The sequence below is a fragment of the Enterobacter cloacae complex sp. P13B genome, assembly GCF_014895915.1.
GTDB lineage: Bacteria > Pseudomonadota > Gammaproteobacteria > Enterobacterales > Enterobacteriaceae > Enterobacter > Enterobacter bugandensis.
In genome coordinates, this window is sequence record NZ_JADBQN010000006.1 from 113,688 (window position 1) to 154,891 (window position 41,204).

Annotated in this window: 47 protein-coding genes (1 of these 47 only partly in view); 29 read left to right on the plus strand and 18 right to left on the minus strand. The window is 56.9% G+C overall.

The genetic code is table 11. The features are described from left to right. The 3 genes from deoR to IM273_RS03975 form a co-directional block, all read right to left on the minus strand. Window positions 1-26: the 5' portion of a DNA-binding transcriptional repressor DeoR gene (gene deoR / locus IM273_RS03965; RefSeq protein ID WP_041910685.1), read on the minus strand. It extends 733 nt beyond the left edge of the window; 26 of the gene's 759 nt are visible here — the first part of the coding sequence; the start codon lies at window positions 24-26; its stop codon lies beyond the left edge, outside the window. Between the two features lie 66 nt (window positions 27-92). Further along, complete coding sequence (gene ybjG / locus IM273_RS03970; RefSeq protein ID WP_028012487.1) at window positions 93-701, minus strand: undecaprenyl-diphosphate phosphatase; 609 nt, start codon at window positions 699-701, stop codon at window positions 93-95. Window positions 702-708: 7 nt separating this feature from the next. After that, window positions 709-1,437: a phosphatase PAP2 family protein gene (locus IM273_RS03975; protein WP_193050360.1), complete on the minus strand. Its 729-nt coding sequence runs from the start codon at window positions 1,435-1,437 to the stop codon at window positions 709-711. A 168-nt stretch (window positions 1,438-1,605) separates the two neighbouring features. Here IM273_RS03975 and IM273_RS03980 point away from each other — a divergent pair, with 168 nt between their 5' ends. After that, window positions 1,606-2,838, plus strand: coding sequence for an MFS transporter (locus tag IM273_RS03980; protein WP_048960865.1), 1,233 nt, complete (start codon window positions 1,606-1,608; stop codon window positions 2,836-2,838). A gap of 67 nt (window positions 2,839-2,905) precedes the next feature. Here the strand turns inward: IM273_RS03980 and IM273_RS03985 are convergent, their stop codons facing one another. After that, a complete protein-coding gene (locus IM273_RS03985; RefSeq protein ID WP_059355492.1) occupies window positions 2,906-3,718 on the minus strand; it encodes a Cof-type HAD-IIB family hydrolase in 813 nt (270 codons plus the stop codon). Further along, window positions 3,708-4,922, minus strand: a complete 1,215-nt coding sequence (locus tag IM273_RS03990; protein ID WP_059358009.1) for an MFS transporter — start codon at window positions 4,920-4,922, stop codon at window positions 3,708-3,710. The genes IM273_RS03985 and IM273_RS03990 overlap by 11 nt, the downstream gene beginning before the upstream one ends. 81 nt (window positions 4,923-5,003) lie before the next feature. On the opposite strand from IM273_RS03990, the gene IM273_RS03995 reads away from it, so the two are divergent. Continuing rightward, complete coding sequence (locus IM273_RS03995; RefSeq protein ID WP_193050361.1) at window positions 5,004-5,555, plus strand: TetR/AcrR family transcriptional regulator; 552 nt, start codon at window positions 5,004-5,006, stop codon at window positions 5,553-5,555. 21 nt (window positions 5,556-5,576) lie between these two features. Here IM273_RS03995 and arsC read toward each other — a convergent pair whose 3' ends face one another. The 4 genes from arsC to IM273_RS04015 form a co-directional block, all read right to left on the minus strand. Beyond that, entirely contained in the window at window positions 5,577-6,008 is a 432-nt protein-coding gene (gene arsC, locus IM273_RS04000) for a glutaredoxin-dependent arsenate reductase (protein WP_193050362.1), read from the minus strand. Window positions 6,009-6,020: 12 nt separating this feature from the next. Then, window positions 6,021-7,310 carry an arsenic transporter gene (locus IM273_RS04005; protein WP_193050363.1) on the minus strand — a complete coding sequence of 430 codons (1,290 nt, stop codon included), beginning with the start codon at window positions 7,308-7,310 and terminating at the stop codon, window positions 6,021-6,023. A 40-nt stretch (window positions 7,311-7,350) separates the two neighbouring features. Beyond that, on the minus strand, window positions 7,351-7,671 hold the full coding sequence (locus tag IM273_RS04010) for a metalloregulator ArsR/SmtB family transcription factor (protein WP_193050364.1): 321 nt from the start codon (window positions 7,669-7,671) through the stop codon (window positions 7,351-7,353). Window positions 7,672-7,924: 253 nt separating this feature from the next. Beyond that, entirely contained in the window at window positions 7,925-9,610 is a 1,686-nt protein-coding gene (locus tag IM273_RS04015) for an aspartate:alanine antiporter (protein ID WP_014169303.1), read from the minus strand. Window positions 9,611-9,889: 279 nt separating this feature from the next. Between IM273_RS04015 and IM273_RS04020 the strand changes: the two genes are divergently transcribed. Further along, entirely contained in the window at window positions 9,890-10,258 is a 369-nt protein-coding gene (locus tag IM273_RS04020; protein ID WP_080339193.1) for an inner membrane protein YbjM, read from the plus strand. Window positions 10,259-10,288: 30 nt separating this feature from the next. Here the strand turns inward: IM273_RS04020 and IM273_RS04025 are convergent, their stop codons facing one another. Continuing rightward, window positions 10,289-10,558, minus strand: a complete 270-nt coding sequence (locus IM273_RS04025; protein WP_028012502.1) for a GrxA family glutaredoxin — start codon at window positions 10,556-10,558, stop codon at window positions 10,289-10,291. A gap of 185 nt (window positions 10,559-10,743) precedes the next feature. Here IM273_RS04025 and nfsA point away from each other — a divergent pair, with 185 nt between their 5' ends. The 11 genes from nfsA (at window position 10,744) to IM273_RS04080 (ending at window position 21,418) form a co-directional block, all read left to right on the plus strand. Continuing rightward, entirely contained in the window at window positions 10,744-11,466 is a 723-nt protein-coding gene (gene nfsA / locus IM273_RS04030) for a nitroreductase NfsA (protein ID WP_028012503.1), read from the plus strand. A gap of 69 nt (window positions 11,467-11,535) precedes the next feature. After that, window positions 11,536-12,438, plus strand: coding sequence for a 30S ribosomal protein S6--L-glutamate ligase (gene rimK, locus IM273_RS04035; RefSeq protein ID WP_028012504.1), 903 nt, complete (start codon window positions 11,536-11,538; stop codon window positions 12,436-12,438). A gap of 63 nt (window positions 12,439-12,501) precedes the next feature. Continuing rightward, window positions 12,502-12,978 (plus strand): YbjN domain-containing protein, encoded by a 477-nt coding sequence (locus IM273_RS04040; RefSeq protein WP_003858385.1) that lies wholly within the window; start codon window positions 12,502-12,504, stop codon window positions 12,976-12,978. Between the two features lie 350 nt (window positions 12,979-13,328). Then, window positions 13,329-14,441 (plus strand): spermidine/putrescine ABC transporter substrate-binding protein PotF, encoded by a 1,113-nt coding sequence (gene potF, locus IM273_RS04045; RefSeq protein WP_193050366.1) that lies wholly within the window; start codon window positions 13,329-13,331, stop codon window positions 14,439-14,441. A 98-nt stretch (window positions 14,442-14,539) separates the two neighbouring features. Then, complete coding sequence (gene potG, locus IM273_RS04050; protein WP_045630953.1) at window positions 14,540-15,673, plus strand: putrescine ABC transporter ATP-binding subunit PotG; 1,134 nt, start codon at window positions 14,540-14,542, stop codon at window positions 15,671-15,673. Window positions 15,674-15,682: 9 nt separating this feature from the next. After that, window positions 15,683-16,636 carry a putrescine ABC transporter permease PotH gene (potH, locus tag IM273_RS04055; RefSeq protein ID WP_041910674.1) on the plus strand — a complete coding sequence of 318 codons (954 nt, stop codon included), beginning with the start codon at window positions 15,683-15,685 and terminating at the stop codon, window positions 16,634-16,636. Then, window positions 16,633-17,478: a putrescine ABC transporter permease PotI gene (potI, locus tag IM273_RS04060; RefSeq protein WP_028012508.1), complete on the plus strand. Its 846-nt coding sequence runs from the start codon at window positions 16,633-16,635 to the stop codon at window positions 17,476-17,478. Before potH ends, potI begins: the two co-directional genes overlap by 4 nt. 65 nt (window positions 17,479-17,543) lie before the next feature. Continuing rightward, window positions 17,544-18,017 (plus strand): YbjO family protein, encoded by a 474-nt coding sequence (locus tag IM273_RS04065; protein WP_028012509.1) that lies wholly within the window; start codon window positions 17,544-17,546, stop codon window positions 18,015-18,017. 40 nt (window positions 18,018-18,057) lie between these two features. Beyond that, a complete protein-coding gene (rlmC, locus tag IM273_RS04070) occupies window positions 18,058-19,185 on the plus strand; it encodes a 23S rRNA (uracil(747)-C(5))-methyltransferase RlmC (RefSeq protein ID WP_193050367.1) in 1,128 nt (375 codons plus the stop codon). A 72-nt stretch (window positions 19,186-19,257) separates the two neighbouring features. After that, window positions 19,258-19,965: a response regulator transcription factor gene (locus IM273_RS04075; RefSeq protein ID WP_041912037.1), complete on the plus strand. Its 708-nt coding sequence runs from the start codon at window positions 19,258-19,260 to the stop codon at window positions 19,963-19,965. Beyond that, window positions 19,949-21,418, plus strand: coding sequence for an ATP-binding protein (locus IM273_RS04080; protein ID WP_193050369.1), 1,470 nt, complete (start codon window positions 19,949-19,951; stop codon window positions 21,416-21,418). The genes IM273_RS04075 and IM273_RS04080 overlap by 17 nt, the downstream gene beginning before the upstream one ends. A 75-nt stretch (window positions 21,419-21,493) precedes the next feature. Here the strand turns inward: IM273_RS04080 and artJ are convergent, their stop codons facing one another. From artJ to IM273_RS04110, 6 genes are all read right to left on the minus strand, one after another. Then, window positions 21,494-22,225, minus strand: a complete 732-nt coding sequence (artJ, locus tag IM273_RS04085; protein WP_015571008.1) for an arginine ABC transporter substrate-binding protein ArtJ — start codon at window positions 22,223-22,225, stop codon at window positions 21,494-21,496. A gap of 179 nt (window positions 22,226-22,404) precedes the next feature. Beyond that, window positions 22,405-23,073, minus strand: coding sequence for an arginine ABC transporter permease ArtM (gene artM / locus IM273_RS04090; RefSeq protein WP_193050371.1), 669 nt, complete (start codon window positions 23,071-23,073; stop codon window positions 22,405-22,407). After that, window positions 23,073-23,789 (minus strand): arginine ABC transporter permease ArtQ, encoded by a 717-nt coding sequence (gene artQ / locus IM273_RS04095; RefSeq protein ID WP_028012514.1) that lies wholly within the window; start codon window positions 23,787-23,789, stop codon window positions 23,073-23,075. Before artQ ends, artM begins: the two co-directional genes overlap by 1 nt. A 6-nt stretch (window positions 23,790-23,795) precedes the next feature. Continuing rightward, window positions 23,796-24,527, minus strand: a complete 732-nt coding sequence (gene artI, locus IM273_RS04100) for an arginine ABC transporter substrate-binding protein ArtI (protein ID WP_008500032.1) — start codon at window positions 24,525-24,527, stop codon at window positions 23,796-23,798. A gap of 19 nt (window positions 24,528-24,546) precedes the next feature. Then, complete coding sequence (gene artP / locus IM273_RS04105) at window positions 24,547-25,275, minus strand: arginine ABC transporter ATP-binding protein ArtP (protein WP_008500030.1); 729 nt, start codon at window positions 25,273-25,275, stop codon at window positions 24,547-24,549. Window positions 25,276-25,501: 226 nt separating this feature from the next. Next, window positions 25,502-26,020 (minus strand): lipoprotein, encoded by a 519-nt coding sequence (locus IM273_RS04110; protein WP_028012515.1) that lies wholly within the window; start codon window positions 26,018-26,020, stop codon window positions 25,502-25,504. Window positions 26,021-26,117: 97 nt separating this feature from the next. Here IM273_RS04110 and IM273_RS04115 point away from each other — a divergent pair, with 97 nt between their 5' ends. From IM273_RS04115 to IM273_RS04125, 3 genes are all read left to right on the plus strand, one after another. Next, complete coding sequence (locus tag IM273_RS04115) at window positions 26,118-26,441, plus strand: heavy metal-binding domain-containing protein (protein ID WP_028012516.1); 324 nt, start codon at window positions 26,118-26,120, stop codon at window positions 26,439-26,441. After that, window positions 26,438-27,268, plus strand: coding sequence for an N-acetylmuramoyl-L-alanine amidase (locus IM273_RS04120; protein WP_045630959.1), 831 nt, complete (start codon window positions 26,438-26,440; stop codon window positions 27,266-27,268). Before IM273_RS04115 ends, IM273_RS04120 begins: the two co-directional genes overlap by 4 nt. Window positions 27,269-27,540: 272 nt before the next feature. Then, window positions 27,541-28,164 (plus strand): helix-turn-helix domain-containing protein, encoded by a 624-nt coding sequence (locus IM273_RS04125; protein ID WP_028012518.1) that lies wholly within the window; start codon window positions 27,541-27,543, stop codon window positions 28,162-28,164. Here IM273_RS04125 and IM273_RS04130 read toward each other — a convergent pair whose 3' ends face one another. Then, window positions 28,165-28,803: a hypothetical protein gene (locus IM273_RS04130; RefSeq protein WP_045630960.1), complete on the minus strand. Its 639-nt coding sequence runs from the start codon at window positions 28,801-28,803 to the stop codon at window positions 28,165-28,167. It lies immediately after the preceding gene. Further along, window positions 28,803-30,368: an ExeA family protein gene (locus IM273_RS04135; protein ID WP_193050373.1), complete on the minus strand. Its 1,566-nt coding sequence runs from the start codon at window positions 30,366-30,368 to the stop codon at window positions 28,803-28,805. Before IM273_RS04135 ends, IM273_RS04130 begins: the two co-directional genes overlap by 1 nt. Before the next feature lie 301 nt (window positions 30,369-30,669). Between IM273_RS04135 and gspC the strand changes: the two genes are divergently transcribed. The 12 genes from gspC to IM273_RS04195 form a co-directional block, all read left to right on the plus strand. After that, window positions 30,670-31,401 (plus strand): type II secretion system protein GspC, encoded by a 732-nt coding sequence (gene gspC / locus IM273_RS04140; RefSeq protein WP_136343043.1) that lies wholly within the window; start codon window positions 30,670-30,672, stop codon window positions 31,399-31,401. Between the two features lie 13 nt (window positions 31,402-31,414). Continuing rightward, the gene (gspD, locus tag IM273_RS04145; protein ID WP_048959671.1) at window positions 31,415-33,349 is read left to right on the plus strand and encodes a type II secretion system secretin GspD; all 1,935 of its coding nucleotides are present in this window, start codon (window positions 31,415-31,417) and stop codon (window positions 33,347-33,349) included. A gap of 14 nt (window positions 33,350-33,363) precedes the next feature. Further along, a complete protein-coding gene (gene gspE / locus IM273_RS04150; protein ID WP_006809432.1) occupies window positions 33,364-34,842 on the plus strand; it encodes a type II secretion system ATPase GspE in 1,479 nt (492 codons plus the stop codon). Beyond that, complete coding sequence (gspF, locus tag IM273_RS04155; protein ID WP_045261802.1) at window positions 34,842-36,050, plus strand: type II secretion system inner membrane protein GspF; 1,209 nt, start codon at window positions 34,842-34,844, stop codon at window positions 36,048-36,050. Before gspE ends, gspF begins: the two co-directional genes overlap by 1 nt. A gap of 3 nt (window positions 36,051-36,053) precedes the next feature. Then, window positions 36,054-36,503 carry a type II secretion system major pseudopilin GspG gene (gene gspG / locus IM273_RS04160; RefSeq protein WP_193050375.1) on the plus strand — a complete coding sequence of 150 codons (450 nt, stop codon included), beginning with the start codon at window positions 36,054-36,056 and terminating at the stop codon, window positions 36,501-36,503. Next, window positions 36,503-36,988, plus strand: a complete 486-nt coding sequence (gene gspH / locus IM273_RS04165) for a type II secretion system minor pseudopilin GspH (protein ID WP_193050377.1) — start codon at window positions 36,503-36,505, stop codon at window positions 36,986-36,988. The genes gspG and gspH overlap by 1 nt, the downstream gene beginning before the upstream one ends. After that, window positions 36,981-37,358, plus strand: a complete 378-nt coding sequence (gspI, locus tag IM273_RS04170; protein ID WP_193050379.1) for a type II secretion system minor pseudopilin GspI — start codon at window positions 36,981-36,983, stop codon at window positions 37,356-37,358. The genes gspH and gspI overlap by 8 nt, the downstream gene beginning before the upstream one ends. Beyond that, the gene (gspJ, locus tag IM273_RS04175; protein ID WP_193050381.1) at window positions 37,355-37,990 is read left to right on the plus strand and encodes a type II secretion system minor pseudopilin GspJ; all 636 of its coding nucleotides are present in this window, start codon (window positions 37,355-37,357) and stop codon (window positions 37,988-37,990) included. The genes gspI and gspJ overlap by 4 nt, the downstream gene beginning before the upstream one ends. Beyond that, entirely contained in the window at window positions 37,987-38,997 is a 1,011-nt protein-coding gene (gene gspK / locus IM273_RS04180) for a type II secretion system minor pseudopilin GspK (RefSeq protein ID WP_193050383.1), read from the plus strand. The genes gspJ and gspK overlap by 4 nt, the downstream gene beginning before the upstream one ends. A 15-nt stretch (window positions 38,998-39,012) precedes the next feature. Then, window positions 39,013-40,146, plus strand: a complete 1,134-nt coding sequence (gspL, locus tag IM273_RS04185; protein ID WP_100170544.1) for a type II secretion system protein GspL — start codon at window positions 39,013-39,015, stop codon at window positions 40,144-40,146. Beyond that, entirely contained in the window at window positions 40,143-40,628 is a 486-nt protein-coding gene (gene gspM, locus IM273_RS04190) for a type II secretion system protein GspM (protein WP_045261799.1), read from the plus strand. The genes gspL and gspM overlap by 4 nt, the downstream gene beginning before the upstream one ends. Beyond that, window positions 40,625-41,204: A24 family peptidase (locus IM273_RS04195; protein ID WP_193055535.1), on the plus strand; the 580-nt coding region annotated here is incomplete at its 3' end. The genes gspM and IM273_RS04195, both read left to right, overlap by 4 nt.

A 41,204-nucleotide genomic window follows, 5' to 3' on the forward strand; every position in this document is an offset into this window, starting at 1 on the left:
ATGCGGTCATCGCGTCGTGTTTCCATAGTTCCTCGGGATAAAAAAGTGAGCCCCCGCAGGGCGGGGGCTCAGTGTAACCTGTCCGGTTGGGGTTAGTCACGTATCCAGCCCTTACGGATCGGGATGGCAAAAATGGCGCGATAGAGCGAAGAGAGCCCGCGGTAGAGCGCCTCACCGAAGAGATTCCACAGGATAGCCGCGCTCACGCAGCCAATCAGCCCCACCAGGAAACCACCCACCATATCCAGCGGCCAGTGGACGCCAAGATAGACGCGCGACCAGGCGATAGCCACAGCGACTACCATCAGCACCGCCCCCGACCACAGGCGATGCCAGAACAGGAAAGCCAGCGCGAAGGTGAAGATAACCGTACCGTGATCGCTCGGGAAAGAGTCATCCGGCGCGTGGTGCAGGAAGGTGTAGCCAATGCGATCGACAAAAGGACGATCGTGCGGGAATGCGTGGCCGAGAAGATAGCTGACCAGCACGCTTACCCCGAGCGCCATCGCGACTTTGATCACCAGCTGGCGCTGTGCCTTAACCTGGCTGCGCGGCCCCCACAGCCAGAGAATGGCAGCCAGCGCAGGCACGATGCTGATAAGGTCTTTCGCCAGAAAGGTGGCAAAATCAATCATCCACTCTGGCGAGGCCGGGGTGGCGTTGATCAGATAAAACAGCTGATAATTCAGATTCTCTAGCATAGCGTAATCACTCTTTTGCAAACCGGGTGGAAACCAGCCCGTAGACCGCCACCTGGGAAAACCAGACCCACCACCCGGCCCACAGGTTGTGAGAGAAAAAATGTGCCCCGCGCATCACCTGGCCGAAGCCCATCGCCAGACCCAGAACCGCGCCAAGGACCACAAAGCTCCAGGCGAGACGCGGACGCTCGCGCCAGAAGGCAAAAAACAGCCCCATCACCATAAAGCCGCTGGAAGAATGGCCACCCGGGAAGCAGCGGCCCGGGCCACTGTCTGCCGGAATGGCGCTGAACAGGGGGTAAGACACGGCCTTACCGCCATATTCCACCAGATCCCACGGGCAGCTGTGTTGGCTGATGCTTTTCAGCACGCCGACCACCAGCGCGCCAAGCCCCATCAGCAGCGCGGCTGTGACAAGCCTTGCGTTACGTTTGTAAGCGCCGTAAAGCAGCGCCACGGCGCCTAAGGCAATCGCAATGTACTTAGCCAGACGATGGTTCAGCAGATCCAGCAGGTGGTCTTTCTGCAGCGGGAAAGTCTGTGTCGCCGCGTCATACCAAAAACCGGTGATCCATCTGTCGAGCGCTTCATCGCGCGATAGCCACGTAAACACCACGGCAAGCGCTACTAGCACCAAAAGCTGATAACCATAAAAGCGGGACGGTAAGCGGTAAAGCTGTTTTGTCTTATTAGTCTGTAAGTTAGACAATTCTGAACGGCTGGAAGTGAGTGCCATAATTAGGGATCATTGACGAGTAATCGCGCTATCATAAATCTGTCAACTTAAGGAAACCTTAAACGAAGACGATATGTGCTTTATTTCTGTTTCTCCTCGATAAATCACTATCTCGGATTACGGCATTTCATTAAACTCGTCGCGATTTTGTCATTATAAAGAGATTGCATGTTAAACCGTTCTTCTTCTGGTTCACGTCTGGGTCGTCAGGCGTTGCTTTTCCCTCTGTGTCTGGTGCTCTACGAATTCTCTACCTATATCGGCAACGATATGATCCAGCCCGGTATGCTGGCCGTTGTGGAGCAGTACAACGCGGGAATCGAGTGGGTGCCGACCTCCATGACCGCCTATCTGGCTGGCGGCATGTTTTTGCAGTGGCTGTTAGGCCCGCTGTCGGATCGTATTGGCCGCCGTCCGGTGATGCTGACGGGCGTGGTGTGGTTTATCGTTACCTGCCTCGCCACGCTGCTGGCGCAAAACATTGAACAATTTACCCTGTTGCGTTTCCTGCAGGGGGTGAGCCTGTGCTTTATCGGTGCCGTGGGGTATGCCGCCATCCAGGAGTCGTTTGAGGAGGCGGTGTGTATCAAAATTACCGCGCTGATGGCGAACGTGGCGCTGATCGCCCCCTTACTCGGGCCGCTGGTGGGAGCCGCGTGGGTGCACGTTGCGCCGTGGGAAGGGATGTTTGTGCTCTTTGCTGTTCTCGCCGCCATCGCGTTCTTCGGCCTGCACCGCGCGATGCCGGAAACGGCTACCCGTCTGGGCGAAAAACTCTCGCTGAAAGAGCTGGGCCGGGATTACAAAGCAGTGTTGCAAAATGGCCGCTTTGTGGCGGGGGCGCTGGCGACCGGATTCGTTAGCCTGCCTCTGCTGGCGTGGATCGCGCAGTCACCGGTTATTATCATCAGCGGCGAAAAGCTCAGCAGCTACGAGTACGGCCTGCTGCAGGTGCCGATCTTTGGCGCGTTGATTATCGGTAACCTGGTGCTGGCCCGTCTGACGTCTCGCCGCACCGTGCGTTCACTGATTATCATGGGCGGCTGGCCGATTGCGGCAGGGCTGATTCTGGCTGCGGTAGCGACCGTCGCGTCATCCCACGCCTACCTGTGGATGACGGCGGGGCTGAGCATTTATGCCTTCGGAATTGGCGTGGCGAACGCTGGCCTGGTGCGCCTGACCCTGTTTGCGAGCGAGATGAGTAAAGGTACGGTCTCTGCGGCGATGGGCATGCTGCAGATGCTGATTTTTACCGTCGGTATCGAGGTGAGCAAGCACGCCTACGCGCTGGGCGGCAACGGGTTGTTCAGCCTGTTTAACCTCGCCAACGGCGTGCTGTGGGTTGGCCTGATGGTGGTGTTCCTGAAGGACAAACGCGTCGGAAACGCCCTGCAACCATAATTTTTTTTCCCTCTCCCCTTTTGGGGAGAGGGCCAGGTGAAGGGCGAGGCCGCCAGACCGCACGCGGTCAATTAAACGGTGCCTCCCCGTTTAACACCTTCTCAATTACGTTTAAAACGCCTTCCTCGTTATTATGCGGTGCTTCAAAGCGCGCCTCCGCTTTAATATGCGGTTTGGCATTTGCCATCGCAAAGCTGAACCCGGACTGACGCAGCATCTCCACGTCGTTGCCGCTATCACCAAAGGCCACCACTTCGCTGTCCTCGATGCCCCAGCGCGTTTGCAGGATCCGCAGGCCGTTGGCTTTATGCACGCCGGGGATAATCAGGTCAATGCTGCCGTGACCGGTGGTGACGGGCACCATAATGTCACTCAGCTTTTCATGCAGCAGCGCCTGGATGCGCGGAATTTCGTCATCGGAAACGTTGAGCCCGAACTTGAAGAAGATGTCGTTCAGGCTGTTGAAATCCTGCACCCTTTCGAGGCGGTGATAATATTTTGACGCGATATCAATGAAGGCATCGTCATAGGCCTTAAGCGTGTAGGCGCTGCCTTTCCCGCAGGCGATAATCTCAATGCCGGGGACGTCGTTTAAGACGGTGGCCACGGTGCTGAAATGCGCTTTTGTCAGCTCGCCGTTGAACACATCTTCCCCTGCATCGACCACCCAGCCGCCGTTTTCGGCAACAAAGGCAATTTCATGCGCAATCTCCGGGAAGAAGGAGATCAGCTGGTAATACTGGTTGCCGCTGGCGACCACAAAGCGAATGCCTTGCTCCTTCATGCGCGCATACTGCGCCAGAAAGCGCGGGCGGTTATAGGTCTTGGCATCACTCAGGAATGTGCCATCCATGTCGACGGCGATCAGTTTAACGCTCATATCCCTTCTCCATTGACGTTTGTTCCGTTTCCGGCTTTGCCACCGCGCGCGCCACCAGCGCCGCGATGATAACCAACCCTAACACCACCAGCATGGCGCTGCGCAGCCCGTAGTGCTCACCGAGGAAACCGAGCAGCGGCGGCCCGACCAGGAAGGCGAGGTAGCCCGTGGTCGCCACCACGCTGACGCGGGTCGGGGCATCCGGGCCGGTGTCGCTGGCGGCCGAAATAGTCAGCGGGAAGCCGAGCGACGCGCCCAGACCCCAGAGGATCACCGAGACCCCGGCAATCCAGTCCACGTCCACAAAGACGATCATCGCGATACCCAGGCCGCCGAGCAGGGCGCTGGCGCGCACTACCGCCACGCGGCTGTAGCGGTCGATAAACCAGCCGCCGGTGAAGCGCCCGACGGTCATCCCCAGCGTAAACCCGGCGTAAATCAGCGAGCCGGAGGTCGGACTAAAGCCGTGGCCGTCCACCATCAGCAGCGGCAGCCAGTCGTTGGCAGAACCTTCCGCGAAGGCCATCGCCAGCACCACCACGCCGATGAGCATCAGCTGGAAATCGCGGTAGAAGGGCAGCCCTTTTTCCGTCGAATGCTGTTCTTCAGCGGAATTCTTGCCGGTACCGTTCGGGATCGCCCGAATGCCGGTCAGGATCGGAATGATGCATACCAGCGCCGCCAGCAGGATATGCAGATTCGCGCTCATGCCAAAGGCCGTCAGCGCCATCCCGACGCCCGCGCCGGCGAGCGTGCCGAGACTGTAAAAGCCGTGCATCATGGGCAGCACGGTTTTGTTCATCTCGCGCTCGACCGCCGCCCCTTCAACGTTAATCGCAACCTCTGCCGAGCCGAAGCTGCCGCCAAATACCGTCAGCCCCAGGGCAAACAGCACCGGCGAGGCAAACCACAGCGCCACGCTCAGCACTACCATCCCGAACACCGCGAAGCACATGGTGGTGCGGATCACCGCCCGCGTGCCAAAGCGCTTCACCAGCCACGCGGAGCAGAGGATGCCGCTCATTGAGCCTATCGACAGGCCGAACAGCACGATGCCCATTTCCGCGGTAGAAACGGACAAAATGTCGCGTATGGCGGGGGTGCGCGTGGCCCAGGAGGCCATCAGCAGACCGGGAATGAAGAAGAACATAAACAGCGCCCACATGCGGAGCTGCAGGGCTTTGCGGGGAGAGGTCAGCGTCATTGGGGTGGCACCAGAAGTACAACAGTAGCGACAACACTAGCAACTTTGTGTACATTTGTACACAAACCAGGTGAGGGATTTATGAACAGACCACCGAACGATCCGCATCGACGTGAAAAAATTCTCCAGGCGACGCTCGACACCATTGCTGAACACGGTATTCACGCCGTCACGCATCGTAAAATCGCCACCTGCGCGGGCGTGCCGCTGGGGTCAATGACCTACTATTTCGACGGCATGGAGCCGCTGCTGGAGGAGGCCTTTACGTGGTTTACCCGCCAGATGTCGCAGCAGTACCGGGATTTCTTCGCGGGCGTCACCGGGCCGGAAATGGCGTGTGAATCCATCACCACCCTGATCCACAGCTCGCAGGTGACCACGCCGCACAACATGGCGCTGATGTATCAGCTTTACGCCTTTATGCACCGCAGCGCGGCGCTCAAAACGGTGATGCAGGACTGGATGAAAATGAGCCAGACCACGCTGGAGCAGTGGTTCGACCCGGTCACCACCCGCGCGCTGGATGCCTTCATCGAAGGGATGACGCTGCACTATGTGACTGACCGAGAGCCATTAAGCCGGGAGGAAATTCGGGCGATGGTGGGGAGAATTGCGGGCGAGGGGAACCCTTAGGCATCACTCGCCCTGCCTGTTTTACCTGGGTTCGATTTTTTTCCCGCTGGCGTCCACGACGGCTTCGCCATCCTCTTTCGTAAACGCTCCTTTCTGCGCGTCCGGCAGAATGTCGAGGACAACTTCAGACGGGCGGCACAAACGCGTGCCCAGCGGCGTGACCACAATCGGACGGTTAATCAGGATCGGGTGTTGCAGCATAAACTCGATAAGCTGGTCGTCGCTGAAGATATCTTCAGCAAGGCCGAGCTGTTCATAGGGCTCCACGTTTTTGCGCAGCAGATCCCGCACCGAAATCCCCATGTCGGCAATCAGGGTGGTCAGCTTATCGCGCGACGGCGGGGTTTCCAGATAGAGGATAATCTCCGGCTCCGTGCCGCTGTTGCGGATCATCTCCAGCGTATTGCGCGAGGTGCCGCAGGCTGGGTTGTGGTAGATGGTGATGTGGCTCATATCAGTGGCTCATTACAGTGTGAAGGAGAGACGTAGCGCCAGCGCGGCGAGCGTCACAAACAGGACCGGCAGCGTCATGATGATGCCCGTCCGGAAATAGTAGCCCCAGGTAATCGTCATGTTTTTCTGCGCCAGCACGTGGAGCCAGAGCAGGGTGGCGAGGCTGCCGATAGGCGTGATTTTTGGCCCCAGATCGCAGCCAATCACGTTGGCGTAAATCATCGCGTCCTTAATCAATCCCGTCGCCGTACTGCCCTCAATGGAGAGCGCGCCAATCAGCACCGTGGGCATATTGTTCATTATGGATGACAGGAACGCGGTGATGAATCCGGTTCCCAGCGTGGTGGCCCACAGTCCGTGTCCGGCCAGGCTATTCAGCACGCCAGTAAGATAATCCGTCAGCCCGGCATTGCGCATGCCATACACCACCAGATACATCCCGAGCGAGAAAATAACAATTTGCCAGGGTGCGCCGCGCAGCACTTTTCCGGTGTTTATTGCATGTCCCCGTTTTGCGACAGCGAATAAAATCAGCGCGCCGACGGTGGCGATGGCGCTGACCGGAATGCCGAGAGGTTCAAGCACAAAGAAGCCAACGAGCAGAAGCAGCAGCACGATCCAGCCCGTTCTGAACGTCGGGAGATCGTGAATGGCCCGCGCGGGCTCCTGAAGTTTCGCCAGGTCATGTTCCGGGGGAATCTCCTTGCGGAAGAAAAGATGCAGCATTACCAGCGTTGCGACAATCGCGGCGATATCAACGGGGATCATCACCGAGGCGTATTCGCTGAACCCCAGCTTAAAGAAGTCTGCCGACACGATGTTGACCAGGTTGGAGACAATCAGCGGCAGGCTGGCGGTATCGGCGATAAAACCTGCCGCCATCACAAACGCCAGCGTGGCCTGCTTGCTGAACCCCAGCGCCAGCAGCATGGCGATGACGATAGGCGTCAGGATCAGCGCCGCGCCGTCATTGGCAAACAGCGCCGCCACGGCCGCACCCAGCAGCACGATATAAGTAAACAGCAATCGCCCGCGACCGTTTCCCCAGCGGGCAACGTGCAGCGCCGCCCACTCGAAAAAGCCGGACTCATCCAGCAGCAGGCTGATGATGATGACGGCGATAAACGTTGCCGTGGCGTTCCAGACGATATTCCAGACCACAGGTATATCGTTAATGTGAATTACCCCGCTGGCCAGCGCCAGCACGGCGCCAATGGTCGCGCTCCAGCCGATACTGAGCCCTTTGGGCTGCCAGATGACCAGTACCAGCGTAAACAGAAAAATTGCCCCTGCCAGAAACATTGCTTACTCCGTTATATCTGATTTAATGAATATGTTTTGATTAGCATGAGCCCGGGAGTCGGTTTTTCAGCTTCATGCGCGTCTCTTCCCGCAGGCAGTTCCAGCTGGTGTCGATAACGGCTGCCGCCCATGCCGGCATGTTGGGAGAGAGACGGTAATGGACCCATTTGCCCTCGCGACGATCGATAACCAGCCCGGCCTCGCGCAGCAAGGCCATATGGCGGGAGACTTTCGGCTGAGATTCGGCGGTGGCGGCGCAGAGATCGCAGACGCACAGTTCGCCCGCTTCACGGAGTAGCATGACGATGGCGAGTCGCGTTTCGTCGGAGAGGATTTTGAAGAGGTGGAGCGGGTGGAGCATGGGTGTTCCTGAGGGTAGATTAAATCATATTCGTTTAATCATATGTGTTTTGGTGGGAAGAGAAAAGGTCAGATTACAGAAAGGGGAATTTCAGGCAACAAAAAACCCATCAACCTTGAACCAAAACGGCGGGGTTGATGGGCTCCACAAATTGGGGACATCAAAGAAAAGCAGTGGCACTAGTTATGACTGCCCCCTGCTAAAAAAGTTCTGCGCGTTACAAAAATTTTTTCATTACGCGCAAACTTAGGAGTTATCCGAGTCCCGGCCAGATGATGATAATCAGCGTACCCGCCAGCGTCAGCAGTACGTTCGCGATAGCATAGGTGCCTGCATACCCCAGCGCCGGGATGTTGCTGCGCGCGGTATCGCTGATGATTTCCATCGCCGGGGCACAGGTACGCGCCCCCATCATTGCCCCGAACAGCAGGGCGCGGTTCATACGCAGCACGTAGGCGCCGAACAGGAAGCAGATCACCACCGGCACCAGGCTGACGATAAGTCCGGAAACCAGCATCTGCCAGCCGACGGCGCCCAGGCTGTGGCCGATGCCGCTGCCCGCGCTCAGGCCAACGCCCGCCATAAACACCATCAGACCGAACTCTTTCACCATGTTCAGCGCGCCCTGCGGAATGTAGCCGAAGGTCGGATGGTTGGCTCGCAGGAAGCCCAGCATGATCCCGGCGAACAGCAGACCGGCGGCGTTACCGATGCCGAAGCTAAAGTTGCTGAACTGGAAGGTGATCATCCCGATCATCAGGCCAACAATGAAGAAGGCGCAGAAGGCCAGCAGGTCGGTGACCTGGCTGTGAATGGAGATAAAGCCGATGCGGTCGGCAACGGTTTTTACGCGTCGCGCGTCGCCGCTGACCTGTAGCACGTCGCCTTTGTTGAGCACGACGTTGTCGTCGATGGGCATTTCAATCTGGCTGCGGATCACCCGGTTGAGGAAGCAGCCGTGGTCGGTCAGCTTCAGCTGCGCCAGACGGCGGCCCACGGCGTTATGGTTTTTCACCACGATCTCTTCGGTGACGATACGCATGTCGAGCAGGTCGCGGTCGAACACCTCTTTGCCGTTACGGAAGCTCGGGTCGAGACGGGCGTGCGCGTCCGGGTAACCCACCAGCGCGATGTCGTCGCCCATCTGCAGCACCGCGTCGCCGTCCGGGTTCGCCAGAATGCCGTTGCGGCGGATACGTTCGATGTAGCAGCCCGTCTGGCGGTAAATCCCCAGTTCGCGAAGATTTTTGCCGTCTGCCCATGCCACCAGCTCCGGTCCGACGCGGTAGGCGCGGATAACCGGGAGATAGACTTTACGTTTGGAATCGGTATCCAGGCCGCGCTCGCGGGCGATTTGCTGGGCGCTGGTCTGCAGATCCTGGTGCTGCAGTTTTGGCAGGTAGCGCGCGCCAACGATCAGGCTCACCAGACCAATCAGATAGGTCAGGGCGTAGCCCAGGCTCAGATGGTCGAGGGCGGTAGAGAGCTGCGCGCCCGCCATGCCGGAATGGCGCAGGGTATCACCGGCGCCCACGAGCACGGGGGTTGACGTCATAGAGCCGGCCAGCATACCGGCCGTAAGCCCGATATCCCAGCCAAACAGTTTGCCCAGTCCTAACGCGATCAGCAGCGCGCTGCCGACCATCACCAGCGCCAGCATCAGATAATTTTTGCCGTCGCGGAAGAAAATTGAAAAAAAGTTAGGTCCCGCTTCTACGCCAACGCAAAAAATAAACAGCATAAAACCTAAGTTCAGCGCGTCCGTGTTAATGCTGAAGTGCTGCTGGCCTAATAATAAGGAGACGACTAAAACGCCAATGGAATTACCGAGTTGAACCGAACCCAGGCGCAATTTACCCAGGCAAAGACCCAGCGCCAGTACCACAAATAATAACAGGATGTAATTCCCATTTAACAAGTCTGCGACGTTTATATTCACGGAGGCTAACTTCTTGTTTACCAGTAAGTTGTTGAATGAAAGGACTTTTTGGGCTACTGTTTTCTGGATCAGGGAAAAGCGCTAACGCTCCCTGTTTCCTGCTTTATTCCCTAAAACATTAGCTGGCGTGTAGTTTAATCGCATTAGCTACTGACAGCTACTGATTATCGCATCACCCTGTGCGTACTTTGGCATGGATTGCCGCACTGCTTTATCTGACTGGGCGTCTACCCGACGAATGTGTATTTGATAGAGATAAGTCAGGAGGATAGTTTGAATATGAAACGAAACTGGGCGGGGGTGATCAGCTGTTTTTTGCTGTTCACGGTCGTGTGCATGTCGCTCGCATTTAATGTAAAGGGCGCGTTCAGGGCGTCCGGGCATCCTGAGCTGGGGTTGCTCTTCTTCACGTTGCCGGGGGCTGCCGCCAGTTTTCTCTCCCGTCAAGGGGAGGTGGTGAAACCGCTGCTCGGCGCCATGCTCGCTGCACCGCTGTGTCTGCTGATGATGCGCCTGATGTATATTTCAACGCGGAGTTTCTGGCAGGAGCTGGCGTGGTTGCTGAGCGGCGTATTCTGGTGCGCGCTTGGCGCGCTGTGCTATCTGTTTGTGCGCAGCCTGGTTCAGCACCGACGGCACCGCAAATAAAAACGCCCTCAGGGTGAGGGCGTCTCTTCATTACTGCTCGGCAAACAGGCCCAGATGCTCTTTAGCGTAGGCCTCAAAGTCGGTGCAACCGCCGATGTGTTTCTGATCGAGGAAGATCTGCGGCACGGTTTCAACCGGCTTACCGACGGTTTTTTCCAGGTCGGCTTTGGTGATGCCTTCCGCGTGGATGTCCACATAGCGGAAGTTGAAGTCATCGCGCTCTTCGGTCAGTTTCTCAGCCAGCTCTTTCGCGCGCACACAGTAAGGGCACCCTGGACGACCAAAAATTACTGCAAACATTTCTCTCTCCTCAAAAAACAAGCCTGACGGCGAATGACACGTATAGTGCCCCATAACCCGCCGTCATTAAAGAAGGTTTCGCCTGTCGTTATAATACCTATGAGCTATGTTTCGCCAATTACACCGCGCACATCATTGCCTATACTGGCTGCCATACGTATTAAGCAAGACTAAAGAGAGACAAGATGACGCCAACCATAGACCTGCTCCAGTCCCACCGCTCCATTCGCCACTTTACCGATGAGCCGATTACCGAGGCGCAGCGTAATGCGATTATCGACAGCGCAAGAGCCACCTCCAGCTCCAGCTTTTTGCAGTGCAGCTCGATTATCCGTATTACTGATAAGGCCATGCGTGAACAGCTGGTGACGCTCACCGGCGGGCAGAAGCATGTGGCTCAGGCAGCCGAGTTCTGGGTGTTCTGCGCCGACTTTAACCGCCACCTGCAGATCTGCCCTGAGGCCGAGCTGGGGCTGGCCGAACAGCTGCTGCTGGGCGTGGTGGATACCGCGCTGATGGCGCAAAACGCCTTTACGGCCGCGGAATCGCTGGGGTTAGGCGGTGTCTATATCGGCGGGCTGCGTAACAACATTCAAAGCGTGACCGACCTGCTGAAGCTGCCAAAACACGTGCTGCCGCTGTTTGGCCTGTGCCTCGGCTGGCCGGCGGACAACCCGGATCTCAAGCCGCGCATTCCTGCCGCGATGCTGGTGCATGAAAACCATTACCAGCCGGTCGATCAGGATGTCCTGAATCAATACGATGAAGAGCTGGCGAACTACTACATGACGCGCGGCAGCAATAACCGTCGCGACACCTGGACGGACCATATTCGCCGCACCATCATCAAAGAAAACCGCCCGTTTATTCTTGAGTATCTGCACAAGCAGGGCTGGGCAACGCGATAGTCCATTCCTCCTGCGCCTGCCTGCGTATATGATATGCAGGCTTTTTCCATGTCTTCAGAGAGGTGCAGGGTGAAAATTGCCATATTGTCCCGGGACGGAACGCTCTATTCATGTAAGCGCCTGCGAGAAGCGGCGGCGAAACGCGGGCATCAGGTTGAGATCCTCGACCCGATGTCCTGCTATATGAATATCGACCCCGCCGCCTCGTCGATTCACTACAAAGGCCGCAAGCTGCCGCACTTTGACGCGGTCATCCCCCGCATCGGCTCCCAGATTACCTACTACGGCACCGCCGCGCTGCGCCAGTTCGAGATGCTGGGCAGCTATCCGCTCAACGAATCCGTCGCCATTTCCCGCGCCCGCGACAAGCTGCGCTCCCTGCAGCTGCTCGCCCGACAGGGGATCGATCTCCCCGTCACGGGCATTGCTCATTCACCGGACGACACCAGCGATCTCATCGACATGGTGGGCGGCGCGCCTCTAGTGATCAAGCTGGTGGAAGGCACGCAGGGCATTGGCGTGGTGTTAGCGGAAACACGTCAGGCGGCGGAGAGCGTGATCGACGCCTTTCGCGGGCTGAATGCGCACATTCTGGTGCAGGAGTACATTGAAGAGGCGAAAGGGCGCGACATTCGCTGTTTCGTGGTGGGGAACGAGGTCGTGGCGGCCATCGAGCGCCAGGCCAAAGAGGGCGACTTCCGCTCTAACCTTCACCGCGGCGGCGTTGCGCGGGTAGCCGATATTAGCGAACGCGAACGGGAAATAGCCGTGAAAGCGGCGCAAACCCTGGGGCTGGACGTAGCGGGCGTGGACCTTCTTCGGGCGACGCGCGGGCCGCTGGTGATGGAGGTGAACGCCTCCCCGGGGCTGGAAGGTGTGGAAAAAACCACAGGGGTCGATATTGCAGGTAAAATGATCTCATGGATCGAGCGTCATGCCACGCCGGGTTACTGTCTGAAAACGGGCGGTTAAATGGATTACCGGGCGCTTTTTGAGTACCCTATGCGAAGTTTTTACTAAAGAGGCTGCACAGCGATGGATTTACAGGTCGTACCTACACTGGATACGTTACGTCAATGGCTTGATGATGCCGGGATCACCTTCTTCGAATGTGATTCCTGCCAGGCGCTGCATCTGCCTCATATGCAGAATTTCGATGGCATTTTCGATGCCAAAATCGATCTGATTAACGACGTGATCCTTTTTTCCGCGCTGGCCGAAGTGAAGCCTTCTGCGCTGCTGGCGCTGGCCTCCGATCTCTCGGCTATCAACGCCAGTTCGTTGACGGTGAAAGCATTTCTCGATATACAGGACGATAATCTGCCAAAACTGGTCGTTTGCCAGTCTTTATTCTCCGGGGCAGGGCTGTCGTTCAAGCAGTTCGCCTGGTTTATGCGCCTGAGCGAAGAGCAAATTTCCATGGTTATGATGGAAGCCAATGCACATCATCTGCTGTATAGCGCGGAAGACGATGCTGAGAATAATGATGCATCTCCCAATTTTCTTCACTAAGCCTGTCTGACTTTTGCGCAGTCGCTGCCATAGCGGCTGCAGAAGGCCATTTTTTCTGCTGCCTTTAACCTTTCTTTAAAGAATTTTTCACCTCCCTCAAGGCCATTTCGGCTTATCACGTAGACTTAACCTGCATAAAAAATTGATAAAAGGCGTTTTTTCGTCTGGGCTATAGCCGGAGACACGGGCTACAGTTATTCTTGCGATGCTTAAAAAAGCGAGCGGATCCTGCCGGGTAAAGAGGTTTCTTTTTATTTTGAGCAGAGCGACAAACTATGCATGATTTTTGCATATATCCAGATTGCACAGTTTAGTTCGTTTGTTAACGAGCTTTCAGAAGGAATAACACTATGATCGCCTTGAATAAAAAATGGTTATCGGGTCTGGTTGCGGGTGCTCTGATGGCCGTCTCTGCCGGCACGCTCGCTGCGGAACAAAAAACGCTGCACGTATACAACTGGTCTGACTATATTGCGCCGGACACGGTCGCTAATTTTGAAAAAGAGACCGGCATTAAAGTGGTCTATGACGTTTTCGATTCCAACGAAGTGCTGGAAGGAAAGCTGATGGCAGGCAGCACCGGTTTTGACCTGGTCGTACCTTCCGCAAGCTTCCTGGAACGTCAGCTGACGGCGGGCGTCTTCCAGCCGCTGGACAAGAGCAAGTTATCGAACTGGAAAAACCTCGATCCGGAAGTGCTGAAGCTGGTGGCGAAGCACGACCCGGACAACAAATACGCCATGCCTTACCTGTGGGCGACCACCGGTATCGGCTATAACGTGGATAAAGTCAAAGCCGCGCTGGGCCCGGACGTTAAGCTGGACAGCTGGGACGTGGTGCTGAAGCCGGAAAACCTTGAGAAGCTGAAAAGCTGCGGCGTCTCCTTCCTCGATGCGCCGGAAGAGATTTTCGCCACCGTGCTGAACTACCTGGGCAAAGACCCGAACAGCAATAAAGCCAATGATTACACCGGCCCGGCGACCGATCTGCTGCTGAAGCTGCGTCCAAACATTCGCTACTTCCACTCGTCCCAGTACATCAACGACCTGGCGAACGGCGACATCTGCGTGGCGATCGGCTGGGCAGGGGACGTGTGGCAGGCGGCGAACCGCGCGAAAGAGGCGAAAAACGGCGTGAATGTGTCCTACTTCATTCCGAAGGAGGGGGCGCTGGCCTTCTTTGACGTCTTCGCCATGCCGGCTGATGCGAAAAACAAAGAGGAAGCCTACCAGTTCCTGAATTACCTGATGCGTCCTGAGGTGATCGCCCACATCAGCGACCACGTTTACTACGCCAACGGTAACAAGGCCTCCGTGCCGCTGGTGAGCGAAGAAATCCGCAATAACCCGGCTATCTATCCGCCAGCGGATGTGTTCGCCAAGCTCTTCACCCTGAAAGTTCAGGATCCAAAAATTGACCGCGTGCGTACCCGCGCGTGGACCAAGGTGAAAAGCGGTAAATAACCCTTTGTCACAGGCCGGGCGAGCGAAGCGCCCCCGGCAACAGGCGCACCGTTCTGGTGCGTCTGCACCATGATTTGATCTCTACCGGAGAACACCCCGTGAATGACGCGATCCCCCGCCCGCAGGCGAAAGTCCGTAAAGCGCTGACCCCGCTTCTTGAAATTCGTAACCTCACCAAATCTTTCGATGGCCAGCATGCCGTGGACGACGTCAGCCTGACTATCTATAAAGGCGAAATATTCGCGCTATTGGGCGCATCGGGCTGCGGTAAATCGACCCTGCTGCGTATGCTGGCCGGTTTTGAACAGCCCACCGCCGGGCAAATCATGCTCGATGGTGTGGATCTCTCCAGCGTGCCGCCGTATCAGCGCCCGATTAATATGATGTTCCAGTCCTACGCGCTGTTTCCGCACATGACGGTGGAGCAAAACATCGCCTTTGGCCTGAAGCAGGACAAGCTGCCGAAAGCCGAAATCACCGCGCGCGTGGCCGAAATGCTGAGCCTGGTGCATATGCAGGAGTTCGCGAAGCGTAAGCCGCACCAGCTTTCCGGCGGTCAGCGTCAGCGCGTGGCGCTGGCGAGAAGCCTGGCGAAACGCCCGAAACTGCTGCTGCTCGACGAGCCGATGGGCGCTCTGGACAAAAAGCTGCGCGACCGTATGCAGCTCGAAGTGGTCGATATCCTCGAGCGCGTGGGGGTGACCTGCGTGATGGTCACCCATGACCAGGAAGAGGCCATGACCATGGCCGGGCGTATCGCGATCATGAACCGCGGGAAGTTCGTGCAGATTGGCGAGCCGGAAGAGATTTACGAGCATCCGACCACCCGCTACAGCGCGGAGTTCATCGGTTCGGTCAACGTTTTTGAAGGGCTGCTGAAGGATCGTCAGGAGGATGGTCTGGTCATCGAATCGCCGGGGCTGCAGCATCCGCTTAAGGTCGATCCTGACAGCTCGGTGGTGGATAACGTGCCGGTCTACGTGGCGCTGCGCCCGGAGAAGATCATGCTCTGTGACGATCCGCCTGCCGATGGCTATAACTTTGCCGTCGGGGAAGTGGTGCACATTGCCTATCTGGGCGATCTCTCCATTTACCACGTGCGCCTGAAAAGCGGACAGATGCTCAGCGCGCAGCTACAGAACGAACATCGCTACCGCAAGGGGCAGCCGACCTGGGGCGACGAAGTGCGCCTGTGCTGGGACGCGGACAGTTGCGTCGTGCTGACGGTATAAGGAGCGATCATGAGCACACTTGAACCTCCAGCCCGCGTCAAAAAACCGGGCGGCTTTGCCCACTGGCTGACGCGCCTTAAGATGAACCACGGGCGCAAGCTGGTAATCGCCATGCCTTACGTGTGGCTGATCCTGCTGTTCCTGCTGCCGTTCCTGATCGTCTTTAAGATCAGCCTGGCGGAGATGGCGCGGGCGATCCCGCCGTATACCGATCTGTGGGAGTGGGCCGACGGGCAGCTGACGCTGACGCTGAATCTGGGCAACTTCCTCCAGCTCACCGAGGATCCGCTCTATTTCGAAGCCTATCTGCAGTCTCTGCAGGTGGCGGCGATCTCGACGCTCTGCTGTCTGGTGATGGGCTACCCGCTGGCGTGGGCCGTGGCGCACAGCAAGCCGTCAACGCGCAACATCCTGCTGCTGCTGGTGATCCTGCCGTCGTGGACATCGTTTCTGATACGCGTTTACGCGTGGATGGGGATCCTGAAAAACAACGGGGTGCTGAATAATTTTCTGATGTGGCTTGGGGTTATCGATCAGCCGCTGACCATCCTGCACACCAACCTTGCGGTCTATATCGGCATTGTGTATGCCTATCTGCCGTTTATGGTGTTGCCGATTTACACCGCCCTGACGCGGATTGACTACTCGCTGGTGGAAGCCTCGCTCGATCTCGGCGCGCGTCCGCTGAAGACCTTCTTCAGCGTGATTGTCCCGCTGACCAAAGGCGGAATCATTGCCGGGTCGATGCTGGTGTTTATTCCGGCGGTCGGGGAGTTTGTGATCCCGGAACTGCTCGGCGGGCCGGACAGCATCATGATTGGCCGCGTGCTGTGGCAGGAGTTCTTCAATAACCGCGACTGGCCGGTGGCGTCGGCGGTGGCGATTATCATGCTCCTGCTGCTGATCGTCCCGATCATGTGGTTCCATAAGCATCAGCAGAAACAGATGGGAGATCGCGGATGAACAACTTACCGGTAGTACGCTCCCCGTGGCGCATTCTGATCCTCGTTATCGGCTTCACCTTCCTGTATGCGCCGATGCTGATGCTGGTGATCTACTCGTTCAACAGTTCCAAACTGGTGACGGTCTGGGCGGGCTGGTCGACGCGCTGGTACAGCGAGCTGTTCCACGACGACGCAATGATGAGCGCGGTGGGGCTGAGCCTGACCATTGCCGCGCTGGCGGCCACGATGGCCTGCGTTCTGGGCACCATCGCCGCGCTGGTGATGGTGCGCTTCGGGCGTTTTCGCGGCTCAAACGGTTTCGCCTTTATGATCACTGCCCCGCTGGTGATGCCGGACGTCATTACCGGCCTGTCGCTGCTGCTGCTGTTCGTGGCCCTGGCGCACGCCATCGGCTGGCCGGCGGATCGCGGCATGCTTACCATCTGGCTGGCGCACGTCACCTTCTGTACCGCGTATGTGGCGGTGGTGATCTCCTCGCGCCTGCGCGAGCTGGACCGCTCCATTGAAGAGGCGGCGATGGATCTCGGCGCCACGCCGCTAAAGGTCTTTTTCATCATTACCCTGCCGATGATTATGCCGGCGGTGATCTCCGGCTGGCTGCTGGCGTTCACGCTCTCCCTCGACGATCTGGTTATCGCCAGCTTTGTCTCAGGGCCGGGCGCGACGACGCTGCCGATGCTGGTCTTCTCCAGCGTGCGCATGGGGGTGAACCCGGAGATCAATGCTCTGGCCTCTATCATCCTCGGCGTGGTCGGAATTGTCGGATTTATCGCCTGGTATTTGATGGCGCGCGCGGAAAAACAGCGCGTGCGCGATATCCAGCGTGCAAGACGCGGCTGAAGGATTTAAAATTTCCGGTGATGTGCCGCGCATGACGCGGCACTGTTTTTCAGGGAAGTAAAACATTGGGATTAGTAAAAAAATCACGTATTACGCACGCCCGTCCTAACGTTCCTGCGCTGGTTCAGGTGGCGGCGCTCGCCATTATTATGATCCGCTGCCTGGACGTGCTGATGATTTTGAATACGCTGGGCGTGCGCGGCATCGGGGAATTCATTCACCGCAGCGTGCAGACGTGGAATCTGACGCTGGTCTTTTTAAGCAGCCTGGTGCTGGTGTTTATCGAGATCTACTGCGCGTTTTCGCTGGTCAAAGGGCGAAACTGGGCGCGCTGGGTCTATCTGCTCACGCAGGTGACCGCCGCCAGCTATCTGTGGGCCGCCTCGCTGGGCTATGGCTATCCTGAGCTGTTCAGCATTCCGGGCGAGTCGCGACGTGAGATTTTCCATGCGCTGGTCATGCAAAAACTGCCGGATATGCTGGTGCTCTGCCTGCTTTTCGTTCCGGCGTCCAGTCGGCGGTTCTTCCGACTGCAATAATGTGTATAATCGCAGCCCTCGTTTTCCTTAAGGTTTTCATATGCAGTGCGCACTCTATGACGCCGGACGCTGCCGCTCCTGTCAGTGGATAGAACAGCCGGTCTCTCAACAACTCACCGCCAAAATGGCCGACCTGCAACAGCTGCTGGCAGCGCACGCGGTGGGCGAGTGGTGCGCACCCGTCAGCGGCCCGGAGCAGGGCTTTCGTAACAAAGCCAAAATGGTGGTCAGCGGAAGCGTTGAAAAACCGCTGCTGGGGATGCTGCACCGCGACGGCACGCCGGAAGACTTAACCGACTGCCCGCTCTATCCCGCCTCGTTTGAGCCGGTCTTTGCCGCACTGAAACCGTTTATCGCTCGCGCGGGGTTAACGCCTTACAACGTTGCCCGCAGGCGCGGCGAACTGAAGTACCTTCTCCTGACGGAAAGCCAGATCGACGGCGGCATGATGCTGCGCTTCGTGCTGCGCTCGGAAGCCAAGCTGGAGCAGCTGCGCGCGGCGCTGCCGTGGCTGCAGGAACAGCTTCCTCAGTTAAAGGTGATTACCGCAAACATTCAGCCGGTGCATATGGCGATCATGGAAGGGGAGAAAGAGGTTTTCTTCACCAACCAGCACGCGCTGGCGGAGAGCTTCAACGGCGTGCCGCTGTGGATCCGCCCGCAAAGCTTCTTCCAGACCAACCCGACCGTGGCAAGCAGCCTGTACGCCACCGCCCGCGACTGGGTGCGCGCGTTAAACATCCATCATATGTGGGACCTGTTCTGCGGCGTGGGCGGTTTTGGCCTGCACTGCGCCACGCCTGAGATGCAGCTCACCGGCATTGAGATCTCCTCCGAAGCGATTGCCTGCGCAAAGCAGTCCGCCGCTGAGCTGGGGTTAACCAATCTGCACTTCCAGGCGCTGGACTCCACGCAGTTCGCGACCGGTCAGGGCAACGTGCCGGAGCTGGTGCTGGTTAATCCGCCGCGTCGTGGGATTGGCAAATCCCTGTGCGACTACCTGAGCCAGATGGCGCCGGAATACATCGTCTATTCAAGCTGTAACGCACAGACCATGGCGAAAGACATCGCTCAACTGCCGGGCTATCGCATTGCACGCGTGCAGCTTTTCGATATGTTCCCGCATACCGCGCATTATGAAGTCCTGACGTTGCTCGTGAAATCTTAAACAAAATGTGAACTCTGCCCGCCCATAAAATCAGGTAAGCTTACGTCATAAGAGATGAATAAAGGCTTACTCATGAAGCAGATCCTGCTGGTGGAAGACGACCACGATATCGCGGCGCTTCTGCGGCTCAACCTAGAAGACGAAGGCTACGCCATCACCCACGAGCCCGACGGGGGCAACGCCCTGCAGCGCCTTGAAAAACAGCCGTGGGATGCGGTGATCCTCGACCTGATGCTGCCCAACGTTGACGGCCTGGAGATCTGCCGCCGCATCCGCCAGATGACCCGCTACCTGCCGGTGATCATCATCAGCGCCCGCAGCAGCGAAACCGACCGCATCACCGGGCTGGAAACCGGCGCCGATGATTATCTGGCAAAACCCTTTTCAGTGCAGGAACTGATTGCCCGCATCAAAGCGCTGTTCCGCCGCCAGCAGGCGATGGGGCAGGCGCAGGCTGACGGGCAAATTCAGGCCCACGGCCTGACGATCGATCCCCTGGCGCGCAGCGTGCTGCTTCACGGCCAGGTGGTGGATCTCACCCCGCGCGAATTCGAACTGCTGTACTTCTTCGCCCGCCATCCCGGCGAGGTGTTTTCCCGTCTGGCGCTGCTGGAGCAGGTGTGGGGCTATCAGCACGAAGGCTACGAGCACACCGTCAACACCCATATCAACCGCCTGCGCATCAAGATTGAGAAGGACGCCGCCGAGCCGGAGATAATTCGCACCGTCTGGGGCAAGGGTTACAAATTTGCGGAGCCAAACCATGATGCGCCGCTTTAGCCTGAGCCAGCGACTGACGCTGCTGTTTGTCCTGCTGATGATGCTCTGTGCTACCGTCGCCTGCGCGGTACAGCTCTACAGCAGTATGCAGTACGGCAACGCGATGGTGCAGCGGTTGTCGGGCGGCCTGGCGCAGCAGATCGTCCAGCGGGAACCGATTCTGGACGCGCAGGGCAGGGTTGACCGCAACGCGCTGAAGCCGTTGTTCGACCGGCTGATGACCTTCAACCCGAGCGTTGAACTGTACGTTATCTCGCCGGACGGCGAAATCCTGGCCGATGCCGCACCGCCGGGCCATATTCAGCGGCAAAAAATCGACCTGGCACCGGTTCAGACCTTCCTGAGCGGTACCGCCATACCGGTACTGGGCGACGATCCGCGCAGTCAAAATAAAAAAGTGTTCAGCGCCACGCCGCTGCGGCAGGACGGCGAGCTCAAGGGCTACCTGTACATCATTTTGCAGGGCGAGGAGTCGAACGCGCTGGCGGAAATGGCCTGGCATAAGGCGCTCTGGAGCACGGTGCTCTGGTCATTGCTGTGGGTCGCTCTGTTTGGCCTGCTGGCGGGTCTGCTGGTCTGGTACTGGGTGACGCGTCCGGTTAAGCGCCTGACGGAAGAGGTCACCGGCCTGGAGCAGGACAGCATTAGCGCAATCAGGCTGCTCGCAGCACAGCCGCCGGATGCCGCGGCCAATGACGAAGTGGCGCTCCTGCGCAACAGTTTCATCGAGCTGGCGCGGAAAATTACCCGCCAGTGGGACCAGCTGGCCGACAGCGATCGCCAGCGCCGGGAGTTTATCGCCAACATTTCGCACGATCTTCGCACGCCGCTGACCTCGCTGCTGGGCTATCTTGAAACCCTGTCGCTCAAATCCGCCACCCTGACGCCGCAGGAGCACCAGCAGTATCTCGCCACCGCGCTGCGTCAGGGACAAAAGGTACGACATCTTTCCCAGCAGCTTTTCGAGCTGGCGCGCCTTGAGCATGGCGGCATTAAGCCGCAGCGCGAGCGTTTCGCGATTGGAGAGCTGATTTCCGACGTGGCGCAGAAGTTTGAGCTTACCGCCCGCACGCGCGAGGTGAATCTGCATATTGACGTGCCGGGCCCCTTGCCGCTGGTCAATGCCGATGTGTCGATGATCGAGCGCGTGGTGACCAACCTGCTCGATAACGCGATGCGTCATACGCCCACCGGCGGGGAAATTCGTCTGGCGGTGTGGCAGGAGAATGAACAGCTTCAGGTCGAAGTGGCAGACTCCGGAACGGGTGTGGATGCCTCGCTGCGCGACGATCTGTTCCAGCGGCCTTCGGCGCTGAATACCCAGGCATCGCGGGAGAACCGCGGCGGGTTAGGGCTGTTAATCGTTAAGCGAATGCTGGAGCTGCACGGCGGCGGGATCAGGCTGATGGAGTCCGTGAGCGGGGCGCGGTTCAGGTTCTTTGTGCCGCTGTGAGAAATTGCCGGGTGGCGCTGCGCTTACCCGGCCTACAGACCACCCCCGTAGGCCAGACCACCCGGCAAAAAGAGATTACTGCGGGAACCACTGCTCGCTGATTTTCTGGTACGTGCCGTCTGCTTTAATCGCCTTCAGCGCGCCGTTCAGTTTTTCCAGCAGGGCTTTGTTATCCGGACGTACCGCGATGCCGAGGCCCGTGCCGAAGTACTGCGGATCGGTCACTTTTTCCGTTGCCGTACCCAGCTGCGGGTTGGTTTTCAGCCATTCGTTCACTACCGCGGTGTCGCCGAATACGCCGTCAATACGGCCATTTTTCAGGTCGATAATCGCGTTCTGGTAGCTGTCATAGGCCACGGTTTTCACTTCAGGATGTTTGTCCTGCAGGTATTTCTGGTGCGTGGTGCCATTTTCCATCCCGATGCGTTTGCCTTTCAGCTCGTCAAAGGACTTGTAAGCCCCTTTCTTCGCAATCACCACCGCCGAGTTGGCGTAGTACGGGTCGGTGAACGCCACCTGCTTGCTGCGCTCCGGCGTGATGTCCATCCCGGAGATCACCGCATCGTATTTCTTGAATTTCAGCGACGGGATCAGGCTGTCGAAGGCATGGTTGGTAAAGGTGCAGTCGGCCTGCATCTGCTTGCACAGGGCTTTCGCCAGGTCGATATCGAAACCGACGATCTGATTGCTGGCGTCCAGCGATTCAAACGGCGGATAGGTGGCCGAAACGCCAAAATTGATTTTATCAGCAGCGGATGCGCCAGCGGCGAAGGTGGCGAGTAGTGCGGCCAGAACTAACTTTTTCATTGTAATGCTCCCGTCTGTCTATCTTGTCATTATGCGCCGTGTCTGCGGCATGGATGTACAATGCCAGTTAATGAATTTATATGCAATAAATATGATTAAATATTATGTCGAGTATAAAAAAAAGCGGATAAGCCATCGGGTTATCCGCTCTGGTAATTGCGTTTTATGCACTCGCGTGATTAATTTCTGCGCTCAAACGCTAACGCTTTACGCTCAATCAGTCGCATCATCAGCGTCAGCAGACCGTTCACCACCAGATAGACCACGCCAGCCGCGCCGAACACCATCACGTCATAGGTGCGCCCGTACAGCAGCTGCCCGTGTCCCATCACTTCCATCAGGGTGATGGTGTAGGCCAGAGAAGTACTCTTAAACACCAGCACCACTTCGTTGGAGTAAGAGGAGAGCGCGCGCTTGAAGGCGTAGGGCAGCAGGATCGCCAGCGTGTCTTTTTTGCTCATGCCCAGCGCCCCGCAGGACTGCCATTGTCCTTCCGGGATGGCACGGATCGCCCCGTAAAACAGCTGGGTGGTATAGGCCGCGCTGTTCAGCGAAAGGGCAATCAGAGCGCAGAGCCACGGCTCAGAGAGCAGGTGCCAGATAACCGGATACGCCTGCAGTGACGGGAACTGGCCCGGACCGTAGTAAATCAGGAAGATCTGCACCAGCAGCGGCGTACCGGTAAACAGGGTGATGTAGCCGCGCACGATCCACACCAGCACCGGCGTTTTCAGCGTCAGGATGATGGTGAAGATGAGCGCCAGGATCAGCGCCACAATGATGGACGCCAGGGTCAGCGTCAGGCTGGTGTGCAGCCCTTTCATCAACTCCGGGAAATATTCAAGCATCAGCCTGGTCTCCGTTCAAAGCGCGTCGCACGCAGGTCAATACGCTTGAGGATGTACTGACTGAGCAGCGTGATTACCAGGTAGATAGCCGCCGCCACGATGTACCAGGTAAATGGCTCCTGAGTACGGGTGGCGATGCTTTTGGTTTGCAGCATCAAATCGTTCACGCTGATCAGGCTCACCAGCGCGGTATCTTTCAGCAATACCAGCCACTGGTTACCCAGGCCCGGCAGGGCGTGGCGCCACATCTGCGGCATCACCAGACGGAAGAAGATCGCTGCTTTCGACATGCCCAGCGCCTGACCAGATTCCCACTGCCCCTGCGGTACCGCTTTCAGCGCACCGCGCAGGGTTTGCGACGCGTACGCGGAGTAGAGCAGGGAGAGGGCAATCACGCCGCAGAGGAACGGGCTGACGTCAAAGTTGTCAATCTGCATCTGCACCGGTATCTGCGCAAAGCCAAGATTGATCGTGAAGCCGTCCGACAGCGTGAGCAGCAGCTGCGAGGAGCCGAAATAGATGAACAAGACCACCAGAATTTCCGGTAGCCCACGCAGTACGGTGACCAGCGCGGAGCCCGCCCAGGCGACGGGGAACCATTTTGCTGATTCCCACACCGCAAAGAACATCGCCAGCACCAGGCCGATAATCAGTGCGCAAACGGCAAGGCCGACGGTCATCCCGGCGGCGCTTGCTAAAGGAAAAATTTCATTCATCAGGAATTACTTCTGGAACCATTTTTTGTAGATGGTTTCGTAGGTGCCGTCTTTCTTCACTTTTTCCAGCGCAGCGTTGAATTTCTGCTGCAGCTCGGTGTTGCCCTGACGAACGGCAATCCCCAGACCGGTACCGAAGTAATCTTTATCGGTCACTTTGTCGCCCACTGGCGCCAGTTTGTCGTTGGCTTTCAGCCACTCGGTCACGACAGCGGTATCACCAAATACGCCGTCGATACGGCCATTCTGCAGATCCAGCTTCGCGTTCTGGTAGCTGTCGTACGGAACGGTGGTGATTTCCGGATGTTTATCCATGATGAACTTCTGGTGCGTGGTGCCGTTCTGCACGCCGACTTTCTTGCCTTTCAGCTGATCGACAGAGGTGAATTTACCTTTCTGACCAATAAACAGGGCGGAGTTGTCGTAGTAAGGGGTGGTGAACAGCACCTGCTTTTCGCGCTCAGGAGTGATGTCCATACCGGCCATGACGGCGTCAATACGGCGGAACTTCAGGCTTGGGATCAGGCTGTCGAACGCCTGATTGCTGAAGGTACAGGTTGCGTCGATCTCTTTACACAGGGCGTTTGCCAGGTCTACGTCGAAGCCAACAATTTTGTTGTTCGCATCAATGGACTCAAACGGAGGGTAGGAGGCTTCCGTGGCGAAACGAATGGTCTGGGCTGCGGTAGCGGAAAGGGTAACGCCAGCAAGCAGCACGGCAAGTAATACTTTTTTCATTATATTCCCCCTGACACAATCAATGAGATAAATAGTTTTTGAAGGCATCGGTTTGCGGGTTCGCGAAGCAGCTCGCGTCACCTTGCTCAACGATATACCCGTTTTCCATGTAGACCACACGGCTGGCGGTTTTACGCGCCACTTCCACTTCGTGGGTAACAATGACCTGCGTAATATTGGTTTCCGCCAGCTCGCGAATGATGCTGACGATCTGGGCGGTGATTTCCGGGTCCAGCGCCGCGGTAGGCTCATCAAACAGCAGTACCGCGGGTTCCATCATCAGCGCGCGGGCAATCGCCACGCGCTGCTGCTGACCCCCTGAGAGGTGCAGCGGATAGCGGTCGCTGTAGGGCTTAAGGCGCAGACGCTCCAGCAGCTTTTCAGCACGCGCGATGGCCTGATCTTTGCTTAACCCCAGCACGCGGCACGGGGCTTCAATCAGGTTTTGCAGCACGGTCAGGTGCGGCCAGAGATTGTATTGCTGGAAGACCATGCCGACGTTTTGACGCAGTTCGCGTATAGCTTTATCTGACGGGGTTTTCGCGAAATCAAAATGGTTACCGGCGATAGCCAGCGTACCGGAACGGGGCATTTCAAGCAGATTAAGGACGCGCAGAAGGGAGCTTTTGCCTGCACCGCTTGGGCCAAGTAAAACCAGCGTTTCGCCTTCCGGGCAGTTCAGCGTGATGTCAAACAGCGCCTGGTGTGCGCCGTAGAAGCAGTTAATGCCGTTTAGTTTAATACTCATCGGGGCAGTCTTTACTCATCCAGGCAATCTATAGCAATTGAGGCCGCAGATAGTACCGTTGACAGAATAGTTATGCAATATTTCTGCGTTAAAAGTTAAATATAACCCGCATTTCCTCTTAAACATAGCACAAAATAGCGAACGGCAAGGTCGGCGAGTATAAATGTCGGCATTCCGCGTGAAATGCCGGACATTTTACGGGGGTAACATTTTTATCACTAATGATCTAGCGGTTCTCAATCGACTGGCGCAGCGTGCCGGCCGGGGCATGAACGCTGCCGCCGATATAGCGCACATCGTCCACCGCCCAGCACTGGCCTTCACGGATCATCAGCACTTCGTCCTGCCAGGTTTGGGTTCCCTGGGTCAGCTTCACGCGCAGCGGAATGTTCCGCGCATCGGTGTTCGGGATGGTTGACGCGCTGGCCACCTCGGCGCTGTCCGGCAGCGTAGTGCGGCTGGAGAACGGATCGGATTTCAGCAGGGCGTTATGCTGCGGATCGCGAGTGGCATCGTTGAGCAGTTTTGCAAGATTATCGCTCAGGTACGGGCGCAGGGCGGTGAGATCATTTCCGCGATGCTGAATGCGGTAATCATAGAACTGTTGCGCCACGGTATCCGGGCCGCCGTCTATGCAGGGGCCGCTGCGGGTACCGATATCCTTAAAGGCTGGCGTGACCGTGGTAGTACAGGCGCTGAGCACCAGCGCGCAGGGCACTAAAAGTGTTAAAGCAGAGTAGCGCATGTTGATTTCCTTATTTATTAACTATCCTTTCAATCATAGCGTAACGAACCGATAATGCTGTTGCTAACGCATTGAACGCTAAAGAAGGAGAGAAAGTATGCAGTTTTCAACAACGCCAACCCTGGAAGGACAGACCATTACCGAGTATTGCGGCGTGGTCACCGGCGAAGCGATTCTGGGCGCGAACATTTTCCGGGATTTCTTTGCCGGGATTCGTGACATCGTCGGTGGACGCTCCGGCGCGTACGAAAAAGAGCTGCGTAAAGCGCGCGAAATTGCGTTTAAGGAGCTGGGCGAGCAGGCCAAAGCGCTGGGTGCAGATGCCGTTGTAGGAATCGATATTGATTATGAAACCGTCGGCAAAGATTCGAGCATGCTGATGGTGAGCGTAAGCGGCACGGCGGTGAAAACCCGTCGATGAAGCGCTCGCTTTCAACGCTCCTGCTGGCGATGTTGCTGGCAGGATGCGCCCAGGAAAAAGGCATTGTTGATAAAGGTGCCTACGAGCTGGATACCCGCCATCAGGCGCAGGCGGCCTACCCGCGCATAAAGGTGCTGGTGATCCACTACACCGCCGACGACTTCGATACCTCGCTGGCCACGCTGACGGACAAAAACGTCAGCTCCCACTATCTCATCCCCGCAAAACCGCCGACGCCGGACGGGAAGCCGCGCATCTGGCAGCTGGTGCCGGAGAGCGAGCTGGCCTGGCATGCGGGCATCAGCTTCTGGCGCGGCACCAACCGCATCAACGACACGTCTGTAGGCATTGAGCTGGAGAACCGCGGCTGGCAGAAGCGCGACGGTGTGAAAGTTTTCGCCCCGTTTGAGCCCGCGCAAATCGCGGCGCTTATCCCGCTGGCGAAAGACATTATCGCCCGGTACGACATCAAACCGCAGAACGTGGTGGCGCATGCTGATATCGCGCCCCAGCGTAAGGACGATCCCGGCCCGCTGTTTCCCTGGCAGGCGCTGGCGAAGCAGGGGATTGGGGCCTGGCCCGATGCCGGGCGCGTGAACTTCTATATCAATGGTCGTCCGCGCTATCAGGAGGTAGATCGTGCAGCCCTGCTCGATCTGCTGATGCGCTATGGCTATGAGGTGCCGGACAACGCCACGGATCAGCAGCAGCAACGCGTTATCACCGCCTTCCAGATGCACTATCGCCCGCAGGTATGGAACGGCGTCGCGGATGTGGAAACGATGGCCATCGCAGAAGCCCTTTTAGAGAAATACGGGCAGGGGTAAACCTTCGGTTTGCGCCCGAATGCGCGTTTTCCCCTTATTTGTGCTTGAGATTAATCTTAAGTACAAACTCAATTCATTTTTAGTAAATTGACTTAAAATTATCCGGATTTAAGATAGACACATAGCTTGCTAAGTAAATCAAAAAAATATTGCTGGCGGCAGGCGTTCTTATTTTCTCCTTGAGCCTTTCATCAGGAAAAGATTGTTGGTTTTCGGTTTTAATACCGCGGCCATGCTATGTCTAATAAATCTAATCTTAAATGGGTATAACAATGTTAAGCATTTACGGTAAAAAATTACGTCCACAACCTGAAATGGAAGCCATTATTTCTGCCACGGAAGGTTTTGAAGAGAAAACCTTAAAGAAATGGCAGAAAATTTCCACGGCTGACTCTCAGTATATTCATATTATCGTCAGCGGCGAAGTCGAATTCCGTCGTGAATCAGACGAACTCTGCATGTTTACCGTCACCGGACAGTGCGTGTTTGGCCTGTCCGCTATTTTCTATCAGTCAGCCCATATGTACGGCCTGGTCCGCGCAAATACCGTGGTACGCAGCATCAAAAAAGAGGCCTTCGCGCAGCTTATGACCGAGAAAAATCTGTGGCCTGAATTGACCAAAGTGCTCTCCTGGTACATCTGCCTGCTGAGCAAACGCGATGATGTTCTGGTCGCCCGTAGCGCCTATTCTGTGGTCCGCGAATTCCTCTACGAAATTAATGAGCTGATTGTTCACCAGCAGCGCGATATTAATATCTATGACTATATTCAGGAATATACAAACCTGGCCCGCAGTACCATTATTAAAATCCTCTCCGACCTGAAAAAAGGTCAATATATTGTGGTGGAGAAAGGTCGTCTGCTTAACCTCACCACGCTGCCTGAAAAATATTAACTACTCCAGCCGGTCTCCTTTTTTACTCAAAGGAGACTGGACGTGATCGTTATGCAACAAACTGCTTTGCGATTGATCCTGCGTTTCGTCAACCGGCGGCGCGGGAATTTTGCCTTGAGAATAATCCTGCTCTTGTTCTTTTAACGCCTGCTTAAACAATTCGGCTAACGAAGCATCTTCACTACCCGACGACGCGGTGGCGTTTTCGTGCGCCTCGGTTCCCGGCAGGGTATCACGCGAGGTATCGTGCCCGGCATCCTGCGGCACGGTGCTGTCAGGGGCCTGTTGCCAGTCAGCATCATCGGTGCTTATCGGCAGATCCTGCATGGGCGGCATCTCTTCCCGTACCGGCGCCGGTTTAGGATGAGGATGCGGGAACGGTTTACTCACGTACACATAATGCATATCGGAAAGCTGCGTTTCCGGTTTAGCGACGCTCGCTTTTACCGGTTCAGGGGCCGGGTGGCGCAAATTCCAGTAAATATGCGCGTACAGCCCTGCCATGACTAGGGCGCACAAACCCAATACCCATAAAAAGGTATGACCGCAAATTTTTCTCAGGCTGGGGAGGCGGTACGAAAACCAGACCGCCTCTCCGGTAGTGTAGCTGCGCTGAGCCGCAAGACAGATGGTAGACATTAGGAATGCTTCTCCTGCGTGTTGGCGTCCGGTGTGGCATGCGTGGCCTGAATCAACACGCTCGGCGTGGTATGGGTTTCACGCATTAACTGCATCAGCGTATCTTCCCCTGGAATGCCATCCACATGCAGATGCATTTTTTGCTGGAACTCGCGGGTGCGTTTCATCATCTCAGCCGTCCAGGTCTGAGCATGGGTTTCAGGCTGGCCAAGAGCCAGACTCAGCGCCTGATCCAGCCAGCCCAGGTCTTTCGCATCGCTGGCGGCGCTGATGGCATCTTTGCCTTCCGGCGTCAGGCGATGCAGCTGGGTAAAGTTACCGGTGGCATGCTGGTTAAACCAGCTGCGGCTCACCTGCCAGGTGCGGTTATTCATCAGCAGATCCATCGAGTCATCGCCTACGCGGGCGACAACAGCGTAGTTAAGATGGTTACCGGTTTTGAGTTCACTGACCCACGGATAACCCTCCTGTGCTAGCGCATCCGGTGACGCGTTGCCCTGTTTACACATCAGATTGACCTTCCCGGCGTTCTGACACAGCGCATCATCCGCGGAGGCGTCATACCCCCACATCAGGTACAGCTGGTGCATCGCATCCGGCTGATTAACCACTTCATTGTCGATAACCGGTACGACGGGCGCGTCGGCTTTTGGCTTCTGCTGTTTCCAGCTCGCCGGTACGGGAAGCTGAATCGGCAGTTTTGCATTGATTGAGGCGGTTAAATACCATCCGCAGGCGGCGAACAGAACCGAGGCGAACAATCCCACGGTCGCCAGGCGCTTACCGTGTTTCTTCGCCGGGAGGATCTCGCCTGCCGCCAGGCGTAAATGACGCGGGCTGACCTGCGCTGCACGTTCGGTCCAGGCCGCGAGCATTGACAGGTGCGCCAGTTCATTCAGTTTGCTGATGTTGCCTTTGGTCAGCGCGTGCATCTTGCGCACGCGCGCCGGGGTTAGCGGCGAATTCTCGCACCCGTGTTCTTCACACTGCGTCTGCACATAGCTGAGAAATTCCCGGCAGGTCAGGGGACGCAATGTATGACGGGTATGGGCATATTCGCGAAGTTCAGATGGGTGTAAGAGGGCGGCTTCCCGATCCGCGCTGCCCATCAGCACGATGGACAGACGGAACTCCAGCTCCTGAGCACGCGTAAGCAACATCCCCAGCACCTCACGGCAGGTCTCCTTCATCGCTTCCGCGTGACGGATGACCAGGGTTTTGCTGCGGTTTTTTCCGCCCTGCCACTGATGCAGCACGGCATCCACCGCCTGAATGCGGCTCTTGCTCTCATTCGTTCCCGGGTTGAGCTTGTACAGCAGGCTACTGGCACTCAGCTTAGGAAACGCGTTGATGGCAATGGCGCCAGGAAGGCTGGCCTTCAGCGCATCGCTGAAGTGGCCCAGCAGCGGTGCGTCGTTGCAAAAGAGCCCGATAATTCCCGCCACCTGGCTTTTCTCTTTCAGCAGGTTGAATACGTCCTGATGATAAGGCACCAGAAAATCGCCGGAGAAACCCGTGATTGTTCTGAATGGCGGTTGTTTAAATTTAAAGTGGCTCTGATACATAACGACTTACCGTCTCTGATTAGGAATAGCAACAGGACGAGAAAGTAAAGCAACGCTACAGGGTGGTCAATTTGCGCACAGGGTAAAAATATCCAGTTGTAATGACCTAACATCCCGATTTTCTTTGGTCAATAGTTTTTTTTATTAAAGTTAATGGCGAAGTCGATGGTCGTATTTACGGCAGTTAATTACTATTTTTCACACATATTGGCGCAGCCCGACGCTGCTTATTTCCGCTTTGCTAAAGGCCAGATGAAAAATGAGGTTCTCATTTCTGTCACGGTGGATAACGCCTTGTATTATGTTTGTGCTGTTAATTTTTTGCGGCCAGCAAGGCTATCTGACGTTTAAAGATTATAAAAAAGTTACGAATAAGTTGGCTAAATCTGATGAACAGCCGCTGAAAAATCGTCGTGAAGAAAAGAAATTTACTCTGTTCACGGCTGCGGTGCGTCAGGATAACTTACCGGCTGCCGCGAAAGCCCCGCTGGCAGCGGAAATTGAAGGAATTGTCAGCAGTGACGATGCCTGGCTCTCCTTTGCGGTGATTAAAACCCCGGCAGGCCAACGCAGCTATCGCGAAGGCGAGCCGCTGACCGGTTTTAACGATGCCTTTATTCAGGAAATTAACAAAGACAATGTGGTGGTTAATTACGAAGGTGCTACGCAGGTACTGGCGTTAAATAAGCCTGACTATTTTAAGGGCGGCGTTGATAGCGGCCCGGTAACCAAATCGACGAAAGATGCAGGCGCGGAAAGCGTGCATCTGGATGATTATCTGGTGTTAAAACCGGTAATCGAAAAAGGCCAGCTGGAAGGCTACAACATCAATCCAAGGAATGCCTCAGCGTTCTTCAGCCATTCCGGGCTGGAAAAGGGCGACGTGGCTGTGAAAGTCAACTCTGTCGATATGACCGATGAAGCAAAGGCAAAAAGTATTATTGCCAACTGGTCGAAAATGAAAGAAGCGGAGGTCGTCGTCAGACGTCACGCTCACCTTGAAAATATTCGGGTTAATGTTCTAAACAATTAACAAGTGTACAGACATGAAGAAATTTCCTTGGGCGTGCGTGGCGCTGACCGCATTGTCGTTATATTCCAGTTCGCTGCTTGCAGCCAACTTTAGCGCGAGCTTTAAAAATACCGATATCCGCGAGTTTATCGATACGGTAGGCCGCAATCTTAACAAAACCATTCTCGTCGACCCGTCCGTTCAGGGCACGGTGTCGGTCAGAACCTATAACGTGCTGACGGAAGATGAGTATTACCAGTTCTTCCTGAGCGTGCTGGATCTGTACGGTCTGTCTGTCATCCCGATGGACAACGGCATGGTCAAAGTGGTGCGCTCAAGCGTAGCCCGCACCGCCGGGGCCCCGCTGGCCGACAGCAAAAATCCGGGTAAGGGCGATGAGATCATCACCCGCGTCGTGCGCATGGAAAACGTGCCGGTGCGCGAGCTGGCGCCGCTGCTGCGCCAGCTGAACGATGCCACCGGTATCGGTAACGTGGTGCATTTTGAGCCGTCGAACGTCCTGCTGTTAACCGGGAAAGCCTCGGTGGTGAACCGCCTGGTGGATCTGGTGCAGCGCGTCGACAGAGACGGCATTCAGCGTCGCGAAATCGTGCCGCTGCGCTTTGCGTCCGCCAAAGAGCTCTCCGACATGTTGAACAACCTCAACAACGAAGAGCAGAAGGGGCAGAACGCGCCGCAGCTCGCCACCAAGGTGGTAGCGGATGACGAGACCAACAGCCTGGTGATCAGCGGTTCGGAAGATGCGCGCATGCGCACCCGTTCCCTGATCCATCAGCTGGATCGCGAGCAGAACAACGAGGGGAATACCCGCGTCTTCTACCTCAAGTACGCCAGCGCCACCAAAGTGGTTCCGGTGCTGACCGGTATTGGCGAGCAGCTGAAAGACAAGGCGGGTGCGCCGAAGTCGAAAACCGCCACGGCGGCCAGCGATCTGAATATTAGCGCCGATGAGTCAACGAACTCGCTGGTGATCACCGCGCAGCCTAACGTGATGAACTCCCTGGAGAAGGTGATCGACAAGCTCGACATTCGTCGTCCGCAGGTGCTGGTGGAAGCGATCATTGCTGAAGTGCAGGACGGTAACGGCCTGGATCTCGGCGTGCAGTGGACCAGCAAGCACGGCGGCGTGCAGTTCGGCTCAACCGGCCTGCCTATCAGCCAGATTAAAAACGGCACCATGAAGGGGGCAAGCTTCACCGGCCTGGCGACCGGTTTCTTCAACGGCGACTTCGGCGCCCTGATGACCGCGCTCTCCACCGACGGTAAAAACGACATTCTCTCCACGCCGAGCGTGGTCACGCTGGATAACAAAGAAGCGTCGTTTAACGTGGGCCAGGACGTGCCGGTCCTTGCCGGTTCGCAGACCACCAGCGGCGACAACGTCTTTAACTCCGTTGAGCGTAAGACCGTCGGTACCAAGCTGAAAATTGTGCCGCAGATTAACGACGGTGACATGATCCACCTGAAGATTGAGCAGGAAGTTTCCAGCGTTGACAACAGCGCGACGGAAGACGCCAGCCTCGGCCCAACCTTCAACACTCGCACCATTAATAACGAAGTGATGGTCCACAGTGGCCAGACGGTGGTGCTCGGCGGCCTGATGGAAAACGTCACCAAGCAGTCGGTTTCCAAAGTGCCGCTGCTCGGCGATATCCCGCTGGTAGGCCAGCTGTTCCGCTACACCTCGCAGGACACGTCGAAACGCAACCTGATGGTGTTTATCCATACCACCGTCCTGCGTGACGACGACAACTACAGCGCCGCGTCGAAAGAGAAATATGACCAGATCCGCGTTCGCCAGATGCAGCGCGTGGAGGAGAAAAAGCTCGGCATTATTGAGCCAGCGGATAACGCCATTCTGCCCGCGTTTCCGTCTGCCGACACTAAGACTGCCACCCATGCCGCACCGGTGAAAACCAGCGCGACACGCAATCCGTTTAAAGAGTAAGGCGGAGGGGCAACGTGGACGAACTGAGTAAAACACTGTGTAGCAGCAGCTACGCAAAAGATAACGGCGTTTTATTTTATAACAATGACGTCTATATCCGTGATGACACCCCGGCATTTGCACTGCTGGAAGTGCGCCGGGTGCTGGGACGCGCGTTCGTCCCGGTCACCCTCACGCCGGAAGCGTTTGACGAGATGCTGGCCAAAATCTGGCAGCAGAGCAGCGGCGTCTCGCAGCAGCTGGTGGACGATATGGACGCCGATATCGACCTGATGGCGTTAACCGAGGAGATCCCGGATAACGAAGATCTGCTCGATAACGACGAAAACTCGCCGGTAATCCGCCTGATCAACGCCATTCTCGGCGAGGCGGTGAAGGACGGCGCGTCGGATATTCATATCGAAACCTTTGAGCGCACGCTGAGCATTCGCTTCCGCGTTGACGGCGTGCTGCGCCCGGTGCTGCAGCCTGCGCGCAAGCTCGCGCCGCTGCTGGTATCGCGCATCAAGGTCATGTCAAAACTCGACATCGCCGAGAAGCGCCTGCCGCAGGATGGCCGTATCTCCCTGCGCATTGGTCGCAAGGCGATCGACGTGCGCGTCTCGACCATTCCGTCCCAGTACGGCGAGCGCGTGGTGATGCGTCTGCTCGATAAAAGCAATCTTAAGCCTGACATCAACAAGCTGGGCCTGATTGATGAAGAGCTGGAGAAGCTGAAAGGGCTGATTGACCGCCCGCACGGCATTATCCTGGTCACCGGGCCGACAGGCTCCGGTAAAAGTACCACTCTGTACGCCATTCTTTCGGCGCTGAACGGTCACGAACGCAACATTCTGACCGTTGAAGACCCGATTGAATACGAGCTGGAAGGGGTGGGGCAGACGCAGGTTAACCCGCGTGTGGACATGACCTTTGCCCGCGGGCTGCGCGCCATTCTGCGTCAGGACCCGGACGTGGTGATGATCGGGGAAATTCGTGACGGTGAGACCGCGCAAATTGCGGTGCAGGCGTCGCTTACCGGTCACCTGGTCATGTCTACGCTGCACACCAACAGCGCCGCAGGGGCGATAACCCGCCTGCGGGATATGGGGCTGGAATCCTTTTTAATCGGTTCATCGTTGCTCGGCGTCATTGCCCAGCGTCTGGTGCGTCGGCTGTGTACGCACTGCCGGACCACCAGTCCGCTGGATGCCAATGAAAAAGCGCTGTTCAGCTTTATGGACGCGCCGCCAAAAGCAATCTACCGCGCGGTGGGCTGTGAACACTGCCGCCAGAGCGGCTATCAGGGCCGGGCCGGTATTCATGAGTTCCTGGTGGTGGACAGCACCATGCGCCGCGCCATTCATGAAGATAAGGACGAAATGTCCATCGAGACGCAGCTCTTTAAGCAGGCTTACAGCCTGCGTGAAAACGGGCTGCTGAAGGTGATTAGCGGCGTGACCTCGCTGGAAGAGGTGATGCGCGTCACCGCCGAGCGTGGGGGGGATGCGTAATGGCCTTCTACGCCTGGACCGCAACGGACGGCGCGGGGAAAACCCAGCGCGGCACGCTGCAGGCCGAGGGGCAAAAGCAGGTTCGCCAGTGGCTTCGCGAGCAAAAGCTGATGCCCGTCAGCATCAACGAAACCCGCGAGGCGGCGGCGTCCGGTAAAGCGAAAACCGGCGCAAAGCTCTCCACGCCGGTGCTGTCGATGTTTACCCGCCAGCTTTCGACGCTGGTCAACGCCGCGCTGCCGCTGGAGAGCGCCCTGAAGGCTATCTCGAAGCAGACGGAGGACAAAAAGCTGGCGGCGATGGTGGTGGAGATCCGCGAGAAAGTAGTGGAAGGCCACACGCTGTTCGACGCGTTTAGCCAGTTCCCGCGCACCTTCGACAAGCTCTACTGCACCCTGGTGATGGCCGGCGAAAAAACCGGCCACCTGGGCGACGTGCTGGAGAAGCTGGCGGAGTACAACGAGCAGCGCCAGAAGATGAAAAGCAAGCTGACGCAGGCGATGGTCTACCCGATTACCCTGACCGTGGTCGCCATCGCGGTCATCAGCATTCTGCTGGTGGCGGTGGTGCCGCAGGTGATCGAGCAGTTCACCCACATGAAGCAGCAGCTGCCGATCACCACCCGCACGCTGATTGCGGTGAGTGATTTTCTGCAGGCGTATGGGATCTACATCGTGGGGATCCTCGGCGGCGGGTTTGTCGGCTTTAAGACCTGGCTGAGAAACGCCAAAAACCGTTTTCGCTGGCACAGCTGGCTGGTGAACGGATCGCCGATCAAAAAGCTGGTGTGCGCCATCAACAGCGCCCGCTACATCCGTACCCTGAGCATTCTTCAGGCCAGCAGCGTGCCGCTGCTGGAGGGGATGTATATCGCGATGGACGGTATCGAAAACCTCTATGCCCGGCAGGTGCTGGAGCAGGCGGCGGATACCGTGCGCCAGGGGGCATCGCTCTATGCCGCGCTGGAACAGGCGAAATTATTCCCGCCAACCATGCTGTATATGATTGCCTCCGGCGAAGAGAGCGGGGAATTAGGCAATTTAATGGACCGCGCGGCGGAGAACCAGGAATCGGCATTGCAGCATCGAATTACATTAACGCTGTCGGTATTTGAACCGGCGCTGGTGGTATCCATGGCGACGATTGTTTTATTCATCGTGCTGTCAATATTACAACCGCTTCTGCAACTTAATAATATGGTAGGTTAAATCATGGCTTTAAAACGTAAAAACCTGGCGCGTCAGGCGGGTTTCACCTTGCTCGAATTAATGGTGGTCATTGTTATTCTCGGCGTACTGGCGAGCATGGTAGTGCCAAACTTAATGGGCAATAAAGAAAAAGCAGATACGCAAAAAGCAACCAGCGATATTGTCGCGCTCGAAGGTTCGCTGGATATGTATAAGCTGGATAACCACCGCTACCCGACAACCGAGCAAAGTTTACAGGCGCTGGTCACCAAGCCTGAAATCGCGCCAATCCCGAACGGCTACCGCGCTGATGGCTATATCCGTCGCCTGCCGCAGGACCCGTGGGGCGGAGATTATATTCTGGTTAGCCCGGGCGAACACGGCGCGGTGGACGTCTTCTCCGCCGGTCCGGACGGTGAAGCCAATACCGCCGATGATATTACGAACTGGTCTCTGGATAAGAAAGAGAAATAATGAATAAACAACGCGGCTTTACGTTGCTGGAAATTATTCTGGCGCTGGTGATATTTGCCAGCTGCGCCATGATGGTGGTGTCAACCATACCCTCACGCAGCGGTGCGGATATATTTGGCCAGCAATTAAAAGCCCTCGTTGATTATGGTTCAGACCATGCGGTGATGGACGGAAATATCGTCGGGCTGGTCATCACGACGGATAATTATCAGCTGGTGACGCTCGAGGATAAAAACGGCGAACGTCACTGGGTGCCGTTATCCGCCGGGCGTATTACCACCAAAGGCGATTTCCCGGAAGAGATGCACGTTTCGCTCTCGCCCCAGCGTCTTGCCGCCACGGTAAGCGCCGATCCGCAGGTGCTTTTTTTACCGGACGGCGAAATCAGCCGCTTTACGCTGACGCTGCAAAGCTATGACAAACAGCACCATTTCCGCGTGGTGTCGCAAGGCGCTGCGCCTGTATCGGTAGAGAACGATGGCTAACGGCAAAAAGCAAAAGGGGATGACGCTGCTGGAGGTGATGGTCGCGCTGGTGATCTTCTCCACCGCCGCGCTGGCGCTGATGAATTCGGTCTCCCTGAACGTGCGTTTCACTCGCGGCCTGGCCGACACGCTGCAGGCCAGCTGGGTGGCGGAAAATCAGCTGGCGGAAGCGCAGCTCACGAAAACCGACTTCCCGGACGCCGAGGCGCAGGGGACGGAAATCATGGGCGGGCGCAGTTGGAACTGGCGCAAGCAGCGGGTGAAAACCGCCGACAACGGCTGGGCGAACGCCATTCGCGTCTACGCGGAAGGGGACGACAGCCAGCCGGTTATCGCTTTGCAGATCGTTCCGCCGGGAGAGAGCAAGTGAAAAAAACGCGACGCCAGCGCGGGTTTACGCTGCTGGAGATCATGATTGCCCTGACCATTTTCGCGGTGATCAGCACCCTGGCCTGGCAAATTCTGGACGGCGCAATGCGCACCAGTTCGGCAACCGACGCCAGCGCCGCGAAGCTCAATCAGCTGCAGCGGGCCTGGAATCTGATGGAGCGCGATTTCTACCAGCTGCAGGCGCGCGCCCCGCGTAACGAGCCGGATCTGTTTCGTCAGGTGGATGATGCGCTTGAGCTGACCACGCTGAATGGCGTGAGCGGAACGATCCAGCTGGAGCGTGTGCGCTGGCGCCTGGAAGAGGGGTATCTGTATCGCGACGTCTGGCCGATGATTGATGGCCCGGTGGACGCGAAGCCCGATGAAGTGCCGATTGTCAGTGAGGTGAAATCGCTGCAGTGGCGTTTTTACCGTCAGGGCTGGCAGAAAAGCTGGAGCGACCCGGCGCATCTGCCGGACGGCGTGGAGCTGACGCTGACCATGGAAAACGGCGATACCTGGCGCTGGGTCTTTACGACCCCGGGCGATATGCCTGAAGCGGCGGCGCCAGCGCCCGCCGCTGCGCCAGAGACCGCGCCTGCGCCGCTGCCGGCACCGGAAGCAAAATCATGAGTGCATTACGTAAACAGAAAGGGGTAGCGCTGCTGGTGGTGCTGATCCTGCTGGTCATGATGTCGGCGCTGGCCGCCAAAATTAGCCAGCAGTTCTGTCGCAATCTGCAGAAAACCCATTATCAGGTCAGCCAGCAGCAGTTGCGCTGGGCGATGCAGGCGCAGGAGAAGGTGGTGAAAGATCGCCTGCAGATCGACGCCACCGGTGAAAACAAGGCTCTGAACCTTGACGGCGACTGGCACCAGCCGCTGGAGACGCGGGGCGAAGATTACACGGTGGTCAGCCAGGTGGAAGACGCGCAGGACTGCTTTAACGTTAATAACCTGCTGGCCGCAGAGAAAATACCACAGGGGCAAAACGCGCCCGCCGTGCCGGAAAAACCGCGCAACGAGCAGATTGTTGAACAGATCCTGACGGAAAGCGGCATCAGCCACACTACGGCAGAAGAGGTGTATCAACAGCTGGTGGACTATCTCGATGGCGACGCGACGACGGCCAAAGACGGTGCAGAGAGCGATGCCTGGGCGGGCGTCTTGCCCGCCCGACAGCCCGCGAACCAGATGATGCGCACCATTGCGGAGATCAAACAGCTGCCCGCGTTCCCGGTAGCGGCATACCCGAAGGTGAGCAAGCTACTCTGCGCGCTGCCGGACTCTGCCAGCAAGGTGGATGTGAACACCCTGAAACCGGAACAGGCCGCCTTACTGGCCGCCCTGTTCCCCGGAAAATTAACGGAAGATGATGCCGTTCGCCTGATTGATTCGCGTCCAGAAACCGGCTGGGAAAATATGGAAACCTTCAGCAAAGCGCTGGAGCAGACCTTCCCGCAGTTGAAAGACGATCTCCCGCAGGTGGCTGAGCTTCTCTCCATCAGCAGCCGGTATTTCCGCGTGAACTATACCGGCAATACCGATGAATTAACGCTTCGCGTGGTTAGCCAGCTTCAGGTCAATAACGAGGCCGGTGAGATCGTGACGTGGCAACGTCGTTACCGAATGATTGAATAAGAAAAGTAGATCGCTATGAAACAGGTACTTTTTGTTCGTCCCGATAACCGCGAGGGCGGGAAAATAATGGGGTGTGTCTCCGGCAGCCAGCAGGTTGAGACGCTGGAGAGCCTGGACGCGCTGGCGGACCACCCACTGGCGGCCCGTGTTTGTCTGCTGCTGCCCGCCAGCAGCATGATCTTCCGCCATTTTACGCTGCCGAAGAAAGTCGCCTCTCAGGCGACGGCATTCTCCTGGATGGCGGAAGAGACGCTGATTGGCGAGGTGGATAATCTCCACTGGACGGTGCTGAACAAAAAAGGCGCTGAGGTTGATGCGGTGGCGATAGACGCCGATCTGCTGCGCGGGTGGTTAAGCCGCTGTCAGGAGGCGGGGTTAAAAGTGATCCAGGTGCTGCCGGATGCCTGGCTGCTGCCCGTGACGGCTGGCGGAAGTACTCTTGTCGCTCAGGACGACGGCTACTGGCTACGTTTATCACCGCATGTTGCCAGCGAAATGGAAGCGAGCCTGCTGCCGCTTCTGATGCAGAAGGCCGGAGAGGGGGAGGTGTGCTGTTACGGCGAAGCGCCTGCTGGTGTGGACGTCGACATCGCCCAGCCCTGGCAGCATCCGTTGGTGCTGATCCAGCCGCAGTGGCAGGCCTGTCGCGTGAATCTGCTTCACGGTGAATTCAGCCTTAAGGCCGGTAACGGGCGCGTCGCGAAAAGCATGAAAGCCGCAGTGGCGATTGCGGGCCTGCTGTCCGTTGGCCTGCTGCTGGGGCCGCGCGTTGCGATGGCCTGGATGCTGGTGCAGCAGGAAAACCAGATACAGGAGGAGATCCTCCAGGTGTATAAGCACCATTTCCCCAGCATGCGTCACCAGACCAATATCAAATATCACTTTGGTCAGAACGTCAAAAAACAGAGTAAGGGGATCTTCCTTCAGCTGGACGAGCTGGCGGCCGCCCGGCAGTCAGTGCCTGCGATGGAAATCGATCTGCTGGAATACGATGCGCAGCAAAACACGCTGACGCTGAGCGTCAGCGCGCAAAACCAGCCCGCGTTGCAGGCGTTTGTTAACCAGACCCGTGAGAATTTCGATTTTACCTTACAGCCTGTTTCAACCACCGAACCCTATACCGCCATGATCGCAGGGAAACATAAATGAAAGAGCGAATCGCGCAGCTGAAATCACGCTACCAGAACTACAGCGCCCGGGAGAAAGTTATTTTAAAACTCTGCATCGTTGCCCTGCTTGGGGCTGCGGTGTATTACGCAGGAGTCATCCCTTTGGATAATATGATTCAAAATAGTAAATCGACGCTTAAAAGACAAAAAGAGACGCTTAACTGGATGCGCAATGAAATTGATAAAAATCATCTTCAGGTTCAGTTAGTCAAAACGGATAATCCACGCACGGTGGTCGAGAAAAGCGCCAATGAAATTAACCTGTCGCTGACGGACGTGCGCCAGGAGGGACAAACTTTATCGTTCGTGGTTAATCGGGTAAATGTTTATGAATTAAAAAACTGGCTGCGCGAAATTAATCAAACCTCCGGCGTCAGATTGCAAAAAATAAACCTTACGCCGGTTGACCATCTCAGCGATGTAAAAGCGCAGGTGCAGCTCACCTGGGCAAAAAACGCATGAATACCTTCTCGCTGATCAGGGAGGCCTGCCCGGTTAGTTTTCCGATAATGAGTGCGATCCTGGGCGGGATTATGGGCAGTTTTCTTGGCGTTGTTGCCGAGCGCCTGCCGGGGATCGTGATGGATGAAGAGGGAAGCGGCAATCTGCTCTTTCCTGCCTCGCACTGTCCGGTGTGCCAGCACACGCTTGCTGCATGGGAAAATATCCCCCTGGTCAGCTGGCTGTTATTACGGGGACGCTGCCACCAGTGCGGCACGACCATCCCGCTGCGGTTATTTTTGATCGAACTTTTCTCGGCGCTGTTTTTTGGCGTTACGGCCTGGTGCATGCCGGACGTTCAGGGGTTGTTTTCGCTGTGGTTACTCGCGCTGTTTTTACTGCCACTGGCGATGATCGACTGGCAGTATCAGCTTCTCCCGGACTGCCTGACCCAGCCGCTGTTGTGGGCAGGTCTCTTACTCCATGCATTTGACCACAGATTGCCGTTGCAGGACGCGTTGTTCGGTGCGGTAGCAGGCTATCTGTCGCTCTGGCTGCTCTACTGGGCCTTTCGCCTGCTGACAGGGCGGGAAGGGC

Excerpts from the sequence above, each read along its gene's own strand:
- ybjG (WP_028012487.1), bottom strand. The coding sequence starts at position 701 with ATGCTAGAGAATCTGAATTATCAGCTGTTTTATCTGATCAACGCCACC.
- IM273_RS03975 (WP_193050360.1), bottom strand. The coding sequence starts at position 1,437 with ATGGCACTCACTTCCAGCCGTTCAGAATTGTCTAACTTACAGACTAAT.
- IM273_RS03980 (WP_048960865.1), top strand. The coding sequence starts at position 1,606 with ATGTTAAACCGTTCTTCTTCTGGTTCACGTCTGGGTCGTCAGGCGTTG.
- IM273_RS03985 (WP_059355492.1), bottom strand. The coding sequence starts at position 3,718 with ATGAGCGTTAAACTGATCGCCGTCGACATGGATGGCACATTCCTGAGT.
- IM273_RS03990 (WP_059358009.1), bottom strand. The coding sequence starts at position 4,922 with ATGACGCTGACCTCTCCCCGCAAAGCCCTGCAGCTCCGCATGTGGGCG.
- IM273_RS03995 (WP_193050361.1), top strand. The coding sequence starts at position 5,004 with ATGAACAGACCACCGAACGATCCGCATCGACGTGAAAAAATTCTCCAG.
- arsC (WP_193050362.1), bottom strand. The coding sequence starts at position 6,008 with ATGAGCCACATCACCATCTACCACAACCCAGCCTGCGGCACCTCGCGC.
- IM273_RS04005 (WP_193050363.1), bottom strand. The coding sequence starts at position 7,310 with ATGTTTCTGGCAGGGGCAATTTTTCTGTTTACGCTGGTACTGGTCATC.
- IM273_RS04010 (WP_193050364.1), bottom strand. The coding sequence starts at position 7,671 with ATGCTCCACCCGCTCCACCTCTTCAAAATCCTCTCCGACGAAACGCGA.
- IM273_RS04020 (WP_080339193.1), top strand. The coding sequence starts at position 9,890 with ATGAAACGAAACTGGGCGGGGGTGATCAGCTGTTTTTTGCTGTTCACG.
- IM273_RS04025 (WP_028012502.1), bottom strand. The coding sequence starts at position 10,558 with ATGTTTGCAGTAATTTTTGGTCGTCCAGGGTGCCCTTACTGTGTGCGC.
- nfsA (WP_028012503.1), top strand. The coding sequence starts at position 10,744 with ATGACGCCAACCATAGACCTGCTCCAGTCCCACCGCTCCATTCGCCAC.
- IM273_RS04040 (WP_003858385.1), top strand. The coding sequence starts at position 12,502 with ATGGATTTACAGGTCGTACCTACACTGGATACGTTACGTCAATGGCTT.
- potF (WP_193050366.1), top strand. The coding sequence starts at position 13,329 with ATGATCGCCTTGAATAAAAAATGGTTATCGGGTCTGGTTGCGGGTGCT.
- potH (WP_041910674.1), top strand. The coding sequence starts at position 15,683 with ATGAGCACACTTGAACCTCCAGCCCGCGTCAAAAAACCGGGCGGCTTT.
- potI (WP_028012508.1), top strand. The coding sequence starts at position 16,633 with ATGAACAACTTACCGGTAGTACGCTCCCCGTGGCGCATTCTGATCCTC.
- rlmC (WP_193050367.1), top strand. The coding sequence starts at position 18,058 with ATGCAGTGCGCACTCTATGACGCCGGACGCTGCCGCTCCTGTCAGTGG.
- IM273_RS04075 (WP_041912037.1), top strand. The coding sequence starts at position 19,258 with ATGAAGCAGATCCTGCTGGTGGAAGACGACCACGATATCGCGGCGCTT.
- IM273_RS04080 (WP_193050369.1), top strand. The coding sequence starts at position 19,949 with ATGATGCGCCGCTTTAGCCTGAGCCAGCGACTGACGCTGCTGTTTGTC.
- artJ (WP_015571008.1), bottom strand. The coding sequence starts at position 22,225 with ATGAAAAAGTTAGTTCTGGCCGCACTACTCGCCACCTTCGCCGCTGGC.
- artM (WP_193050371.1), bottom strand. The coding sequence starts at position 23,073 with ATGCTTGAATATTTCCCGGAGTTGATGAAAGGGCTGCACACCAGCCTG.
- artQ (WP_028012514.1), bottom strand. The coding sequence starts at position 23,789 with ATGAATGAAATTTTTCCTTTAGCAAGCGCCGCCGGGATGACCGTCGGC.
- artI (WP_008500032.1), bottom strand. The coding sequence starts at position 24,527 with ATGAAAAAAGTATTACTTGCCGTGCTGCTTGCTGGCGTTACCCTTTCC.
- artP (WP_008500030.1), bottom strand. The coding sequence starts at position 25,275 with ATGAGTATTAAACTAAACGGCATTAACTGCTTCTACGGCGCACACCAG.
- IM273_RS04110 (WP_028012515.1), bottom strand. The coding sequence starts at position 26,020 with ATGCGCTACTCTGCTTTAACACTTTTAGTGCCCTGCGCGCTGGTGCTC.
- IM273_RS04115 (WP_028012516.1), top strand. The coding sequence starts at position 26,118 with ATGCAGTTTTCAACAACGCCAACCCTGGAAGGACAGACCATTACCGAG.
- IM273_RS04120 (WP_045630959.1), top strand. The coding sequence starts at position 26,438 with ATGAAGCGCTCGCTTTCAACGCTCCTGCTGGCGATGTTGCTGGCAGGA.
- IM273_RS04125 (WP_028012518.1), top strand. The coding sequence starts at position 27,541 with ATGTTAAGCATTTACGGTAAAAAATTACGTCCACAACCTGAAATGGAA.
- IM273_RS04130 (WP_045630960.1), bottom strand. The coding sequence starts at position 28,803 with ATGTCTACCATCTGTCTTGCGGCTCAGCGCAGCTACACTACCGGAGAG.
- IM273_RS04135 (WP_193050373.1), bottom strand. The coding sequence starts at position 30,368 with ATGTATCAGAGCCACTTTAAATTTAAACAACCGCCATTCAGAACAATC.
- gspC (WP_136343043.1), top strand. The coding sequence starts at position 30,670 with ATGTTTGTGCTGTTAATTTTTTGCGGCCAGCAAGGCTATCTGACGTTT.
- gspD (WP_048959671.1), top strand. The coding sequence starts at position 31,415 with ATGAAGAAATTTCCTTGGGCGTGCGTGGCGCTGACCGCATTGTCGTTA.
- gspF (WP_045261802.1), top strand. The coding sequence starts at position 34,842 with ATGGCCTTCTACGCCTGGACCGCAACGGACGGCGCGGGGAAAACCCAG.
- gspG (WP_193050375.1), top strand. The coding sequence starts at position 36,054 with ATGGCTTTAAAACGTAAAAACCTGGCGCGTCAGGCGGGTTTCACCTTG.
- gspH (WP_193050377.1), top strand. The coding sequence starts at position 36,503 with ATGAATAAACAACGCGGCTTTACGTTGCTGGAAATTATTCTGGCGCTG.
- gspI (WP_193050379.1), top strand. The coding sequence starts at position 36,981 with ATGGCTAACGGCAAAAAGCAAAAGGGGATGACGCTGCTGGAGGTGATG.
- gspK (WP_193050383.1), top strand. The coding sequence starts at position 37,987 with ATGAGTGCATTACGTAAACAGAAAGGGGTAGCGCTGCTGGTGGTGCTG.
- gspL (WP_100170544.1), top strand. The coding sequence starts at position 39,013 with ATGAAACAGGTACTTTTTGTTCGTCCCGATAACCGCGAGGGCGGGAAA.
- gspM (WP_045261799.1), top strand. The coding sequence starts at position 40,143 with ATGAAAGAGCGAATCGCGCAGCTGAAATCACGCTACCAGAACTACAGC.